The sequence below is a fragment of the Neobacillus sp. 204 genome (assembly GCF_046562815.1).
GTDB lineage: Bacteria > Bacillota > Bacilli > Bacillales > Cytobacillaceae > Neobacillus.
In genome coordinates this window covers 57,672-115,342 of sequence record NZ_JBJORY010000014.1, presented here as the reverse complement: position 1 = coordinate 115,342, position 57,671 = coordinate 57,672, and the positions used below count along the sequence as shown (strand labels likewise).

58 protein-coding genes, 1 pseudogene and 1 riboswitch (2 of these 60 cut by a window edge) are annotated in these 57,671 nt (G+C 39.8%); of the genes and pseudogenes, 51 read left to right on the top strand and 8 right to left on the bottom strand.

Annotated features, from left to right (window positions below; all coding sequences use genetic code 11):
- From nirD to ACJ004_RS24360, 6 genes are all read left to right on the top strand, one after another.
- Positions 1 to 161, top strand: partial view of a nitrite reductase small subunit NirD gene (nirD, locus tag ACJ004_RS24385; RefSeq protein ID WP_410895730.1) — the 3' portion only. 160 nt of this gene lie to the left of the window's left edge; only the last 161 of its 321 coding nucleotides appear in the window; its start codon lies off the left edge, out of view; the stop codon is at positions 159 to 161.
- Positions 162 to 188: 27 nt separating this feature from the next.
- Positions 189 to 1,637, top strand: coding sequence for a uroporphyrinogen-III C-methyltransferase (cobA, locus tag ACJ004_RS24380; protein ID WP_410895729.1), 1,449 nt, complete (start codon positions 189 to 191; stop codon positions 1,635 to 1,637).
- Between the two features lie 3 nt (positions 1,638 to 1,640).
- Entirely contained in the window at positions 1,641 to 2,273 is a 633-nt protein-coding gene (locus ACJ004_RS24375) for an NAD(P)-binding protein (protein ID WP_410895728.1), read from the top strand.
- 184 nt (positions 2,274 to 2,457) lie between these two features.
- Entirely contained in the window at positions 2,458 to 4,050 is a 1,593-nt protein-coding gene (gene aceB, locus ACJ004_RS24370; RefSeq protein ID WP_410895727.1) for a malate synthase A, read from the top strand.
- Positions 4,051 to 4,090: 40 nt separating this feature from the next.
- Entirely contained in the window at positions 4,091 to 5,374 is a 1,284-nt protein-coding gene (gene aceA / locus ACJ004_RS24365) for an isocitrate lyase (RefSeq protein ID WP_410895726.1), read from the top strand.
- Between the two features lie 206 nt (positions 5,375 to 5,580).
- The gene (locus ACJ004_RS24360; RefSeq protein WP_410895725.1) at positions 5,581 to 6,018 is read left to right on the top strand and encodes a YueI family protein; all 438 of its coding nucleotides are present in this window, start codon (positions 5,581 to 5,583) and stop codon (positions 6,016 to 6,018) included.
- Between the two features lie 200 nt (positions 6,019 to 6,218).
- On the opposite strand, the gene ACJ004_RS24355 is transcribed toward ACJ004_RS24360, so the two are convergent.
- A complete protein-coding gene (locus ACJ004_RS24355) occupies positions 6,219 to 6,671 on the bottom strand; it encodes an OsmC family protein (protein WP_410895724.1) in 453 nt (150 codons plus the stop codon).
- Positions 6,672 to 6,761: 90 nt separating this feature from the next.
- Here ACJ004_RS24355 and ACJ004_RS24350 point away from each other — a divergent pair, with 90 nt between their 5' ends.
- Positions 6,762 to 7,265 (top strand): VanZ family protein, encoded by a 504-nt coding sequence (locus tag ACJ004_RS24350; RefSeq protein ID WP_410895723.1) that lies wholly within the window; start codon positions 6,762 to 6,764, stop codon positions 7,263 to 7,265.
- 31 nt (positions 7,266 to 7,296) lie between these two features.
- Here the strand turns inward: ACJ004_RS24350 and ACJ004_RS24345 are convergent, their stop codons facing one another.
- Entirely contained in the window at positions 7,297 to 7,953 is a 657-nt protein-coding gene (locus ACJ004_RS24345; protein WP_410895722.1) for a lysozyme family protein, read from the bottom strand.
- A 236-nt stretch (positions 7,954 to 8,189) separates the two neighbouring features.
- On the opposite strand from ACJ004_RS24345, the gene gatC reads away from it, so the two are divergent.
- Genes gatC through gatB form a run of 3 tightly spaced genes read left to right on the top strand, consistent with a single transcriptional unit; the run spans position 8,190 to position 11,393 of the window.
- Positions 8,190 to 8,489 carry an Asp-tRNA(Asn)/Glu-tRNA(Gln) amidotransferase subunit GatC gene (gatC, locus tag ACJ004_RS24340; RefSeq protein WP_410895721.1) on the top strand — a complete coding sequence of 100 codons (300 nt, stop codon included), beginning with the start codon at positions 8,190 to 8,192 and terminating at the stop codon, positions 8,487 to 8,489.
- 5 nt (positions 8,490 to 8,494) lie between these two features.
- A complete protein-coding gene (gene gatA, locus ACJ004_RS24335) occupies positions 8,495 to 9,952 on the top strand; it encodes an Asp-tRNA(Asn)/Glu-tRNA(Gln) amidotransferase subunit GatA (protein WP_410895720.1) in 1,458 nt (485 codons plus the stop codon).
- A gap of 13 nt (positions 9,953 to 9,965) precedes the next feature.
- A complete protein-coding gene (gene gatB, locus ACJ004_RS24330; RefSeq protein ID WP_410895719.1) occupies positions 9,966 to 11,393 on the top strand; it encodes an Asp-tRNA(Asn)/Glu-tRNA(Gln) amidotransferase subunit GatB in 1,428 nt (475 codons plus the stop codon).
- A 667-nt stretch (positions 11,394 to 12,060) separates the two neighbouring features.
- Here the strand turns inward: gatB and ACJ004_RS24325 are convergent.
- Positions 12,061 to 12,492, bottom strand: coding sequence for a VOC family protein (locus ACJ004_RS24325; RefSeq protein ID WP_410895718.1), 432 nt, complete (start codon positions 12,490 to 12,492; stop codon positions 12,061 to 12,063).
- A 144-nt stretch (positions 12,493 to 12,636) separates the two neighbouring features.
- On the opposite strand from ACJ004_RS24325, the gene ACJ004_RS24320 reads away from it, so the two are divergent.
- Entirely contained in the window at positions 12,637 to 13,173 is a 537-nt protein-coding gene (locus ACJ004_RS24320; RefSeq protein ID WP_410895762.1) for a DUF1697 domain-containing protein, read from the top strand.
- A 44-nt stretch (positions 13,174 to 13,217) separates the two neighbouring features.
- Here the strand turns inward: ACJ004_RS24320 and putP are convergent, their stop codons facing one another.
- Positions 13,218 to 14,696, bottom strand: a complete 1,479-nt coding sequence (putP, locus tag ACJ004_RS24315; protein WP_410895717.1) for a sodium/proline symporter PutP — start codon at positions 14,694 to 14,696, stop codon at positions 13,218 to 13,220.
- Positions 14,697 to 14,923: 227 nt separating this feature from the next.
- Here putP and ACJ004_RS24310 point away from each other — a divergent pair, with 227 nt between their 5' ends.
- Complete coding sequence (locus tag ACJ004_RS24310; protein ID WP_410895716.1) at positions 14,924 to 15,478, top strand: thioredoxin family protein; 555 nt, start codon at positions 14,924 to 14,926, stop codon at positions 15,476 to 15,478.
- A gap of 224 nt (positions 15,479 to 15,702) precedes the next feature.
- Here the strand turns inward: ACJ004_RS24310 and plsY are convergent, their stop codons facing one another.
- Positions 15,703 to 16,329, bottom strand: a complete 627-nt coding sequence (gene plsY / locus ACJ004_RS24305) for a glycerol-3-phosphate 1-O-acyltransferase PlsY (RefSeq protein ID WP_410895761.1) — start codon at positions 16,327 to 16,329, stop codon at positions 15,703 to 15,705.
- Between the two features lie 120 nt (positions 16,330 to 16,449).
- Here plsY and ACJ004_RS24300 point away from each other — a divergent pair, with 120 nt between their 5' ends.
- From ACJ004_RS24300 to ACJ004_RS24190, 23 genes are all read left to right on the top strand, one after another.
- Positions 16,450 to 17,232, top strand: coding sequence for a class I SAM-dependent methyltransferase (locus ACJ004_RS24300; RefSeq protein WP_410895715.1), 783 nt, complete (start codon positions 16,450 to 16,452; stop codon positions 17,230 to 17,232).
- A gap of 65 nt (positions 17,233 to 17,297) precedes the next feature.
- The gene (locus ACJ004_RS24295; RefSeq protein WP_410895714.1) at positions 17,298 to 17,936 is read left to right on the top strand and encodes a pentapeptide repeat-containing protein; all 639 of its coding nucleotides are present in this window, start codon (positions 17,298 to 17,300) and stop codon (positions 17,934 to 17,936) included.
- Positions 17,937 to 18,145: 209 nt separating this feature from the next.
- Positions 18,146 to 18,661 carry a sigma-70 family RNA polymerase sigma factor gene (locus ACJ004_RS24290; RefSeq protein WP_410895713.1) on the top strand — a complete coding sequence of 172 codons (516 nt, stop codon included), beginning with the start codon at positions 18,146 to 18,148 and terminating at the stop codon, positions 18,659 to 18,661.
- Positions 18,622 to 19,167, top strand: a complete 546-nt coding sequence (locus tag ACJ004_RS24285; RefSeq protein WP_410895712.1) for an anti-sigma factor — start codon at positions 18,622 to 18,624, stop codon at positions 19,165 to 19,167. Before ACJ004_RS24290 ends, ACJ004_RS24285 begins: the two co-directional genes overlap by 40 nt.
- On the top strand, positions 19,164 to 20,243 hold the full coding sequence (locus ACJ004_RS24280) for a DUF6677 family protein (RefSeq protein ID WP_410895711.1): 1,080 nt from the start codon (positions 19,164 to 19,166) through the stop codon (positions 20,241 to 20,243). The genes ACJ004_RS24285 and ACJ004_RS24280 overlap by 4 nt, the downstream gene beginning before the upstream one ends.
- Before the next feature lie 81 nt (positions 20,244 to 20,324).
- The gene (locus ACJ004_RS24275; protein WP_410895710.1) at positions 20,325 to 21,245 is read left to right on the top strand and encodes a hypothetical protein; all 921 of its coding nucleotides are present in this window, start codon (positions 20,325 to 20,327) and stop codon (positions 21,243 to 21,245) included.
- A 181-nt stretch (positions 21,246 to 21,426) separates the two neighbouring features.
- Positions 21,427 to 22,368: a diacylglycerol kinase gene (locus tag ACJ004_RS24270; RefSeq protein WP_410895709.1), complete on the top strand. Its 942-nt coding sequence runs from the start codon at positions 21,427 to 21,429 to the stop codon at positions 22,366 to 22,368.
- 128 nt (positions 22,369 to 22,496) lie between these two features.
- Positions 22,497 to 23,042 carry a cysteine hydrolase family protein gene (locus ACJ004_RS24265; protein ID WP_410895708.1) on the top strand — a complete coding sequence of 182 codons (546 nt, stop codon included), beginning with the start codon at positions 22,497 to 22,499 and terminating at the stop codon, positions 23,040 to 23,042.
- Between the two features lie 64 nt (positions 23,043 to 23,106).
- Complete coding sequence (locus tag ACJ004_RS24260; RefSeq protein ID WP_410895707.1) at positions 23,107 to 24,588, top strand: nicotinate phosphoribosyltransferase; 1,482 nt, start codon at positions 23,107 to 23,109, stop codon at positions 24,586 to 24,588.
- Positions 24,589 to 25,308: 720 nt separating this feature from the next.
- Positions 25,309 to 26,688 (top strand): 23S rRNA (uracil(1939)-C(5))-methyltransferase RlmD, encoded by a 1,380-nt coding sequence (gene rlmD / locus ACJ004_RS24255; RefSeq protein WP_410895706.1) that lies wholly within the window; start codon positions 25,309 to 25,311, stop codon positions 26,686 to 26,688.
- Positions 26,689 to 26,927: 239 nt separating this feature from the next.
- Complete coding sequence (locus tag ACJ004_RS24250) at positions 26,928 to 27,299, top strand: iron chaperone (protein WP_410895705.1); 372 nt, start codon at positions 26,928 to 26,930, stop codon at positions 27,297 to 27,299.
- Between the two features lie 33 nt (positions 27,300 to 27,332).
- Complete coding sequence (locus ACJ004_RS24245; RefSeq protein ID WP_410895704.1) at positions 27,333 to 27,986, top strand: YdeI/OmpD-associated family protein; 654 nt, start codon at positions 27,333 to 27,335, stop codon at positions 27,984 to 27,986.
- Positions 27,987 to 28,022: 36 nt separating this feature from the next.
- A complete protein-coding gene (locus tag ACJ004_RS24240; RefSeq protein WP_410895703.1) occupies positions 28,023 to 30,083 on the top strand; it encodes a sigma-70 family RNA polymerase sigma factor in 2,061 nt (686 codons plus the stop codon).
- Between the two features lie 174 nt (positions 30,084 to 30,257).
- On the top strand, positions 30,258 to 30,788 hold the full coding sequence (locus ACJ004_RS24235) for a TetR/AcrR family transcriptional regulator C-terminal domain-containing protein (RefSeq protein ID WP_410895702.1): 531 nt from the start codon (positions 30,258 to 30,260) through the stop codon (positions 30,786 to 30,788).
- 140 nt (positions 30,789 to 30,928) lie between these two features.
- Positions 30,929 to 34,012, top strand: coding sequence for an MMPL family transporter (locus ACJ004_RS24230; RefSeq protein ID WP_410895701.1), 3,084 nt, complete (start codon positions 30,929 to 30,931; stop codon positions 34,010 to 34,012).
- Positions 34,013 to 34,407: 395 nt separating this feature from the next.
- Complete coding sequence (locus tag ACJ004_RS24225; protein ID WP_410895700.1) at positions 34,408 to 34,797, top strand: hypothetical protein; 390 nt, start codon at positions 34,408 to 34,410, stop codon at positions 34,795 to 34,797.
- A 210-nt stretch (positions 34,798 to 35,007) separates the two neighbouring features.
- Positions 35,008 to 35,116: riboswitch (TPP riboswitch) on the top strand.
- A gap of 128 nt (positions 35,117 to 35,244) precedes the next feature.
- Positions 35,245 to 35,889, top strand: coding sequence for a thiazole tautomerase TenI (gene tenI / locus ACJ004_RS24220; RefSeq protein ID WP_410895699.1), 645 nt, complete (start codon positions 35,245 to 35,247; stop codon positions 35,887 to 35,889).
- On the top strand, positions 35,858 to 37,003 hold the full coding sequence (thiO, locus tag ACJ004_RS24215) for a glycine oxidase ThiO (protein ID WP_410895698.1): 1,146 nt from the start codon (positions 35,858 to 35,860) through the stop codon (positions 37,001 to 37,003). Before tenI ends, thiO begins: the two co-directional genes overlap by 32 nt.
- 10 nt (positions 37,004 to 37,013) lie before the next feature.
- Positions 37,014 to 37,217 (top strand): sulfur carrier protein ThiS, encoded by a 204-nt coding sequence (gene thiS / locus ACJ004_RS24210; protein ID WP_410895697.1) that lies wholly within the window; start codon positions 37,014 to 37,016, stop codon positions 37,215 to 37,217.
- A gap of 1 nt (position 37,218) precedes the next feature.
- Positions 37,219 to 37,986, top strand: coding sequence for a thiazole synthase (locus ACJ004_RS24205; protein WP_410895696.1), 768 nt, complete (start codon positions 37,219 to 37,221; stop codon positions 37,984 to 37,986).
- A complete protein-coding gene (locus ACJ004_RS24200) occupies positions 37,983 to 39,002 on the top strand; it encodes a thiazole biosynthesis adenylyltransferase ThiF (protein ID WP_410895695.1) in 1,020 nt (339 codons plus the stop codon). Before ACJ004_RS24205 ends, ACJ004_RS24200 begins: the two co-directional genes overlap by 4 nt.
- Before the next feature lie 250 nt (positions 39,003 to 39,252).
- Positions 39,253 to 40,329: an ATP-binding protein gene (locus ACJ004_RS24195; RefSeq protein ID WP_410895694.1), complete on the top strand. Its 1,077-nt coding sequence runs from the start codon at positions 39,253 to 39,255 to the stop codon at positions 40,327 to 40,329.
- A 412-nt stretch (positions 40,330 to 40,741) separates the two neighbouring features.
- Positions 40,742 to 41,290 (top strand): GNAT family N-acetyltransferase, encoded by a 549-nt coding sequence (locus ACJ004_RS24190; RefSeq protein WP_410895693.1) that lies wholly within the window; start codon positions 40,742 to 40,744, stop codon positions 41,288 to 41,290.
- A 32-nt stretch (positions 41,291 to 41,322) separates the two neighbouring features.
- Here ACJ004_RS24190 and ACJ004_RS24185 read toward each other — a convergent pair whose 3' ends face one another.
- Complete coding sequence (locus ACJ004_RS24185) at positions 41,323 to 41,688, bottom strand: SET domain-containing protein (protein WP_410895692.1); 366 nt, start codon at positions 41,686 to 41,688, stop codon at positions 41,323 to 41,325.
- Between the two features lie 295 nt (positions 41,689 to 41,983).
- Here ACJ004_RS24185 and ACJ004_RS24180 point away from each other — a divergent pair, with 295 nt between their 5' ends.
- Entirely contained in the window at positions 41,984 to 42,412 is a 429-nt protein-coding gene (locus tag ACJ004_RS24180; protein ID WP_410895691.1) for a DUF5655 domain-containing protein, read from the top strand.
- A gap of 58 nt (positions 42,413 to 42,470) precedes the next feature.
- Here ACJ004_RS24180 and ACJ004_RS24175 read toward each other — a convergent pair whose 3' ends face one another.
- Positions 42,471 to 42,776, bottom strand: a complete 306-nt coding sequence (locus tag ACJ004_RS24175; RefSeq protein ID WP_410895690.1) for a hypothetical protein — start codon at positions 42,774 to 42,776, stop codon at positions 42,471 to 42,473.
- A gap of 231 nt (positions 42,777 to 43,007) precedes the next feature.
- Here ACJ004_RS24175 and ACJ004_RS24170 point away from each other — a divergent pair, with 231 nt between their 5' ends.
- The 5 genes and pseudogenes from ACJ004_RS24170 to ACJ004_RS24150 all read left to right on the top strand — a co-directional run bounded on the left by ACJ004_RS24170 (position 43,008) and on the right by ACJ004_RS24150 (position 48,621).
- Positions 43,008 to 43,553: a histidine phosphatase family protein gene (locus ACJ004_RS24170; RefSeq protein ID WP_410895689.1), complete on the top strand. Its 546-nt coding sequence runs from the start codon at positions 43,008 to 43,010 to the stop codon at positions 43,551 to 43,553.
- A gap of 152 nt (positions 43,554 to 43,705) precedes the next feature.
- Entirely contained in the window at positions 43,706 to 44,722 is a 1,017-nt protein-coding gene (locus ACJ004_RS24165; RefSeq protein ID WP_410895688.1) for a DUF418 domain-containing protein, read from the top strand.
- A gap of 27 nt (positions 44,723 to 44,749) precedes the next feature.
- Positions 44,750 to 44,887: pseudogene (locus ACJ004_RS24160) on the top strand (ABC transporter); the annotation flags it as partial.
- Positions 44,888 to 45,333: 446 nt separating this feature from the next.
- Positions 45,334 to 46,728 carry a M28 family peptidase gene (locus ACJ004_RS24155; protein ID WP_410895687.1) on the top strand — a complete coding sequence of 465 codons (1,395 nt, stop codon included), beginning with the start codon at positions 45,334 to 45,336 and terminating at the stop codon, positions 46,726 to 46,728.
- Between the two features lie 432 nt (positions 46,729 to 47,160).
- Positions 47,161 to 48,621: a PAS domain-containing sensor histidine kinase gene (locus tag ACJ004_RS24150; RefSeq protein ID WP_410895686.1), complete on the top strand. Its 1,461-nt coding sequence runs from the start codon at positions 47,161 to 47,163 to the stop codon at positions 48,619 to 48,621.
- Between the two features lie 55 nt (positions 48,622 to 48,676).
- Here the strand turns inward: ACJ004_RS24150 and ACJ004_RS24145 are convergent, their stop codons facing one another.
- Positions 48,677 to 49,213 carry a ribonuclease H-like YkuK family protein gene (locus ACJ004_RS24145; protein ID WP_410895685.1) on the bottom strand — a complete coding sequence of 179 codons (537 nt, stop codon included), beginning with the start codon at positions 49,211 to 49,213 and terminating at the stop codon, positions 48,677 to 48,679.
- A 347-nt stretch (positions 49,214 to 49,560) separates the two neighbouring features.
- On the opposite strand from ACJ004_RS24145, the gene ACJ004_RS24140 reads away from it, so the two are divergent.
- The 10 genes from ACJ004_RS24140 to ACJ004_RS24095 form a co-directional block, all read left to right on the top strand.
- Positions 49,561 to 49,974, top strand: coding sequence for an acyl-CoA thioesterase (locus ACJ004_RS24140; protein WP_410895684.1), 414 nt, complete (start codon positions 49,561 to 49,563; stop codon positions 49,972 to 49,974).
- A gap of 150 nt (positions 49,975 to 50,124) precedes the next feature.
- On the top strand, positions 50,125 to 50,370 hold the full coding sequence (locus ACJ004_RS24135; protein ID WP_410895683.1) for a hypothetical protein: 246 nt from the start codon (positions 50,125 to 50,127) through the stop codon (positions 50,368 to 50,370).
- 82 nt (positions 50,371 to 50,452) lie between these two features.
- Positions 50,453 to 52,507 (top strand): sensor histidine kinase, encoded by a 2,055-nt coding sequence (locus ACJ004_RS24130; protein ID WP_410895682.1) that lies wholly within the window; start codon positions 50,453 to 50,455, stop codon positions 52,505 to 52,507.
- Positions 52,508 to 52,513: 6 nt separating this feature from the next.
- Positions 52,514 to 52,744: a response regulator gene (locus ACJ004_RS24125; RefSeq protein WP_410895681.1), complete on the top strand. Its 231-nt coding sequence runs from the start codon at positions 52,514 to 52,516 to the stop codon at positions 52,742 to 52,744.
- 32 nt (positions 52,745 to 52,776) lie between these two features.
- Positions 52,777 to 52,959, top strand: coding sequence for a hypothetical protein (locus ACJ004_RS24120; protein WP_410895680.1), 183 nt, complete (start codon positions 52,777 to 52,779; stop codon positions 52,957 to 52,959).
- A 263-nt stretch (positions 52,960 to 53,222) separates the two neighbouring features.
- Positions 53,223 to 54,296, top strand: a complete 1,074-nt coding sequence (locus ACJ004_RS24115) for a DUF2157 domain-containing protein (RefSeq protein WP_410895679.1) — start codon at positions 53,223 to 53,225, stop codon at positions 54,294 to 54,296.
- Positions 54,289 to 54,819 (top strand): GDYXXLXY domain-containing protein, encoded by a 531-nt coding sequence (locus ACJ004_RS24110; RefSeq protein WP_410895678.1) that lies wholly within the window; start codon positions 54,289 to 54,291, stop codon positions 54,817 to 54,819. The genes ACJ004_RS24115 and ACJ004_RS24110 overlap by 8 nt, the downstream gene beginning before the upstream one ends.
- A 163-nt stretch (positions 54,820 to 54,982) precedes the next feature.
- Positions 54,983 to 55,579 carry a biotin transporter BioY gene (locus ACJ004_RS24105; protein ID WP_410895677.1) on the top strand — a complete coding sequence of 199 codons (597 nt, stop codon included), beginning with the start codon at positions 54,983 to 54,985 and terminating at the stop codon, positions 55,577 to 55,579.
- 682 nt (positions 55,580 to 56,261) lie between these two features.
- Positions 56,262 to 57,539, top strand: a complete 1,278-nt coding sequence (locus tag ACJ004_RS24100; RefSeq protein WP_410895676.1) for an ABC transporter substrate-binding protein — start codon at positions 56,262 to 56,264, stop codon at positions 57,537 to 57,539.
- A gap of 85 nt (positions 57,540 to 57,624) precedes the next feature.
- A protein-coding gene (locus tag ACJ004_RS24095; RefSeq protein WP_410895675.1) for a carbohydrate ABC transporter permease crosses the window boundary here: on the top strand, positions 57,625 to 57,671 show its start. The gene runs 823 nt beyond the window's last position; the window shows 47 of its 870 coding nt (coding positions 1-47); the start codon lies at positions 57,625 to 57,627; its stop codon lies off the right edge, out of view.

Sequence of the window (57,671 nt, the reverse complement as noted above, 5' to 3'; positions counted from 1 at the left end):
GTGTTCTTTCAGAAGGTCTTGTTAGCGGCGAATATGTCTATTGCCCTGTTTATGATTGGAAAATATCATTAAAAGATGGTAAAGTACAGGCACCGGATGAAGGTCAAGTGCGAACATTTAAGGTAGAATTAGAGGAAGAAATCGTATTTATCGTCAGATAAGAAGGAAATGGGAAGGATTGCTGCAGGATGAAGACAGGAAAAGTATTTTTAGTGGGTGCAGGGCCCGGAGACATTCGTTTAATCACCATAAAAGGCATGGAGGCCATTAAACAAGCCGAAGTCATTTTATATGACCGGCTTGCCAATCCAAAACTTTTGGAGTTTGCTCCAGCTGATTGCGAGCTGATTTACTGCGGAAAATTACCGAATCGCCATATTTTACGCCAAGGGAATATCAATGAACTTTTGGTTGAGAAGGCGCTCGAGGGAAAGCGGGTTGTACGCTTAAAAGGTGGAGACCCAGGCGTTTTTGGCAGAGTTGGCGAAGAAGCTGCAGCCCTTGCTGGGCATCAAATTCCTTTTGAAATCGTTCCTGGTATTTCATCGGGGATTGCGGCCCCACTTTATGCAGGAATTCCTGTTACCCACCGTGAGTATGCAGAATCATTTGCAGTAGTCACCGCCCATGATAAATCGAAAGAGGGTAAACCTGTACTAGACTGGGAAGGGCTGACCCGTGGTGTCGACACCATCGCATTTTACATGGGCGTCGGCAATTTACCGTTTATTTGCGAAAATCTCATCACCTATGGGAAACAATCGTCGACTCCTGTTATTTTGATTCAATGGGGTACTTTTGGCCGTCAGAAAACATTGCAAGGGACGCTGGCTGATATTTCAGTAAAAGTCGTAGAGGCAAAGTTTAGTAACCCGTCAATCATTTTAGTAGGTAACGTCATTTCTCTTCGTGAAAAAATCAGTTGGTTTGAGAAAATGCCGCTGTATGGACGGCAAGTTCTCCTGGCCCGGACGAGTGAAGGCTCTAGTGAAATAGCAAAAGAATTAATCGAACAGGGAGCAGATGTAATTGAGTTTCCGAAATGGAAGAAAACCTTGCTGCCGATTGATTTAACCAAGGTTGCTTCCTATGAAAACATTCTCTTTACTTCACCAGAAAGTGTCGATGAATTTTTCACAGCGGTGATGGAGGATGGAGTCGATATCCGAACCATTCGTGCGAATTTCTTTGGTGCTTCTATTAAATCGATAAAGGCGCTAAAGAAGCGTGGATTTGTTGCTTCCCTTGTGGATGAGATGCACGAATCCAACGCTTTGCTCATTGTCGGAGACGATCGGATTTTAAAAAGAAAGTATGAAACAGCAGACATCGTGGTGACCAGCAAGAAAGAACTAGATCTCCAGTTCCTGCCACTTTTTAAAAGAATGTTAGATGAGGCAAACCTGAACACAATGGTATTCCCAAGCAGTGTATCAGTTGAATTGTTTGTTAAGGCGGTAAATGAGTGTGAGTTGAACGCTCATGAACTGTTAGAAGGGCTGCAAGTGGTCAGCATGGGAAGACAAACAGAGGCTGCGGTTAGAAGTGCAGGACTTCCTTCACTAGGGATGCCTGAAAATCCAACGAAGGAAGCGTTGGTTGAATATTTAGCAGCCCGACCTATTGAGGAAGTATAAACGATGAATTCAGGCTATCCAGTGATTCTAAGGTTAGAAGATAAATTAGTCGTCGTGGTTGGAGGCGGAAACGTAGCCGAACGAAAAGTGACAGGTTTGCTTGATACTGGTGCAAAAGTCGTCGTCGTCAGTCCGGAAGCAACAGAAGGCATTCAAAGGCTTTGTCGTGACGGGAGAATTGTTTGGGAGCAAAAATCTTTTGCTCCACGTGACGTCACAGATGCCTTCCTAATTTTTGCGGCAACGAATAATCGTGAGATCAATCAGTTGATTAGAAAATCAGCAGGTGCTCACCAACTTGTAACGCTTGCCGATGATCCAAAGGGCTCCAATTTCCATGTCCCTGCACATATTCAACGAGGGTCTTTGAGCATTGCTATCTCCACAGGAGGGGCGAGTCCGACCCTAGCCAGTCAAATTCGCGAGCAGCTGGAGCAGCAGTTTGATGATTCGTACGAGAGCTATCTTGATTTTCTTGCATCGAAACGAAAATGGATTTTGAAAGAAGTAGAAGATGCCTTATTGAAGAGAAAACTATTAAAAAAGATTGTAAGTTCGGAGTTCCTAACTAGTAATCATCGGGACGAGGATTTTATGCAATTATATGAATCACTTCGTAAAGAAACACGCGAATAAGGACAAAAAGGATGTCGGTGGACATTCTTTTTTTTATGCACATTTTAAGCCTCTAGAAAAGGGACAGGGAGTTTTTACCTATTTTTATAAAATTTTCAGAAAAGTAGTTCCATTTTTAAAATTCGTGTTATATAATACAAAACGTAGATAGTTACTGTATTATAACAAAGAGGTGATGTAGTTTATGTCGACGCAAACAACAGGTATCGAAGTGGTAGGGGCAGTGAAAGCCCAGTACGAAGAGATCTTAACTCCTGAAGCATTAAATTTTATTGAAGAGCTGGAGCGAAAGTTTGGCAAAAGAAGAATTGAACTGTTACAGTACAGGCAAAAACGCCAAGCGGAAATGAATGGTGGAGCATTACCTGATTTCCTCCCGGAGACAAAGCATATTCGCAATGGTGATTGGACAATTGCTCCGCTGCCGGAAGACCTGCAAGATCGCCGGGTCGAAATTACTGGTCCGACAGATCGGAAAATGGTGATTAACGCTTTGAACTCAGGTGCCAAGGTATTTATGGCCGATTGCGAAGACGCCACCTCACCGACATGGGAAAACATCATCGAAGGACAGATTAATTTAAGAGATGCGGTAAATCGGACCATTTCCTTTGAAAATACTAATGGAAAAAAATATGTTCTAAAAGAAAAGACAGCGGTCCTGTTTGTGAGACCACGCGGCTTGCATTTAAAAGAAAAGCATATTTTGCTAGATAGCAAGCCGATTTCAGGAAGCTTCTTCGATTTTGGGATGTACTTTTTCCATAATGTGAACCAGCTGCTTGCGAGAGGAACAGGCCCCTATTTTTACCTGCCGAAGCTGGAAAGTCACTTGGAGGCTCGGCTTTGGAATGATGTATTTGTATTTGCGCAAGAGAAGCTGGGAATTCCGGTTGGAACGATTAAAGCAACTGTCTTACTAGAAACCATCATGGGCGCCTTTGAAATGAATGAGATTTTATTTGAGTTAAGAGATCACTCCGCAGGCTTGAATTGTGGAAGATGGGATTATATTTTCAGTTACTTAAAAAAGCTCCGGAGCCACAAGGATGTCATCTTACCCGATCGATCACAGGTAACGATGACGGTTCCATTTATGCGTTCGTATTCGTTACTAACGATTCAAACCTGTCACCGCCGCAAGGCACCGGCAATCGGCGGGATGGCTGCTCAAATTCCGATTCGCAATAACCCGGAGGCCAATGAAGAGGCATTTGCAAAGGTTCGGGCCGATAAAGAGCGTGAAGCACGGGATGGTCATGATGGAACATGGGTGGCACACCCAGGTTTGGTCCCGGTAGCTCTAGAGGTATTCAACCGCGAAATGCCTGTTGCAAACCAAATTCATACGAGTAAACAACAGAAGATTACGGTGACCGCTCAAGATTTGCTCGAATCACCAGGTGGCACGATTACGGAAGAGGGCGTGCGTTTGAACATAAATGTCGGGATTCAATATGTGGCTTCGTGGCTAAGAGGCAATGGCGCTGCCCCGATTCATAACTTGATGGAGGATGCCGCAACCGCTGAAATTTCGCGAGCCCAGCTGTGGCAGTGGATTCGCCATCCTAAAGGAATTCTAAACGACGGACGAAAAGTCACAGTGAAAATGTATGAGCAATATAAGATAGAGGAATTAGAAAAAATCAAACAGGAAATTGGTGCGCAGGCATTTGAAAGCGGCCGATTCGATGAAGCTGCAGCACTGTTTGATCGATTGATCATAAATGATGAATTTGCTGAATTTTTAACCCTGCCAGGGTATGAACTTATCTAGTTTAAAAAAATACTTAATAGATTAATAGGAGGAATAGAAAATGACAAATTCAAGAGTAGCGCAATTACAAGAAAGCTGGGAAATGGATAGCCGTTGGAATGGGATTACTAGACCTTATACTGCCGAGGATGTTATCAAACTCCGAGGATCAATTGATATTGAACATACGTTGGCCAGGAAAGGGTCTGAGAAGCTTTGGAAGCTATTAAATGAAGAAGACTATGTAAATGCTCTTGGTGCCTTAACAGGGAATCAAGCGGTACAGCAAGTAAAGGCTGGGCTAAAAGCAATCTACTTAAGCGGCTGGCAGGTAGCGGCTGATGCGAATCTGTCTGGACACATGTACCCTGACCAAAGCTTATACCCTGCGAACAGTGTACCAAATGTAGTGAAAAAGATTAACCAAGCTTTGCAGCGTGCAGACCAAATTCACCATGCTGAAGGTGATCACTCTATCGATTGGTTCGCCCCAATTGTAGCTGATGCAGAAGCCGGCTTTGGCGGGCAATTAAACTGTTTCGAATTAATGAAAGGGATGATTGAAGCAGGTGCATCAGGCGTCCACTTTGAAGACCAACTCTCTTCAGAGAAAAAATGTGGTCACTTAGGCGGGAAGGTTCTGCTGCCAACACAAACTGCGGTTCGTAACCTAATTGCCGCTCGTCTAGCTGCTGACGTTATGGGAGTTCCAACCGTACTGGTTGCACGGACAGATGCTAACGCAGCCGACTTAATTACTAGTGATATTGATATGAATGATGCCCCATTCATTACCGGTGAGCGTACGGGTGAAGGCTTCTTCCGAGTGAAAGCAGGGATTGACCAAGCGATCGCTCGTGGTCTGGCCTATGCACCTTATGCCGACCTTGTTTGGTGTGAAACCTCTGAGCCAAATCTTGAGGAGGCTAGACAGTTTGCCGAAGCCATTCATGAGCAGTTCCCAGGCAAGTTGCTCGCTTACAACTGCTCACCATCTTTCAACTGGAAAAAGAAACTTGACCAAAAAACGATTGCAAAATTCCAAATCGAGCTTGGTAAAATGGGCTACAAGTTCCAATTCGTTACCCTTGCTGGCTTCCACGCCCTAAATCATGGCATGTTTGAGTTGGCTCGCGGCTATAAAGAGCGCGGTATGGCAGCTTACTCCGAATTGCAGCAAGCTGAATTTGATAGCGAGAAACACGGCTATACTGCCACACGTCATCAACGTGAGGTAGGTACAGGTTACTTTGATCAAGTTTCCATGGTTATTACAGGCGGAACCTCATCAACAACCGCATTAAAGGGTTCCACTGAGGCAGAACAGTTTACAGGGAAAAACTAAAAGCTCATCCTTCTCTCCATTTGGAGGGAGGGATTTTTTTATGGAGTATTAGTGGGTTAATAGCGGAATTGGAATGGTTGCTGGCGGACGGGGAGGCCTACTTTCGAAACGATTATTTCTCCCTCCAATTAACCCACTTTTTGGTGTGGAACGTTTTTTAGGGTATCATCATAGATAATAATAGCCTTTATATGGAGTTGATTTATTTGAAAAAGACAACCGTTGATGAGGTATTACAGCAAGGGATATATGGAGCGCTAGAAACAAAACCAGATGAGCGGCGGAAATTCTTAGGAACGCTGAGAGAACGGATTGTGGTGGCTCTTACAAAAAGCCAAGTGGCAGAAATAAACGTATATCCCCAAGTTGAGAAGCAAATGAAAGAAAAGCCGCAGTCCCATCTTTTCTTAAATGGAAATATGAGTTATGAAACCCTATCGAAATATGTAAAACTGGCCACAAAATATAAAATTGAACATACCCTTGTGACCAATAAAGATCACGACTCGGAAATCGGCTTAGTACTAGCCATGGATCACGCCATTGATAAGGACGATATTTATATTACCAACAAGGAACCAAATCCGATCAAGACGGAAGGAAAAAAGAGCAAGGGCTTTTTTTCAAAGATCTTTAAAAAATAACAAGCATGTAATTTCAGAGAATCAACGGCTCATACACCGGAAATCATCGAGTATGAATACAAACTGTCCTCATGAGGGGTTCATGAGGACAAAAGCCGTTGAGTCAAAGCTCAAACTGTCCTCATGAGGGGTTCATAAGGACAAAAAGCGTCAAACCAGAACTCAAACTGTCCTTGAGACAATTTAAACTCCTCTGTTTTTCACCCAACTGCCACATCTACTTTAGCCTGCAGTTCAATTTTCACATTCCCTTGAATCGCGCGGCTGATCATGCAAGATGTCTCCGCTTTTTTGGCGAGTCTCATAGCCATCTCAACATCTTTTTCCGATGCACTTGGTTTCAAGATAATATGCGGCCGATGAATAATCTTTTTATAGGTAAAAACCCCATTGGTTACATCGACAATGCCTTCAGACTCCAGAGTTAAGCTTTCCTTCACTAGTCCGCTTCGCTCCATCATCGCAGCAAGGGTGATAATATAGCAGGTCGCGGCAGCCCCCAGCAGCATCTCATCAGGATTTGTGCCGACGCCCGGTCCATCCATTTCAGGTGGGATGGAGATCTTTGTTTTTAAATTCCCAGCCTCAATCTCACCGACATCGTTCCGTAATCCCGGCCAGTTTGCCTTTAAGTGAAAAACATGTTCTGCCATTCTAAATTCCTCCAATTCCAGTTTTGCACCCACGACTTTTTAAAAATATGGTATGGTTATTCTGATATGTAAAAAATGGAGCAGTGATGAATGAAAATTATTTTTAAAATGACCCTTTTCCTAATTCTTTGTTTATATTTAGCGATTCTTTCAAAATTAATATTGTTTAAATACATCCCGTTATCTGAGATTATTAATCATTTTAACTTTACATATGATGAATACCATTGGCGGTCGAATAATTTCGTCCCTTTTAAAACAATTAATTTTTATCTGTTCTTAGCAGATATTAATTTAAATATTCGGATTGAAAACTTAGCAGGGAATATCATCGGTTTTATGCCGTTCGGATTCATCTTACCATTGCTGGCAAGGAAGTTTCAAAAACTTAGAACGGTCACTCTAGCCACGTTTTGCTTAAGTCTGACGTTTGAATTGCTGCAACTTATATTTGAATTCGGCAGCTTTGATGTGGACGATTTAATTTTAAATACCATTGGTGGAATTCTAGGCTACCTGCCTATTAAACTTGTTATTTTGTTTGCCCGTTTAAAAAAGAAGAGGGTAAACGGAAATGTTAATTACGGTAAATAGTATTTGAATACAAAAAACCACCGATGAATCATCAAAACGATTCACCGGTGGTTTTTTCGTCGCCAGTAACAGGGATGCTGTCCGCTAACAATTCCATATTTTTCGTTACCTTTGTGCTATAGGTAAAGTCACCATAGCAGTAAGGATAGCGGAAATTATTTTTATTGCCGTCGCAGGTATAAATGGTCGGCTTTTCTTTTACTCTCTGGAGAGAAAATTCCTTTGCCAGTTCCTCACTATGCTTGCCTCCGTGCTCGGCAACATAGTCAATGTAGCCAATGCCCATGTTGTATGACTGGATAATGGTCTGGAAATCTACCTTTTTCTCATTCCCATAGGTGAGAACGCGTTGAAAATGTTTTACCCCAACCTGAATACTTTTTTTCGGATCTGTTATTGTATTTCTTGCCAAGCCTGCCGATTCCGACGCCTGCATTGGATCCCCGCCTTGGCCGCGGCTTTCCTGCTGCATTAAGGCGACAACGACTGCTGTATGATTTTCGAGATGATATTTCGCTAATTCATCATGTACTAAGGGTCGATATTTTTTTACATCAGCAAATGGATCCTTTTTCACAACGAGAGGGGAATCTTGTTGTTGAAAATAATTTTGGAACATGGCTAAGGCGCAAAAAAGTATGAACAATACGAAAAAGGTTTTGAATTTCTTCCGTTTACGTTTTTTCATTCAGAAGCCCTCCCATCCATGACCATTATAAGGGAACTTGCCAAGAATGTCTGGGATAAACTTTTTAAAAAAATATTTGCATTATTAAGAGAAAAATAGAGTGAAATTTTTAAAAAGATGAACAAAAATCAATTTGCTTGCCAATACTGATGATGGAATCATTGCGGTAAAGCGGAAAAGTCTGGTATCATCATTAGTATTGATATGACAAGATTAATGGGATTGGAGGTTATAATATGTCGCGAATTTCAAATCAACAGGTGAAGCATGTAGCCAATCTGGCACGATTGGCAATTACCGAAGAAGAAACAGAAAAGTTTACTAAGCAGCTGGATGCGATCATTACCTTTGCTGAGCAGTTAAATGAATTGGATACGGAAAATGTGGAGCCTACATACCATGTGCTAGATATGAAAAATGTCTTACGCGAAGATAAATCCAAACCTGGATTATCGCGTGAAGAGGTACTAAAAAATGCCCCTCAGCATCAGGACGGACAGATTAAAGTACCATCGATTATGGGGAAGGAGGATTGAAATAGGTGAGTTTATTTGATTATAAAGTCTCAGACTTACATGAACTTTTTACGAAAAAGGAATTAAAAGTAACTGATCTTGTTGATGAATCCTATAAGAGAATTGGACAAGTCGAGGACAAAGTCCAGGCTTTTTTAACGTTAGATGAAGAGCGCGCACGTCTTTCAGCGAAAGCATTAGACGAGAAGGTTAATGCAGATGCTGCAAAAGGTTTGCTATTTGGGATGCCGATTGGCTTAAAAGATAACTTAGTTACAAAAGGACTTCGGACAACTTGTGCGAGTAAAATCCTTGAAAACTTTGATCCTATTTATGATGCCACCGTTGTTCAGAAACTGCAGCAAGCAGAAACGGTAACGATTGGGAAGTTAAATATGGATGAGTTTGCAATGGGGTCGTCGAATGAAAATTCCCACTACCAAACAACACGCAATCCATGGAATCTTGAGAGGGTTCCAGGTGGATCTTCAGGCGGTTCAGCAGCATCTGTAGCAGCTGGAGAAGTTCTATTTTCCCTTGGTTCTGATACAGGCGGTTCAATCCGTCAGCCGGCTTCTTTTTGTGGTGTCGTTGGTATGAAACCAACATATGGCCGTGTTTCCCGCTTTGGTCTAGTAGCCTTTGCTTCATCACTTGATCAAATTGGACCAATTACCAGAACGGTTGAGGACAATGCATATCTGCTTCAAGCGATATCCGGCCTCGATCCTATGGATTCAACCTCAGCCAATGTGGATGTGCCAAACTTTGCGAGTGGCTTAACAGGTGATGTGAAGGGCCTCAAAATTGCTGTACCAAAAGAATATCTTGGTGAAGGTGTCAGCGAATCGGTTAGACAGTCTGTTCTAAATGCATTAAAGGTGCTTGAGGGTCTTGGCGCTGTATGGGAAGAAGTTTCTTTGCCGCACTCGAAGTATGCGCTCGCCGCTTACTATTTGCTTTCTTCTTCAGAAGCATCAGCCAACCTTGCCCGTTTCGACGGAGTCCGTTACGGTTACCGGACAAAGGATCCTGAAACGTTAATCGATTTATATAAAAAAACACGGGCAGAAGGCTTCGGTGATGAAGTAAAGCGCCGGATCATGCTTGGAACGTTCGCATTAAGTTCAGGTTATTATGATGCCTATTACAAAAAAGCACAGCAGGTTCGGACATTAATCAAGCAAGACTTTGAAAATATCTTTGCGACCTATGATGTAATTGTCGGACCGACTACACCAACGCCTGCTTTTAAAATTGGTGAAAATATTGAGGATCCATTAACGATGTATGCCAATGATATTTTAACGATACCGTTGAATCTTGCGGGCTTACCAGGAATTTCGGTTCCATGCGGCTTTGATGGCGGATTACCGTTAGGTCTACAGATCATCGGCAAGTATTTTGATGAAACAACTATTTATCGTGTAGCGCATTCATTTGAACAGGCAACAGACTTTCATAAACAAAAGCCTGGATTATAGGGGGTGAAGACAAATGGAATTTGAAACAGTCATCGGACTTGAGGTCCATGTTGAGTTAAAAACAGAATCAAAAATCTTCTCGGCAAGCCCGAATCATTTTGGTGCTGAACCGAATACGAATACAAGTGTCATCGACCTGGGCTACCCTGGAGTATTACCTGTCCTAAATAAAAAAGCGGTGGAATTCGGGATAAAGGCAGCCATGGCGATTAATTGTGAGGTTGCTACCCATACCAAGTTTGACCGGAAGAACTACTTTTACCCGGACAATCCCAAAGCCTATCAGATTTCTCAGTTTGACAAGCCAATCGGGGAGCATGGCTGGATTGATATTGAGGTAAATGGCTATACGAAGCGGATCGGCATTACACGAATTCATTTGGAAGAAGATGCAGGTAAGCTGAACCATGGCAAAGGGTATTCACTATGCGACTACAACCGTCAGGGTACTCCGCTTGTTGAGATCGTTTCCGAACCAGATATTCGTACACCTGATGAGGCTTATGCGTATCTTGAAAAACTAAAATCCATTATCCAATATACAGGCGTTTCGGATTGTAAAATGGAAGAGGGTTCACTCCGCTGTGATGCGAATATTTCGATTCGTCCTGTAGGACAAGAGGAATTCGGAACGAAGACGGAATTGAAAAACCTCAACTCCTTCAATTTTGTCCGTAAAGGGCTTGAATTCGAAGAGAAGCGTCAACGTGAAGTCGTTGTTGCCGGCGGAACAATTGATCAGGAAACACGCCGTTTTGATGAGGCAACTGGTGCTACTCTATTGATGAGGGTTAAGGAAGGTTCAGATGATTATCGTTACTTCCCTGAGCCGGATTTAATGGATTTGTACATTGACGAGGACTGGAAAGCACGCATTCGTGCCGAAATTCCAGAACTGCCAGATCAACGTCAAAAACGTTATATTGAAGTGCTTGGACTACCTGTTTACGATGCCAAGGTACTAACCGTTACGAAAGAAATGGCTGATTTCTTTGAAGCGACAGTTAATGGCGGGGCGGACGCAAAACTTGCTTCGAACTGGATCATGGGGGATGTTTCCGCCTACTTGAATGCTGAGCAAAAGGAACTTCATCAAGTGGCATTAACTCCAGAAGGTCTAGCTAGTATGATTAAGCTGATCGAAAACGGCACGATTTCTTCGAAAATTGCTAAAACTGTTTTTAAAGAGTTAACCGAAAACGGCGGCGATGCCGAGCAAATTGTAAAGGACAAAGGGCTTGTCCAGATTTCCGATGAGGGAACACTTCTCAAAATTATTTCAGAGATTTTGGATGCGAATCCGCAATCGATTGAAGATTTTAAGAATGGAAAAAATAAAGCAGTTGGCTTCTTAGTGGGGCAGTTAATGAAAGCAACTAAGGGTCAGGCCAATCCACAAATGGTCAATCAGTTATTGCAGCAAGAACTACAAAAACGTTAAAACGAAAGCTGGCAGAGTCGATTCTGCCAGCTTTTTTATGTCGAGCGGTATTCGACACTCTTTTCTCCATTTCCCGGGAAAAAATCCTTTTGTTAAAAGGGTTTATCCCTTTACTAATCAAACGTTTGGTTAGTAAGGAATGTTCGGGAATCGTGTCGAAGCAGGAGAGTTTACCTACAATACTCCTAATATCGACTTGTTTCTACTTTTTTATAGAGGAAAAATACAACTGGGTCGACAAAGAGATTTCACAAAATATGGCTGATCCCCTTTAGCTACATGTTCTCCACGCAAACTAATCAAACGTTTGGTTAGTTTTTTTGAAGAGTGTAAATTCAACAATTTTTATACAGGATTTTGGAGTAAAAGCTGGATACAGAAGGGAATATAGCCGATTTAATTAAACGTTTGATTAGTTTGAAGCTGGTCGAAGGATGTAAAATGAAAGGGAAAGATGGTACTTAGGAGACTTCGTTGTCCCAATTACCGACAGGCTTTTCACCTGATAACTGATAAATACCCTTTATTTAAAAGGGCTTAAACTGGTTTTAATCAAACGTTTGGTTAGTTACGTATTTGCGGGAAAATAGTCGAGGTATGTAAAAGAAAACCCTGAATTTTTATAAAAAAGATATCTAACAATTGTTTAGATACCTTTTTTGCGTATTTAAAAAGTAATCATCGCACCGCGCTCATCAAAAATTGCCGATGGATTCCAGGCCACTTCCCAGAGATTGTTTTCAGGGTCAGCAAAATAGGCTGTACGTCCGCCCCAAAAGGCATCACTAGGCTCTCTCAGTATTTTTGCCCCTGCACTGCGAATACTTTCAATCGTAGTGTCCACTTGATCCGGTTGATCTACGTTAATGGCAAAGGTCACACCATGAAAGCTTTCAGGTGACTTTTTAAATTCGATGCCGGCATCCTTTGCTAATTCGGCAATCGGGAATAACGAAAGCAGGACACCCGCCGTTTTAAAGACTGCGTATTGATCCGAGCTAAATTCTGTTTCCTCCCAGCCTAACGATTGATAGAATGCGCGAAGAACGGGTAAATTGAATGCCCCTACTGTTAACAAACTTACTCTTTGCGGTACCATAATTAAATCCCTCCAAAAAATTATTAGTAGTAACTTCTCCGAAAAATGTGGATTCTCCTCCCAAACGTACAAAAAGTAGTTTATATCAATTAATAAATGGTAAGATTTAAAAAAGTGATATTAATAATAAAGCGAGGTACACGGATGACCATTTATATTGCGCTGTTACGAGGAATCAACGTTGGCAAGAACAACCGAATCAAAATGGCAGACTTAAAAACTCTATTAGAAACGATGGGCTTAGAAAAAGTAAAAACATATATTCAAAGTGGTAATGTTTTGTTTGAAGCTAAAGATGAAGCCCTGCGACTTAGCCACCGATTAAAGGCTGAAATAAGTAAGACATTTGGTTTTCCGGTTCCTGTGATTTTAAGAACTGCTGAGGAATATAAGCAGATTATCCGTGATTGCCCCTACTCAATGGATTCGTTAAAAGTAGGCGAGAGTATCCAACTTGCCTTTTTGGCAGAAGAACCCTCCCAAGAGAAAATAGATTATTTACGTAGCTTTGATAGCGAACCGGATGAATGTTTCATTAAGGGAAAAGAAGTTTATCTTTTATTACGGCAAAGTATCCTCGATTCAAAACTAGCAAAACAGCTTCCAAAGCTAGATGTTCCGGCGACAGTGCGGAACTGGAAAACCGTCATGAAACTATCCACTATGGTGGAGACGATATAAAATAAATAACGCTCGGATCCGATGGAATCCGAGCGTATATCATGTTATTCGTTTTTTAACAAGCGGACGCTTTCATTAAATTCTTTTTCAATCTCTTCATTTTTCTTATAAGTTATCAAACTGATAACTACCGCAATGATTAGATTGAAGACAAAGCCGGGAACAATTTCATAAAGAGTGTCACCGAGTCCAACATTTTTCCAAATGATAACGGTAACAGCCCCAACGATCATCCCGAAAAGGGCGCCCCAATTCGTAATCTTTTTCCAGAATAAACTTAGCAGGATAATAGGTCCGAAAGAAGCTCCGAAACCAGCCCATGCATAAGCCACAAGGTCTAAAATGGTGCTATTTTGCTTGAAAGCAAGTGCAGAAGCAATTACAGCAACGAGAAGAACAGCCATTCTTCCTAAGAAGACCAGTTGTTTATCCTTCGCATTTTTGTTCATCACCATTTTGTATAAATCTTCTACAAGCGCACTCGAGGTTACGATTAATTGGGAAGAAATCGTACTCATGACCGCAGCAAGAATGGCTGCCAACGCAAAGCCAGCAAATAGTGGGTGGAATAGAATCTGACTTAATTCAATAAATACCGCTTCTGGGTTCTTTAGAACATGGTCAGGATTATTATGGAAAAAGGCAAGTCCAATAAATCCTGTAGCGATCGTACCAAGAAGTGAGATAATCATCCAGCTCATACCAATTCGACGGGCGCTTTTTGTTTCTTTAATCGTCTTGATGGCCATAAAGCGGACAATGATATGGGGCTGCCCAAAATAGCCTAGGCCCCAGGCCATTGCTGAAATAATCCCTAAAAAGGTTGTCCCTTTTAACAAGTCAAGTTTCGTTGGGTCAATCGCACGAATCGTTTCAATCGTTTCAGAAGGACCTCCTGTGTGGAAGATACCAATTGCCGGAACAAGGGCAAGAGCAATCAACATCATTAAACCTTGAATAAAGTCTGTATAACTTACCGCCAAGAATCCTCCAAATAAGGTGTAGGCAACCACAACTCCGCCAACAATAAAAAGTCCTGTGTGGTAGCTTGTGCCAAACGAGCTCTCAAAAAAGACAGCACCGGAAACCATTCCCGATGAAACATAGAAAGTAAAGAAAATAAGAATAACAATACCTGAAACAATTCGGAGTAGTTTAGTGTTGTCTTTAAAACGGTTCTCAAGATAGCTTGGAATCGTGATTGAGTCATTGGCAACTTGAGTGTAAGAACGTAAGCGCGGTGCCACTAATAACCAGTTAAGATAGGCTCCAATAGTTAAACCTACGGCGATCCATGCATCAGCTAAACCGGTTACATAAATTCCCCCAGGTAAACCCATTAATAGCCAGCCGCTCATATCAGCAGCTCCGGCACTTAAAGCGGTTACAGCAGGACCTAAAGATCTTCCCCCAAGCATGTAGTCTGTAAGATTACTAGTCTTTCGGTAGGAATACCAACCGATAAAGAGCATAGCGGCGATATAGATTCCGATCGAAAGTAGTTGTAGTGATTCATTAGACATAAAGTTCCTCCCTCAATCTTCTTATCGTAGAAAATATTTTAAATAATATTTCCTATTTATAAAATATTCTATCAACTTTAAAATACTATTGCTAGTGTTAAAATATGTTTTTTTGAAATAGGAAAAAATATTTGTAGTATAACATTAGTGAGTCTCGCTAAGCAATTTTATTGTAACGTGTTCTTTAAATGACTATTATAGGAGAAAATGGGAGGGGTGTAGAGAATATGGGTTTAAACCAATGGTTTCAAAAAGGATTAACTGTGGATGAGTACATAAATGCTATGACCACTAATAAAGAGGAAATGCTTACTATCTATGAGCGGTTTACCTTAGAGGAAGAAGATAAAAATAAACTCGAGGCATTAAAATCGCAAAAATTACGTGCCATTGTCTTATCAGAAGATTGGTGCGGCGATGCGATGCTCAATAACCCTATTTTGCTAAAAATAGCTGAAGCGGCCGGGATGGAAGTCCGTTTTGTGCTTCGCGATTCCAATTTGGAGTTAATGGACCAATATTTGACCAATGGCACATCAAGAGCTATTCCTATTTTTATTTTTATCAATGAAGAAGGAAACGAAGTCGGTGTCTGGGGGCCAAGAGCACCAGAAATGCAAGCTTTGGTGATGGAAAAGCGCGCGGCCTTGCCAGAAAAGGACGCCGAGGATTTCCAAGCCAAACAAACGGAAATGTATAAAAGTCTTAGAGCAACCTATCAAACTGATGCTGCGATTTGGCAAACCGTTGCCAATAGTATCTTGGCGACACTTTTAAAATAAAAAAGAGGATCCCAATGTAGTCGTATTTAACTACAGGTGGATCCTTTTTATTAAGGTCTTTGAACTTAGATTACTGTCTAGCTCCGGCGCCCAGCGGCTAGTGTACTTCGCCCATTTCCCTACGATAAGTCAACATCGGATCGCTACCGCTCTCCGTGTTTCCTTTATCTCAGTCAAAGGGTTCCAGTACATACGCAGCTAAACGGGCGCCTCCGCTTTTCGTATTATATTTTATATCCGCCGTTCTTTGGCGGGATGCGGTCGTTAATTAACTTTTTATCATTAATTTTTGGTTCGATACCTAAAATAAAATTGCGAATGTTGGAGCGGTGCAAATAGATTAAAAATAACGAGAATAATATAAAGATAAGTTCTAATTCTAGCTTAGAAGATACTAAAGAGTAGATGAGCATACTAATGCCAACAGTGATCGAGCCGATAAAAACATACTTGGTTAAAAAGATGACTAAAAAGAAAGCCACGTACGCGATGACTAGGAGATAAATATTGGCAATTAACAAAGCCCCGGCAGTGGTTGCAATTGCTTTTCCACCTTTGAAGCCTGCAAAAATGGGAAAGCAATGACCAACAACCGCTGCTAAACCAAAGTAAAGAGGTTCCACGTCTAGGTTGAAGTAAATGGGCAGATAGGCTGCTAAAGCCCCTTTAGCTAGATCAATAATTAGGACGAATACGGCAGATTTCTTGCCAAGAACCCTCAGGGTATTGGTGGCTCCTGGATTTTTACTGCCATGTTCCCGGATATCAACACCGAAGACCAACTTGCCCACAATTAAGGCTGTGGGAACGCTTCCGATTAAATAGGAAGCCAAAAGCAACAACCACATCATACGCATCATTCCCTCAACTATTATTTTAGTAAATTCCCATTATTCATAGATTCTATCATATTTCAATGGTATTATTTTGTTAAATTCTAGAATATTCGTAAAGAAAAGGGAGCGCTCGAAATGAAAGAAATTGATTTTGGTCAAGTTGCTAATAGCTATGCAAATTCAAGAGAAGATATTCCGGCCACGTTGATGGATAGTTTACTGCTTCGTAATATTTTTTTTGATGGAAAAAAAGTAGCGGATATCGGCGCGGGTACAGGCGCCTTAACAAGGAAAATGGCGATGCGAAAAGCCAATGTTGTTGGGATTGAGCCTTCACGAGAATTACTAAAACAAGCAACGGTATTGAATCAGTTGAAGAATTTTACAATTCCGTATCAGCAAGGTACGGCTGAAGCCACTGGATTAGATGATTCACAATATGATATTGTCACGGCCATGAGGGCTTGGCATTGGTTTGATCGACCAAAGGCAATCGATGAAGTGAAACGGATCTTAAAAGCAAATGGAACATTAATTGTCATTGATTCAGGCTTTTTATCAGGGCCCCTAGTAGTGGAAAAAACCTTTGAAGTACTCACAAAATATGTCAAAGGCGGCTTAGTGCCAGCAGGTTCGAAGGCAGAGTCCAGCATGCGAATCAATGGATTTCCCGTTGAGTGGTTTCCCGAATGGGAGAAAAACGGCTTTGAATTAAGAGACTTATATAAATTAAATTACACGGTCAGTTTTACAAAGCAGGCCTGGGTCGAACGAATCGAATCGGTTTCCTGGTTGGCAGGGTTAGATAAAGCTGATCGTAAGCAGGCACTTGAAGAGTTAGAAAAGGCGCTGCCAGATCAGGGGCCATGGGTGATTCCTCATGATTGTAATATCTGCATCCTAAGACTCAAGGCGTAGTATTGTCGGTAATTAAACGATATAATATAACAAAATACTATTGGACTATGTAAAGGATGATTCATTTGAGTAAGACACTAAAAATCCAAACTCCGAAAATTCCAACCAGTTTAACTCCTTTTGACTATAACGATATAGAAGATTCCTATATTAACCTGGCGCTCATTAGTGACTGTACGATCTCACAAGAGGATGTTGAAAAGGTGAGATTCGAGGAGGTTGTGTTTAGAAATGTTACCTTCCTCGATGGAGCCTTTCGCTTTATTCAATTAACCGATGTTATCTTTGAACGATGCGACCTGTCCAATGTGGATTTTACCGATGGAATCATCCACCGTGTGGAGTTTCGTGATTCTAAACTACTGGGATTAAATCTTGCCGATGCGACCCTAAGAAATGTCTTGTTTGAAAATTGTAACCTGAATATGGGTTCGTTTGGGTATGCCGATTTGAAGGAAATGAGATTTGAAAATTGTTTACTTCGTAATGCTGATTTCTATGAGGCCAAGTTTAATAAACTTGAATTTAAAGATTGCGATCTTAATGATGCGAACTTTACAGGAACCAGACTTAAAGGAGTGGACCTCAGCACTTGTAAATTTACTCACTTAAACCTATCACTAGATAGTGTGGCAGGGTGCATTGTTTCTGCAGATCAGGCGATTGGATTCGCGAGGCTTTTAGGATTGGAAATTAAAGATTAATTTACTTATATATTTGGTAATAACCGTGCGGCCGTCATCTGCACGGTTTTTTCTACTGCAAAAATCAGCATGGTATGATGAATAGAATGAAAAAAATATTTTTATAAAAATAGTGTAGGGGTATATTTATTTCCTTTCGTCTATTAAGTGAGTAGCAAAAAAGAAAGGGGGGGAGAACCATTAGTGATGCAGTTTTAATAGAGAATGTGTTGGACGGCGATGATCATGCCTTTCGGCTTTTGGTTGAGAAGTACCGCAATGATGTGTTCCGGACCATCTTTGCTGTGCTTCGCGACCAAAAGGAAGCAGAAGACGCCGCCCAAGAAGTCTTTATGAAAATCTATACTTCTCTCCCCCAATACCAAAATCAAGGGTTTAAAACGTGGATGACGCGAATTGCCGTTAATCATGCGATAGATGTAAAACGAAAACAGGTAAGAAGACGAGTGGAAGTGGCGGATGACCTCGAAAAGCAGGTAGATGGGTCACCGAAAGATAGTGTCGAGAAAGAGATAATGGATTTAGATCGGAGAAGGCTCGTCAGGAAAAAGCTTAATGAACTGCCTGAAAATTACCGTGATGTCATTTATGGTTTTTATATTGCGGAAAAAAGCTATCAGCAAATGGCTGACGAACAAAATGTGCAGGTGAAAACAATTGAAACGAAGCTGTACCGGGCCCGCCATTGGATGAAAAAGAATTGGAAGGAGGACGATTTTTCATGAAGCATTACACTTTTGATGAGTGGTTGCAATACGTTAATGACGAAATCAATGAGAAGACCAAAGAGGAATTAGAAAATCATTTATATTCGTGCGATCAATGTCTCAACCATTATTTAATGGCTGTGGAGGCCAATGAATCATCGCTTCCAGTTCTGTCAAATGAGACCGGCTTTACCGACTCGGTGATGGCGGAAGTTTCGAAGCAAAAGACTGTAGTGCCTGACACCGTTAAGAATCCTAACACTATGCCAATAGTACCTTCGGTGCCTGACACCAAAGTGAAGAAGAAGGCCTTCTATCAGCAAGCAGCTTTTCATTATCTGTTGGCAGCGGCTGCGACTCTTTTGTTGACCTTCTCGGGTGTCTTTCAATCGCTGGCTGCTTATGCAAGCTCGCTCGAAAGGCCGCAAATTCAGGAAAAGAAGCCTTCAGTGACGGAGGGCGTTATTAATAAAACTTTTGCATGGATGGATTCACTAGAAAAAAAGGAGGCAGTTAAGAAATGAAAAATCCGACAAAAGCATTGACCTTATCCTTATTCCCAGGTCTTGGTCATATATATTTCGGCAACATGTTTCGCGGAATACTTTATTTACTGACCGTATTGGGATTGGCATTCGTCACGGTCATTGGATTAGTAACAAGTAATGAGGAAGTTTCCATCGTTACCTTTATGTTAGGAATCTTCATTTATCTAATTAGCTTTATCGACATGGGTGTGCAAGTGTCTAAACATAAAAAGGCGCTGAAGACAGCAAATCCAGATGTTCCCCAGACACAGGCTTCCCAAGATTCTGAACGATTTTATACGATTGTTTTATCGTTTATCCCAGGCTTAGGACACTTCCAAATTGGACTAATGACAAGGGGATTAACGCTTTTGGCAACCTTTTTAGGACTCGGAGTCATGGTCATATTTGTAACAGCACTTTCCAACCGTAGTGAATTTATGGTCTTTATGGCTGCTCTGCCGATTATCTGGGTGTACGGATTTTTTGATGCCGTTCAACAAGTAAACAAAAAACAACGCGGCGAGGAACTAGTCGACCGAACGATATTTGAAGACTTTGAAATGCGTCGTGAAGATGGCAAAAAGAGCAAATCAATCGCCACGTTTCTCGCGATTTTCCCAGGAGCTGGTCACCTATATCTAGGTCTGCAACGCCGAGGCATCCAATTAATGGCGGCTTTTCTGTTTTCGATCTATATTTTAGATACGTTACGGCTTGGGATCTTCTTGTTCTTAATTCCGATTATTTGGTTTTATAGTTTCTTCGATGCGATGCAAAAGGCTTCAAGGTACGGAGAAGAAACAATCGAGGATGTACCGATTATTGCATATTTCCTAAATCACCAAAAATGGGTAGGGATTGGACTTGTTTTGATGGGTCTCTATTATCTGGTGATGAACGTCTTCCTTCCAGCTTTCTCACCGTTTTTAAATAGGTTAATTAATATCGATGTGATGTATTGGGTACAAGGGTATCTTCAAACAGGACTAGTTTGTCTCCTATTGATTGGCGGGGGAATTAAGCTTTTATCTGGAAGCAAACAAAAACGGGAGGCAAAAAAGCATGAGTAAGTGGGGAAAAACAATTGCAGGCGCAGCAATCATCGGATTCGGGATTGGGTTCCTTTTTAGAAAAAGAAAGGGTGGAGAAGCATGAGAACTTGGCGTGTTGGGACGTTTTCGATGGGGGCCTCGCTCGTATTCCTTGGTCTCTTCCTCTTTTTTTCAAAGTTTTTGGGGCTAGATCTTGTTCAAGTGATGACGGCTTGGTGGCCGCTCTTATTGGTTGTCCTTGGAATTGAGATTCTCCTTTATTTGTTTTTGTCACGACAGGAAAAACCGGTGTTAAAATATGATTTCCTTAGTATTTTCTTTGTGGGAGTCATCGGAACGGCCGGAATTGTGTTCGCGATTTTAAGCACAACGGGTATTATGGGGAAGGTCGAAGAAGTGATGGCCAGGGAGGAACGCACGTTTGAACTGCCGGCTTTTTCCTACCCAATGGATAACAGCGTCAAACGGGTGGTCGTCAGGACGGTGGGCCATCAAATGACGGTGGAATCGACGGAGGAAAAGTCGGTCTCTTTGTTTGGCACATACCGGGTGGAAACAGCCAAAAAGGCGAAGTTACTACAAGGTCCTGATGATATTATCTCGGCAAACCAAAAGGGTGATACGCTTTATTTAAATATGAAGTCACTGCCAAACGAAATTGGTCCGTTTCATGCTAGTGGAGAGGTTGCGGGAACGCTGTTGGTGCCGAATGATGTGAAGCTTGAGGTAATTGGCAGCGATAATTTCCTAACTTTAAAACCGCGCTCGCTTGCAAACGATTGGAATATTGAGAGAGCCTCATCGCTAGTAGTTGATGTCGATGCAAATAGTAATTTGAAGGTTGATGCAGTGGGCGCCCAAGAGGTAGGAGGGAAAGATGGCGACTGGAAGGTGTCGAAGGAAAAGACTGCTGATGGAATTGATAATGGCAGGAAGAATGCTGTTTATCAGTCTGGAGAAGGAAAGTACCACATTAGCATTGCCGATGTTTATGATATTAGTATTCAAACGAATCAGTAAAAATATCGAGCCTATTTTTGCAAAAAAGTAAAAAAGAGTTATGATAAGAGATGGATGTTTGAAGGTATATTAGTGGATACGCATGGCATTATATTTGTAAGCAAGAATAATAATTGGTAGAATATTGAAGTGTGCGGAGAGCTAATACCGATGTTGATTTCAAAAATAGGATGATGAAACGATGAAGAGAGCAAGACTGATATACAATCCTACCTCAGGACGTGAAATTCTAAAACGGAATCTTCCAGAGATTCTTCAAAAGCTAGAAATGGCTGGATACGAAGCCTCTTGTCACGCGACAACGGGTGCAGGGGATGCGACGGAAGCCGCACGAATAGCTGTTGAACGTAAGTATGATGTTGTTATTGCAGCCGGCGGTGACGGAACGATCCATGAAGTGGTCAACGGGCTCGCGGAACAGGAGTATCGCCCTAGATTAGGGATTATTCCCGCTGGTACAACGAATGATTTTGCCCGGGCTCTGCAAATTCCAAGAGATATTGGAGCTGCAGTGGATATAATCACAAAAGGGGAAATGATTCCAGTCGATATTGGACGCATCAACGACCGATATTTTATAAATATTGCAGGCGGCGGTAGAATCACCGAGATTACATACGAAGTACCAAGTAAGTTGAAAACGATGCTCGGTCAATTGGCTTACTATTTAAAGGGGATGGAAATGCTTCCTTCGATTAAACCATCGAAGGTGTCGATTGAGTATGACGGGAAGTTGTTCGAAGGCGAGGCCATGCTGTTTTTAGTCGGACTGACTAATTCGATTGGCGGCTTTGAAAAACTAGCACCTGATGCTTCGATTAACGATGGACTATTTTCGCTTTTGATTTTGAAAAAGACGAATCTTGCTGAATTTATCCGAATTGCAACCCTAGCTCTTCGCGGTGATCATATCCATGATCCTAATGTCATCTACACGCAGGCAAATCGCATTAAGGTTCATGCGACGGAAAAGGTACAGTTAAACTTAGATGGTGAGTTTGGCGGGTTGTTACCTGCTGAGTTTGAAAACCTCTATCGTCACTTAGAAGTGTTTGTACCACTTGATGATATTCGCCCGAATGATCGCCCAACGGATTGGGAAGCGGGGAAAAGATATAGCTAAGAAAAAAGTTCGTTCCAGCAGGAGCGGGCTTTTTTTCTGTTGAAAAAGGGAATTATGTAAACGTCCTAGAATAATTTGTAATGATGGATGGAAAACAGTTGAAATTCATTTAAAAGGGGCGAAATAAGATGAAGGCGTTAATAAATATTGATTATACCTATGATTTTGTGGCGGTGGACGGTGCATTAACATGTGGTGAGCCGGGACAAAAGATTGAAGGCAGAATCGTTGAACTAACAAAAAAGTTTATAGCAAATGGGGATTATGTTGTCTTTGCTATAGACGTTCATGACCGTGAGGATGAGTTCCATCCGGAAACGAAGCTGTTTCCTCCGCATAATCTGCGTGGAACTGCAGGAAGAGACTTGTTTGGTGCCCTGAAGGAAGTATATAAAATGAATAGTCAGCTTGAACATGTCGCCTTTATGGATAAAACTCGCTACTCGGCGTTTGCGGGGACAGATCTTGAGATGAAATTACGAGAGCGCGGGATCAAAGAAGTTCATTTAGTAGGGGTGTGTACCGATATTTGTGTGCTACATACCGCAGTAGATGCCTATAATAAAGGCTTTAAGATTGTCGTATACAAGGATGCCGTCGCTTCTTTTAATCAGGCTGGACATGAATGGGCGCTCGGACATTTTGAACAATCCCTAGGAGCCATAGTTAAATAGACTTTCAAGTGGATTATTGGTTATAATGGTGAAAAAGCTGAAATAGTACTTCGGGGGTCTAGTTATGAAACACTTTTATCACGATGATAGTTTAACTCTGCATACGGATCTATATCAGATCAATATGCTAGAAACGTATTGGAGAGATGGGATACATAATAAACGTGCGGTCTTCGAACTATTTTTCCGCAAGCTTCCGTTCGGTAACGGTTATGCGGTATTTGCTGGATTAGAGAAAGTGATTCAGTTTATTCAGGGTTTCCGCTTTAGTGAGGAAGACCTTGAATATTTAAAAAATGAAGTAGGTTATCAAGAGGATTTTATTGAATATCTTAGAGATATGCGATTTACTGGAACCATCTGTGCGATGGAAGAAGGTGAGCTTGTTTTTGGCAATGAACCCATTATACGGGTTGAAGCTCCCCTTGCCGAAGCACAATTGATTGAAACAGCCTTGCTTAATATTGTGAATTACCAAACATTAATTGCGACGAAGGCATCGCGAATCAAGCAAGTCGTGGGCAAAGAAGTGGCGATGGAATTTGGGACAAGGCGAGCACAGGAAATGGATGCCGCGATTTGGGGAACAAGAGCAGCATATCTGGCAGGTTTTGACTCGACAAGCAATGTAAGAGCGGGAAAGCTGTTTGGCATACCTGTATCCGGAACACATGCCCATTCGATGGTCCAAGCTTATAAAGACGAATATACGGCATTCATTAAATATGCCGACTCGCACAAGGATTGTGTGTTTTTAGTTGATACATATGATACCCTCCGTCTCGGTGTCCCAAATGCGATCAAAGTGGCAAAAGAGTTAGGGGATAAAATTAATTTTATCGGAATCCGCCTTGATAGTGGTGACCTTGCCTACCTTTCAAAGGAGGCGCGCAAAATGCTGGATGAGGCAGGATTCACTGACGCTAAGATTGTAGCCTCCAGTGATTTAGATGAATATACAATTATGAGTTTGAAATCACAAGGTGCTAAAATTGACAGCTGGGGAGTTGGGACGAAGCTGATTACGGCTTACGACCAGGCTGCACTTGGGGCGGTATATAAAATAGTGTCCATTGAGGATGAAAATGGAAAAATGGAAGATACGATCAAAATTTCATCTAATCCGGATAAAGTTACGACACCTGGATTGAAGAGAATTTATCGAATCATCAATAATACGAACCACCATGCCGAGGGAGATTATATTGCGTTAGCGGATGAAAAGCTCCCTGAAAAGCGGCTGCGGATGTTCCATCCAACCCATACGTTTATGAACAAGGTGGTTACTAACTTTACCGCAAAAGAATTACATGTAAGGATTTTTTCTCAAGGCGAGCTTGTTTATGAAGTACCATGCTTGGAGGAATCCCGTGATTATTTGAAGCAAAACCTCGATTCCCTTTGGGACGAGTATAAGCGGATTATGAATCCTGAAGAGTACCCAGTTGATTTGAGTCAAAAATGCTGGGATAACAAGATGAGAAATATTGAAGAGGTAAAAGAAAAGGTTGCAGCCATGAAAGGTGAAGATGAGGCGACCTTTTAAATTTAATAAAAAAGGGCAGGCTCCAAAGGGGTATTAATTTCCTCCCCTTAGAGTCTGCCCTTCGTTTATTTTTGCTTGAAGAAATCTGTAAAGGCATGGAAAATTTCGATCCCCTGGTAGGTAAGCATGCTTGCGGCCGATATCGAAAAGAAGCCAATGATCACAAAACGAATCCACATATTTTTTTCCTCCCTTATTATTGATTGTTATCGAATAATTCAGGAGAGTGGATCACATAATTTGATTGATTAAATATGGGTATTAGAAAAATATAGCTTTTGTCGAAATGGATGAATAAATAAAGGAGTGGGGTTCCAGCTGCTGAAAGGATTGTCGCTACGACAAATAGTGTTTGTAAAACAACGGGCAGCTTTTTTTCATCACCCCATTGGTCTTTCGCCTTACCATCATCTAGGTTGATAATCGCTTTGAAATCAGAATGTGAGTACGGAAGTGAGTGCGAAAAGTGGATAAAGGTGAAAGTAAGGAAGGCAAAGAGTAACGGAATGGACAGTTTTTTTTTCAGTTTGATTATTATCCACTCCTTCCAAGAATGAGATTGTTTTAATCATATACACTTTTATTATATTTGCAAACAAAAATATTCTGACAATTTTTTTAGGCTTATGGAAAAAAAGGCTCTCGGGCAATGGGAGTTTCGCATTCAGTCATGCATTGTGTTACAATTTTAGCAGTCAAAACGTGCAAAGGAAGAAGCAAATGAGCAGAATAGTACCGGTTAATAAAAATGATTATATAGATGTAGTTTTTGAAGATTTAACCCATGATGGGGCGGGTGTGGCCAAGGTGGATGGGTATCCGCTATTTATTCCGAACGGTCTGCCTGGTGAAAAGGCAAAAGTGAAGGTCATTAAAACGGGCAAAGGATACGGTTTTGGGCGTTTGGTGGAACTTTATGAAAAAAGCCCGTACCGAGTTGAGATTGAGAACCGTGATCTTGCGAAATATGGCGGCTGCCAACTTGAGCACATTAGCTATGAAGGGCAGCTGAATTATAAAGAAAACCAGGTCCGTCAGGTGCTGACACGGATTGGTAAACTAGAAGATGTCGTTGTTCATCCGATTTTGGGGATGGATCATCCCTTGCATTACCGTAACAAAGCACAAGTGCCAGTGGGGGAGAAGGACGGTAAACTGATTGCTGGCTTTTTTAAACCGAGGAGCCATGAAATTGTTGATACCAACGAAAGTGTCATTCAGCTCCCTGAAATAAATGAAGCGGTGCGTGTGGTGAAAGAAATTTGCAGTGAGCTAAGGATTCCTGCCTATCATGAGGAAACACATAAAGGGGTTCTCCGCCACATCATGGCAAGGTATGGGAAGCAAACAGGCGAGCTCATGGTGGTCATCGTCACAAGAACGACAGATCTCCCGCAGAAGGATCAGTTAGTGGAACAAATTGCTGCCCGACTTCCGAAGCTAAAGTCGATTATCCATAATGTCAATTCAAAGCGGACCAATGTGATCATGGGGGAGAAAACGAACGTTTTATGGGGAAACGAAGTCATCTATGATTATATCGGTGAGGTGAAATTCGCCATTTCCGCATTGTCCTTCTACCAAGTTAACCCTGTTCAAACAAAGGTTTTATATGATAAGGCGCTGGAATACGCCGATCTTACTGGGGATGAAAACGTTATTGACGCCTACTGTGGGATCGGAACGATTTCCTTATTTTTAGCACAAAAGGCACGGAAAGTATTTGGTGTGGAGGTTGTTCCAGAGGCCATTCAGGATGCCAAGCGGAATGCAGCATTAAACGGAATGGAGAATACCGAGTTTGCTGCTGGAGAAGCGGAGGTTGTGATTCCGAAGTGGTATAAAGATGGGAATGTCACGGATGTCCTTGTTGTTGACCCTCCGCGCAAGGGATGTGACGAGGCCTTGCTGCAGACAATCATCGAGATGAAACCAAAAAAGGTTGTCTATGTATCATGCAATCCAGCTACCTTAGCGAGGGATTTGCGGATATTGGAAGACGGAGGATATAAAACGGTGGAAGTACAGCCGGTCGATATGTTTCCGATGACGACGCATGTTGAATGTGTCTCGCACCTTATTTTAAAAGAAGGCAACTAACCCTTGTGGTAGTTGTCTTCTTATGTTTATTGGACTTACAAAGCTGTATATAATATGAATTGTTATGTCTAATGGGTGTAATCACCTATAATGAAGTGTCGCTTTTTCTTATTCGAGAAAAAGGAAGTTTTATGGAAGAAGGAGTTTGTGTATTATTTGTAGAAGTTTAAAAAGTTACAAAGGAATGAGTTTGAGGAATTTCTCTGAACGACATAATTTTTATTTTAGGAGGGAACAACATGGAAGTTTTTGCAAAATATTTAGCGGGTATCGATAATCCCGAGCACCGCGACCGAACAGAGGAAATTTTGGCGTGGGTTGCTAATAAATTCTCCAATTTGGAATCACAAATCAAGTGGAATACGCCAATGTTTTCCGATCACGGCACATTTATCATCGGCTTTTCCACAGCGAAGCAACATTTGAGCGTTTCACCCGAAGAAGCAGGCATTGCGCGCTTTGCCGATGACATTGCACAAGCTGGCTACAGCGCTACCAAAGGCATGTTTCGAATTCCTTGGAATAAGCCGGTAAATTACGAATTGCTTGAGAAAATGATTGAATTTAATATTCAGGATAAAGCAGAATATACAAATTTTTGGCGGAAATAGAAAAAATAGGATAGTGAAGAGGGGGGTTTCTTGATGACAAATAGTAGAATGAATCCTAAGGTTGATGAATTTTTAAGTAAGGCTAATAAGTGGAAGAAAGAATATGAGAAGTTAAGAAATATCGTTCTTGACTGTGAGCTGACCGAAGAATTTAAGTGGATGCATCCTTGTTACACGTTTGAGAATAAAAACATCGTTTTAATACATGGATTTAAAGAATATTGTGCGCTTCTGTTTCACAAAGGTGCTTTATTACAGGATGCCCATGGGATTCTAATCCAACAAACGGAGAATGTACAGGCGGCGCGCCAGATTCGGTTCACCAATGTTCAAGAAATTGTTGAAATGGAAACCATCCTGAAAGCCTATATTTTTGAAGCTATTGAAGTTGAAAAAGCCGGTTTAGAAGTGAATTTTAAAAAGAATACAGAATACATCATTCCTGAAGAACTTCAGAATAAATTCGATGAAATCCCTGCCTTGAAAACTGCATTTGAAGCATTGACGCCGGGACGGCAAAAAGCATACATTCATTATTTTTCGGGGCCCAAACAATCCAAAACTCGAGAGTCTAGGATTGAAAAATGTATGGAGAAAATTCTCAATGGAAAGGGATTAAATGATTGTACTTGTGGACTATCTCAAAAGAAACCTAACTGTGACGGCTCGCACAAGAGCATTCGATAAGAAAATAAAGAATGTTAAAGGGGCTGAAACACATTTATGATCCCAGCCAAAGTAGATCCCATTTCAATCATTACAATAAAAGAAAAAGGCTTGGAATCCATCGTCGATTGGTTTGATCAGCATCAACAATCGTTCTATACACTTGGTTGGTCCTATCTTAGTAATCAGCAGCAAATGGAAGAGCTTTTTTACCAGTCTATTATAAAAGTCCACAAGGAATTGCCGCGATTTAAAAGTGAAGCATCATTCCACACGTGGGTTACATCCATTTTCATACATACCTGCCGGGAGCTTTCTGATGATAGAAGTTTACAATCCTCAGAGGAAAGAGAACCACGTCAGGATTTATTTAAAGCACTTGATCAATTGAAAGAGTACGAGAAAGAAGCGATGGTCCTTACCTATGTAAAAGGATTCTCTCAGGAGGAAGCGGCACATCTTCTCCAAGTTTCGGTGGAAAAGATTAAGGAGCTTTTGTTTTCTGGAATCCAGTCACTTAGAAAAGAAATGGCGTACGGATCAACCTTTAATGGCTGTAAGGAGTATCATAAGGATTACATCGATTACTTAGAAAGAGCCATGGATCGGTCAAAAAAGATTGATTTCGAGGTACATATTTATCACTGTCAAGACTGTCAGGAGGATTTGGCTACTTTTCAGGATGTCATGTTAACCATGTTAAATCTTACTGAAAGGATTGAGGATTTCCATGTGCCATCTGGTTTCATGGAGAACGTCAAAGATAGGCTGGCAGAAAAGGAAAAGCACAGAAAACAGAAGAACAAGAAACGTAAAAGAATGGGACTTGTTTTTGTAAGTGTTTTCGCATTGTTAATGGGGGTAGAGTATTTTACAGGGGCGTTTTCCTCCCTCTACTATACATGGACAGAAAAAGATCAGGAATTGCGTTCGTATCTACAACAGGACATGGGTGAGAGGCTGAACCTGGAAGCGGAAAGCGATGGGGTGAAGATTAAGATCAGAAGTGCGATTGCTGATGAGGTTCAGACGCTTGTTTTTTATGAAATAGAAGATACAAATGAAGAAAATCAATATATGATGAATAATGATGATGGGGTTTTTGTGGAGAACGAACAAATCATGAATCGTAAAGCATATCCAAGGTACTACCCTCCTGACCTTGAATCGGATATAAATAAAGAAGAAAAGAACGTGTATCAAGGGAAGATTAGTCTGCGGCCACTCTCCAAGGATAACGGGACAATCAAACTCAAGATCACAAAGCTTCTGAAGTTGATTCGTGATTCCTCTGACCGGAATGGTATTAGTGCTGGCGAGAACATGGAATATGCAACAGGGGAGTGGAACTTCGAGATTCCTGTAACAAAACAGCCGTCCATTGAATATGCATTGGATGAAGAAACTGAAGTTGAGGGGATTCCTGTTCGATTTGATAAACTAACCATTGCTCCAACAGCGACGATTCTGCAATATGGTATTAATAATGGACAGCCAGAGAAGCGGATAGATGCTCTTAGTTTTGACAATCTAGAAGTGAACAATAAAAAAGTGAAAGCAGATATGTATGGCAGCTCTTTTTTTGATACACAACAAGACATGAATTGGAATACTTTTCAAGCATACTTTGATCCTCTTTTTGGAGAAAAACCCAAAAAGGTTAACGTTCAATTCGAATCTGTTAATTTATCGTTTGAAGACCCAAAAACTATCGAACTTGATCCTTCTCAGAAATATCCTCAAACCTTTGAATATGCAGGCAGTACAATCTCCATCGACAAGGTAGAAGTTGGACAGCCTACCAATGTTGTCATAAGCAATCATGAAATTAAGAATCGAGCATATGAGTCGCTTCAATTCACTATTGTGGGTGAGGATGAAAATGAAATTAGTTCAATGGAGATGGATTCTGAAGGAGTGCTCGTTGATAAAAACGGGATAGAATACGATATGAACGAATATCCTGTATCCTATGAAGAAATCGAGCGGCCCCGTTATTTCGTTACAGTTGAAAACATGCGGTTACAAGGTAACAAAGTGATTCCTAAAAGTCTGAATATATTTGGATATAATACTTCAAAATATTTGGATAATGTTGTGGAGATTTCGTTGGATTAACATGTGGATTGTGTTGCGAAACTCATTTTAAAAGAAGGCAACTAACCCTTTTGGGCGTTGCCTTTTTACGTTTCTTTTAACGAATTTACAAAGAACCAATGCCTGATACTTGCCCATTATATATGTTATAGTCAAATTACTTAATCTTGAGGAGAGAAAAGGAGGATATGTTCCATGAATAGTACAACTGAACGCACGAGACGCCAAATCATACAGAGCTTTATTCATGTTCTGCAAACTAAACGATTCTCTTCAATCACGATTCAAGATATATGTGATGATGCATTAATTCATCGTACTACGTTTTATCGGTATTATGAAGATAAATATAGTCTACAAAGAGATTTTATTTATCATTTATCTGAAGAGATTATTAAATTGAATAAAAAATCTGATACAGACATTTTTAAATTACTGGTCGATTATGTAGAAGAAAATTTTGTGTTATTCGAAAATACTTTATTAAGTTCTGATGGTCATATATTATTCAAAAGCATGGTGAAAATTGCAAGTGATATTTTACGTGAACATTCAAGAACAGAGAACGACACCATTGCAATTAAAATCAATCAGTCTAAGTATCCTGAAGTAATTTGTGACTTATATGCAACTTCATTTATGACCATTTTACAGAATTGGATTAGTAAAGAATATCAATACCAGAAAGAGGAGTTGTTCGAAATCTTCAATCAGGTTATGTTCTAATAATACAAATTACACTTAATGTATTATTTTAATACACTCGTTCCACTTTGCTTTTTGAACCCTTCCTTATCCCTTGCTATAGTGTCTAGTGTAAGAAGACCAACAGGGAAAATAAACATCTATAAGGAGGAAACAGTAAGGTGAGATCAATCATAAAAGGCCGTTGGGCTATATTTGCAATATGGCTGATTGCAACTATATTGCTCACAGCCATTCAGCCGGACATCAATGCAATACTGCGACAAAAAGGGCAGCAAGGAGCGAATAATGACAGCCCCTCAGTAATCGCTGATAATATCTTAAAAAAGATGGATACCACAAAGGGTATAAACAATCTTATTGTTTTCTACGATAAAAATAAAATTTCTCAAGAAGAAATGAATAAAATCGGTGATGGGGTAAGGAAAATTAGCGATAGCAGCAAAGAACTGGGTATTACAGAAATGATAGATCCTTTTGCTATGCCCGATGCAAAAAGTTCTTTAGTTTCTAAAGATGGCACAACTCTTATGGTAAGCTTTAAGCTCGATAAAAAGGACAGAGAAGTAGATGATATTAAAAAAGAACTTGAAAGCAAACTCAGTAATATACCTGTTGAATACTATCTTAGCGGGGAAGATTTTATCAATAACGATTACCTGAAGGCGTCTCTTGCAGGAGTTGAAAAGAGTGCTGCTTTGACCGTTATTTTTATTTTAGCCGTACTTATAATTACATTTAGATCTGTAGTAACACCTTTGGTATCCTTAGTGGCTGTAGCCTTTTCCTATCTTGTGTCTATGGGAATTGCCGCACAATTAATTGATAAAGCTGGATTTCCAATTACTAGTCTTACTCAGATGCTCTTGGTACTTATTCTTTTTGGTATAGGCACTGATTACAACATTCTTCTGTTTAATCGGTTTAGGGAGGAACTATCTCACGGCCACTCAATAGATGAATCAATTGTAAACACCTATAAAACAGCAGGTAAAACGATTGCTTATAGTATACTCACTGTATTTATTGCTTTCCTTGCTCTCGTTTTTGCCGAATCACCAATTTATAAATCAGGTGTTGTGGTTGTAATAGGTGTAACCATACTATTGCTTGAAATTTTGACCTTAACACCTTTCATCATGAAAGTATTAGGAAAAAAACTCTTCTGGCCATCCAAAAATGTATCGGGTCATAAAGAAAACAAGTTTTGGGGTAAAACATCCTCCTTTGCAACAAAGTATCCACTTATAACAGTGGCCGTTATCCTTTTGATTTTGGGACCAATGGTGTTTTTACATCAGGAAAAGCTCAACTTTGATACCATTGGAGAACTTGGAAATAAATATCCCTCTACTAAAGGCATTAACTTAGTTGCGGACCATTTTGGCAAAGGCCAGGCAATGCCTGCTACTGTTGTAATTGAAAATAGTAAAACTTTAAATAATAATGAATCTCTTGCTGTAATTGATAATTTAACTGAAAGACTCAAGAGTATTAAGGGAGTTAAGCAGGTTTCTTCGGTTACACAACCTCAGGGTAAGCAAATTGATGGTTTTTACGTCGTCAGTCAAATGGGGTCCGTAACTGACGGTATTTCAAAAACGCAAAATGGTGTGGATCAAATAAATGATGGATTGAAGCTGGCACAAGAAAAATTAGGATCAGCGGATTTTTCTCAGGTCAGCCAAATGGTAGATGGTACTTCAAAGCTACAGGAAGGTTTGAATGCCTTAACCAATGGATTAAAGCAAATCCAAGCTGGTATTGATAATGGCTCAAGCAATTCGGAAACGATTAGCAATGGCATAACTGCCATAGCAACGAATCTCTCAAAGGTGAGCAGTGGAGTCTCACTGTTAGCTGATAATTATGGAAAAATGCAGGCTGGATACTCAGAGATGGGTACCCACTACCAAGATGCGGCACAGGCTCTTCTTGGGATGAAAAGTGCACTCTCTCAAATGCAATCAATGATGACAGCTTTAGGGAGCAGCTATGCCAATTCTGATAGTGACCCAAATTACCAGGCATTAATGCAAACAATGGATCAGTTATCTTCTTCGTTAGCTCCTATTACACCTGAAGGAATAAAAGCATTAAATGATAATTATAATGCTGTAACTGCAGGTTTTGCTGAAGCAAATAAAAATCTAACAGCCATGAGCAGCGGTTTATCCCAAATGGGAGATGGCTTGAAAAAACTCGAAGAGGGCCTTGGTAAAGCAACGACTGGAATAGGAACAATTGTAACGAATATGAATAGTGTTTCCGATGGACTTGGCCAGATGAAATCAGGTCAGCAGCAGCTTGCAGACGGGCTTAATGGATTCAGTGTCTTTGGACAAAATCTATCGGATGTAAACGGCGGGTTAAAGCAAATCTCTGATGGACTTGGGCAAACAAATGGATTCTTAACCCAATATAAAGGAAATAAAACATTCTTCATTCCAAAAGAAGCATTGCTGGATAAGAACTTTAAAAAATCATTAGATACGTTCTTGTCCAATGATCGAAAAATTACAAAGATGATAGTTGTTTTAGAAGCAGATCCTTATTCAGAAGATGCATTAAGTACGGTAGATAAAATTAATGCAACAGTGTCTAGTGGGCTTAAAGGGACAGTTCTTTCCGATGCTAATAGTGGCACATCAGGTCCAAGTGCTACAACAAAAGATATGAATGATATATTGAGCCGAGATCTAAATAGAACGACAACTATAGTCATCATAGGAGTATTGCTTGTGCTGTTCTTTGTAATAAGATCTTTCTGGACACCAGTTTTCATAACTGCATCCCTTGTAGGAGCATACTATGCAGCGATGTTCATCATAAACTATATTTTCATAGATTTGCAGGGATATGAAGGAATTTCTTCCTTCGTTCCATTCTTCTCCTTTATCATTATAGTAGCCTTGGGAGTAGACTATAGTATATTTCTGATGATGCGCTTTAAGGAATACCCTCATATGTTGCCAAAAGAGGCAATCGTGTTGGCTTCAAGACATATAGGCGGTGTAATTATTGCTGCAGTTTTCATACTAGGAGGCACTTTTGCCACACTTATGCCTTCTGGGTTGGTACTTTTATCTGAATTGGCCATAGCTGTCATTATAGGACTGGTCTTGCTTTGCTTTGTGCTGCTTCCTGTCTTTTTGCCAGCGATGATTGCCCTTCCAGATACCCTTGCAAATTTATTTTCTAGAAAAAAGGAAGATAAATTAAACTTCGAGGAAAAAGTAATATAAGAAGAACTTAATTTCAAATTTCCAACCACTTTCTGAACCATAGGAAGTGGTTTTTTTGTTTTCTATTTAGATATTAATGGAGTGTTCACATAATTGTAGAAAACCTTTTGAATAGACAAAAATATTATGAAAAGTAGTGTGATATAATTTTACCGGAAGGGAGGTAGAAAATACCAAAACGATAATGATATAAGTAAATTAATATTTTTGAAATTTAGATTCCATCCTATTAAATCTGCAATCTTCCCCTGTAATTTTCATCAATTTGAATCCACTATCGTGTCGTCTTATAATATTTTTCCTGTTAAATGCTGAAGCGAATAATTGTATTTAATACCTAGAATAAATGGGAGTGTTCCCAATTAAATTAGAATTATTAAAAAAGGAGCGGTATTATGCATGCTGTGCTAAATAAGATTGCTAAAGGCATCTCTGTTTGTTATTCAGAGGTTTTCCCCAATCAAGACAATGATTATTTCAACTTTGTTTATATTGGGAAGTTATTTTTGGTTGCTGACTCATATTGTATGAATCCAGATTGTACATGCCAAGAGGCAGTTCTTAATTTTGTTCAAGTTTATCCGAGGGAAAATAAGAAAGCTGACAGTTTTATGATAAGGTTTAAACTTAACGGCAGGGGATATAAAATTCATGACCATGGCAAATTCAGTAGACGTGAAATAAAAGCCATCGTTTTGCATTTTACCGCCGACGACACGATCCCCCAATTTTTAAATGAACGATTCAAGGAAATGAAGGAAAAAGCAAAAGAAATTCTAAGTTAAGTGCCAGATTAAAGGTCCCAGCCAACAACCTCGATCCTAATCAACCAATCTATATTGGCCAAAAACTAACCATAGTAAAATAATAATTTATCAAAAAAAAATAAGGGCACAGAACAAATGAAGTGTATGTATAAAGAAATTATTTGACATTTCTAATCGAGGTGTTAATATTATCCATGTAGTGTATTTTTTACGATTTAATAAGTGAAGCAAATCCGCTAGAGGTGCCTTTTTAAAAGGCTGAGATTGAAGTGATACTTCGGGACTCTATGAACCTGATCTGGGTTATACCAGCGTAGGGAAGTGGAAACTAGGATATTTGAGAACAGAAGAAACTTCTTATCTAAGAAATTTCTATTTCAAATTTTCAAACCACTTTCTGAACCAAAGGAAGTGGTTTTTTGTTTTCTATTTTATTCCATAGCTGAGCGGAATCTTCTTAAAGGAGTGACTTGTATTTTAACTAGTGTTAAAGAGTTACATATTATCTCCAATGGTAAAATGCCGATCGAGCAGCTACGTGAAATTGTCATGGATATTCACCCATATGTAACCGCGATTCACTTACGAGAAAAACAAAAAACAGCAAGGGAACTTTTTCAAGCCGTTGAACTTTTAAGTGCGGCAAACCTGCCATTATCAAAGGTTATTATTAATGATCGAGCGGATGTTGCCTTAGTTACAAAGGCTGGAGGTGTTCAATTAGCCTTTCATAGTTTAGATGCTGCTATTATAAAAGAAAATTTTCCGCAGCTTAGGGTAGGGAGTTCGATTCACTCCTATGAAGAAGGACAACAAGCAAAAGAGAATGGTACTGATTACGTGCTATACGGCCATGTCTTCCCTTCACAATCAAAACCAGGTATGACTCCCAAAGGGCTTAACGAATTGACAAGGCTTACACAACTAGCCATTCCGGTTATTGCAATTGGCGGCATAACACCTGAGAATACGGGCCAGGTACTCCACGCAGGAGCGAAGGGTATCGCTGTCATGTCAGGGGTTTTAGAAGCACTAGACCCATTATCAGCAGTAAAAGCTTACCTCAATGTATTAAAAAATGGAGATGGATACAATGGAAGAATCATTTGATGTTGCCATAATCGGAGGAGGAATTATCGGAGCCTCTATTGCCTATCAGCTATCAAAAATGGGAAGAAAAGTAATTATAATTGAGAAGGACCGGTTGGCATCCCAAGCATCAAGTGCGGCTGCCGGAATGCTGGCAGCTCAAGCAGAAATTGAAGAAGATGGTCCCTTATTCCAGCTGGCTTTAAAAAGTCAGGCGATGTTTTCTGCTCTCTCAAGGGAGTTATATGAATATACTGGAATTGATATCGAGTATGTGAATAAGGGAATGGTAAAAATTGCAGAAACGGAAGAAATAGCAGTAGAAGTAAAAAAACAGGTTGCCTATCAACGGAAGTGGGATCCAAAGATAAACTGGCTTGATGCAAAGGAATTACAAGAAATGGAACCGTCTCTATCACCCAGTGTAGCTGGAGGGATGTATCTTCCCAACGATGGGCATGTCCAGCCAGCAAAATTAGCACAAGCGCTTGCAAAAGCGGCTGTTTATTTTGGAGCAGAAATACGTGAAAATACCGAGGTCCTTTCTTTTATCTTTGAAAACGGTCAGGTTAAAGGGTTAAAAACCACTACTGGCGTCATCCATAGTGAACAGGTTGTCGTTGCCACCGGGGCTTGGGCGGCGAAGTTAATGCGTGAATCGGGGCTGGACATTCACGTGTATCCTGTAAAAGGGGAATGCTTTTCCGTTAAATCGGAAAAACCGATTATAAATACGACTATTTTTTCCGATAAACGTTGTTATCTGGTACCAAAACAAAATGGAGAAATTTATATTGGGGCTACAATGATTGAAAATACCTTTGATAACAAGGTAACGCTAGAAGGAATTGCTACATTAATAGAAAGAGCGACTCAGCTAGTTCCTCAGCTTAAGGAAGCAGCTTGGGAGAGGGTGTGGTCGGGAATCAGACCTCAAACTGGCGATGGAATCCCATATATTGGCGAGCATCCAAGCTGGAAGGGATTGTTCGTTGCGGCGGGGCATTTTCGAAATGGAGTTTTGTTAGGCCCGGTAACAGGGAAGCTAGTAGCTGACTTACTAACAGGCAGACTAGTAGATGAGACTCTTCTTTCAGCTTTTCATCTAGAAAGACACAAACAATCAGTTTATTAGGAGGGAAAACATGGAGGTAGTATTAAATGGCGAGTTGATCCAATTACCAGCGCATGTCGAATTTGTTTCAGATGTTCTCAAACATTTTAAAGTCCATGATAAGGTCGTGGTTGTGGAAATAAACGGCGAAATATTATCTACAATAGAACACCAAAGTACTAGATTATCAGATAAAGATCGAATCGAATTAGTCCATTTTGTAGGAGGCGGTTGACATGTTAAAAATAGGTTCTTTATCCTTTCAATCTCGTTTGTTACTTGGAACGGGAAAGTATCCAAGTTTTGAAATTCAAAAGGAAGCAGTGGAAGTTTCTGAAACAGAAATCCTCACGTTCGCGGTTAGACGAATGAATATTTTTGAAGCTAGTCAGCCGAATTTTTTAGAACAGCTAGACACCAATAAATATACGCTTCTTCCTAATACGGCAGGAGCGAAAACAGCAGCAGAGGCGGTCCGGATCGCAAAATTAGCAAAAGCTTCAGGTCTGTGTGACATGATTAAAGTAGAAGTAATTGGTTGTGATCAAACCTTACTTCCTGATCCGATTGAAACCCTAAAGGCCACAGAAGAACTAGTGAAGGAAGGATTTATTGTCCTTCCTTATACCTCCGATGATGTTGTTTTAGCAAGGAAACTACAAGAAGCCGGTTGTCATGCGGTCATGCCAGGGGCATCGCCAATCGGATCTGGTCAAGGAATCATCAATCCCGTAAACCTTAGTTTTATTATCGAGCAAGCCGTTGTTCCTGTGATTGTCGATGCTGGGATTGGCTCACCAGCCGATGCTGCTTTGGCGATGGAATTAGGAGCCGATGGTGTGTTATTGAATACGGCTGTGTCAGCAGCGAAGGATCCGGTAAAAATGGCAAAAGCGATGAGATTAGCCATTGAAGCTGGACGGTTAGGCTATGAGGCTGGTCGAATCGAGAAAAAGAGATATGCTACAGCAAGCAGTCCAAAGGAAGGAATGAGTATCGGGTGAATAATCGGTACTCACGACAAGAACTATTTTCACCCATTGGAAAAGACGGGCAAGAGCGAATATCCAATAAACATGTCCTCATCATAGGAGTAGGAGCACTCGGATCAGGTTGTGCCGAAGCACTCGTCCGTGCTGGGATTGGGAAATTAACCATCGTAGATCGTGATTATGTGGAATGGACTAATTTACAGCGCCAGCAGTTATATTCTGAAGAAGATGCTAAAAATAGAATTCCAAAAGCCATTGCGGCCAAAAATCGCTTAACAGCAATTAACTCTTCTGTGGCCATTGAGGCAATCATTGCGGATGCCTCTGTTTTAGAGTTGGAAGATTGGGCTAAAAATGCTGATATAATGATTGATGCAACGGATAATTTTGAAACTAGAATGATCATGAACGATGTATCTCTAAAGGTTGGAATTCCATGGATTTACGGTGCTTGCGTTGGAAGCTACGGAATCTCCTACACGATTATTCCCGAAAAAACGCCTTGCCTTTCTTGTTTATTAGAAACAGTACCTCTAGGAGGATTAACTTGTGATACAGCAGGTATTATTAGTCCAGCTGTTAACATGGTCGTTTCATTTCAGGTAAGTGAAGCATTGAAAATTTTGGCCGGAGATTTGGGTTCATTGCGAAACAAACTAGTTTCTTTTGATTTATGGAAAAATCAATATAGTGCCATCCAAGTAGATAAAATGAAAAAAGAGGATTGTTCTTCTTGCGGAAAAGAGCGTTCTTATCCTTATTTATCATTTGAAAATCAAACAAAAACAGTCGTCCTTTGTGGAAGAGATTCTGTTCAGATCCGTCCTTCTATGCCAACCATGCGTGATTTGGAAGCTTTAGAAAATATTCTTACCAATCAAGGGGGAACTGTCCAGCGAAATCCATACCTTTTATCTTATACGGATAATCCTCATCGATTAGTCTTTTTTAAAGACGGAAGGGTTTTAGTACATGGAACGAAGGATATCACAACAGCAAAGGCCCTATACCACCGATACTTGGGTTAATTAGAATGCAAAACAAGACCGGAGTTATTATTTGAAAATTTAGATAAAATATTATAATATTAATAGTGGAAATAGGGATATTTGCTCTATTCTATTTGGTTACCTTTTAACAAAATAACGTGATCTATTTTAAAAGGCAATGATTCTCTAGATATATAGACGCTAGAACTTAAGCCAAAATAAGACGTAGGAATATCTACGCTTATTTTGGCTTTTTATTTTACAAGAAACCAAGAGGGGTTGGGGAAGAATGGAGAAGGATGAGATAAAACGTCTAAACTTTCTGCTTCAAATATATTTAGATGTCAATGTGGATAAGGATTTCTCGGTTTTATCAAAAAATGAGGACCCATTCTTTATCATAAATACGGTCGGGCAACTGGTTTATGTGAATGATGTTTGTGAAACACTCTTGGCGTCCACTATCCCCGAGTTATTACAGATGCGATTAAGTAATATTTTCATCTCCACATGTTTAAATGAAACACAAACATTTTTTTTCGAAAAAGGCCATGAAAAACTAACAAACTTTGATTCAAAGATTAGTATGAAGAATGGAACGGTAATGGATGTCAATGTAACCACTTTCCCTATCCTTTTTAATAAAGAGGTAGTGGGTTCCTATGTAGTTTTGAAGGATATAACTCTGATTAAAATGGAAAGAGAGTTACTATCGGAAAAACAAGCGGTAGCAGCAGAATTGGCCGCTGGAATTGCTCATGAAATTCGTAATCCAATTACAGCGATTAAAGGGTTTTTACAATTAATGTTGGGAGAATATAAAGGGGAACCCATGTATTTTAACATTGTAGAATCAGAGATTGCTCGAATTGAAGTGATTCTCAAAGAATTAATGGTACTGGCAAAGCCAATCAAAAAAAGGGATGAAAAATTGAGGATCCGCTTATTATTAGATCAAGTTCTGACATTAATGGAATCGCAAGTGTTATTAAACAGCATTCAGGTTGAAAAAAGGTTTTATCTCAGTGAAGAAACCATTTTAGGGGATGAAAATCAACTAAAACAAGTGTTTATCAATTATATTAAAAATGCTATCGAAGCCATGCCAGATGGTGGGAAACTCCTTATTGAAGGCTCCATTTCTGCAGAGGACCAAGTTCAGATTCGGATAATAGATCAAGGATGCGGCATCCCTGCTGAGATGATTAATCGAATACATGAACCATTTTATACAACGAAGGAACAAGGGACAGGACTTGGGATGCCTGTAAGTTATCAAATTATTAAAGAACATAAGGGAGATATGAATATTATTAGTAATTTAGATGGAACCTGTATTGAAGTGAGTTTACCTATAGTATATTAGTTTAAATATAGTAAAGTTTACACAAAATATTTGTGTGATCGAAGCCAAAGATGTCCTTTTACAATTAGAAAGTTTAGCGTATGAAAAAGGAAATCTGGACCTGCTGCTTCACCATGCAAGGGAAATAAAGAGCGGTTATTTGAAGAATAAGAAACTATTTGAACATTTATTTAATCGCATAATCGAAGATATATTTATGTTATGGGATTACGATAATAACCGAAGCTTTCTTATTTTTGTTTTTTACAAGGAGTATCAATGAAGGCAAAACATGTGGTAGCAGGACTTTCCTAGGTACCACGTGTTTTTTTTACGAGGAGGGCTTTGGTACATGATAAATCATTGAAGGCGTTTATTTTAAGTTCTTAAGAAAGCCCACTTCTGATAACTTATATATTAAGGGGTGGTTGGAGTGAATCGTATTAAGATAAGAAGGCCTGATCTAAATGACCAGGAAGAGTTAAGTCGTTTTTTTAGAATCGTTATCACAGACACTTTTGCTAAAGAGGGTTTAACAGAGATGGCTCTGGAAATAGAAAATGAAATCGTTCTAAAGAATAAATACTTGAAAAGTGATTTAGACAGCAATGGAGCGAATCGGTATTTTTTAATCGCTTTCGATCATGAGAATATTATTGGTACAATCGAGTATGGTCCTGTTAGTGAACTAATTACTGATTGTACGGAAGGGGCATTGAAGGACTTGGTTGAGATAGGAACCGTATTTGTGCATCCTAACTATCAGAGAAATGGGGTTGGAAATTTGCTGTTGAATGCAATGTTTTGCACTTTGCAGAAAAAGGAAATAGTAGAATTTTGCCTTGATAGCGGATATACAAATGCACAAAAAATATGGAAGAAGAAATTCGGAGCTCCAGATTATTCGCTGAAGGATTATTGGAGTGAAGGGTTTGATCATTTGATTTGGAGAGTAAAGATGAATAATCATAAAGAACACTGAGCCCAATCTGACGACGGGCCCCAGTTATTATATTATCCCTCAAACCATAATTTCGTTTTGTCATCTGGGTCACCATTATAATTAATCCGAACTTCCTCGCCCTCTTTAATGTCGGTATAAGCGTAAAAGTTTATGGTTTTTCTTTTTAATTTCCTTTTAAAGATGGCGTTCGGTGTGCTGGAATGGTTAAATAACGACCCAATTCCTAGAGCTAATGCACATTCATCAAAATCTTTCCCCCACCAGAAGACGTAGTCAATCAAGGTCGTTTTTTCTAAATACTTAAACTCTTCTTTCGGGAAGATGATGACCGGTGATACCTCTAAAAGCTCATCCTTTTTAATATCACGAGTAGCGAAAATTCCTCGCCCATATTGAGCTTGCCTTACCTCCAACATATCTGTGTACCTCCAGTTTCCCTACATTTCTTTTAGGTTTTTTATTAAGGTATGAAAAAATAGGATGGTTTGGAATAGGTCTTTTAGTGAGGAGATAGTTCTGAGTGGAAAAAATTTTGTTGTTCCTAACCTAGACAAACGTTATATTTACCCTGCACAGATAATGTAATCTATCAATGGATAACTTTTAACTATCTATTATGTATTTGCGGATTTATACTGAAGGTGAAATGGTAAAAGCAGCATTTATTTACTTCTGTCACTAAAATATTAATAAACAGAGGTGGTTAAAATGGTGATTTCGAACTTTAGAAAAGATGTAGAAGCCTTCTTTTCCAAACAAGAAAAACAAATCTCGTTATTTAATGCTGTGGAGAAAATGATCAATTCTATCGGGCCTGTAACTATGGAAGTAAAGAAATCGGTCATATCAATTGGAACAAATATAAAATTTGCCTGGGTATGGATGCCCCAGCCTTGGTCAAGCGAACGTCCTGAGGATTGCCTTGTTCTGACCTTTGGGGTCGGTAGGTACATTGAAAATGATAAGATTGTAGAAGCGAAGGAGCCGTATCCAGGCAGGTGGATTCACCATGTTATTATTCAAGTGAAAGATGATTTAACTGATGATGTCTATCAGTGGCTTCGTGAAGCCTATACTTTTTCTCAAAATCGGACCGAAAATCATCATAGCGCACAAGATGCGGAAGCCAGAGAAACATAAATAGGCTCAGTCTTAGACTGAGCTTTTGTAATGTTCAAAGCAATACAGGACCTAGACGTTACCTGTTATTAAAATAAACCGATAATGCATTTGTTATATCGCCTTCTTGACCATTTGACTGAATACTATAGTGGTCGCCATCCAACGATGTGGAAAAGTCACTAAGTCCTTGATTGCGTAAAAAGCCGTCAATATCGGAAAGATTCTCGCCTGGATTCTTTAGAGTCTTATGCCCCACTAAGTTATCATTAACATAAACCTCGTATTGATCCTCATTTAATTTCACATCGGCTCCACTGTCAAAATTAGCATTAACAAATGGAAAGATACCACTATTATTCCCATCAAAGTTTTGATATGTCATTTGATTCCCTCCGGTAATTTCATATATTGGTACTTTTTCCAAAAAATAAAAATATATGAGCATCTGTTAGGAAAAATCTAATGATTTATTAAGTTAATCCAACATCGATTACTTGATCAATTTTTCCATGTTGGGGGTTCTATTCCTGCTATTTAGACAAACAGGGGAGGAAAATTACAACAAGTATCGAATTTAATTTCAGTTACAAACTTATTTAATGGGGATGATTACTTGGAAAAAAAGATTTATGTGATAAGGCACTGTGAAGCGGGAGGTCAATCGAGCGAGGCGCAGCTTACTGAAAAAGGGGTCTGTCAAGCGGCCGAATTAGCTGAATTTTTTACGGGTAAGAGGATTAATCGTATCATTTCAAGCCCTTATTTACGGGCAATCCAGTCAATTGAGCGGGTTGCCGAGCGGGAAAAAATAGACCTTGAGATTGAGGATAGGTTGGCGGAGCGGGTTTTAAGTACGGAAGTGCTACCGGATTGGCTTGAAAAACTAGAGGCAACATTTGATGACCTAGATTTAAAGTTCGACCAGGGCGAGTCCAGCCGGGAAGCAATGAACCGGGTTGTAGGTGTTGTAGAAGAAGTTTTTAAGAGTGATTCGGAAAATACACTAATCGTTACCCATGGAAATTTAATGTCTTTACTATTAAAAAATTATCTCTCTGACTTTGGCTTTGAGCAATGGAAAAGACTGAGTAATCCAGATGTGTTTCTTTTGAAGTTAAAAAATAATGAAATATTAATAGAAAGATTGTGGCAGGAGTAGGCTTTAATCGTTAGTTATTTATCCATTCTTATAATCTCAAGCACACTCTATTTGTAAGCAACAAGCACTGGCATAAGTCAGTCCTTGTTTTTGCCTGGCTTCTTTGGGTGAAAGATACTTAAACGGTTATAATGATAGTGGAGCTGATATGAATGAATTCGAAGGATGTAAATGCACGGATTGATCTATTAGATTATTTACGAGGATTTGCCTTAATGGGTATTATCCTGGTTAATGTCATTCCATTACTTTCGGTGAAAATACCACTTGCAGGTACTAGTAATGCAACGTATTTAAGATTTTTATATTTATTTGTGGAAGGGCGCTTTTATACAATCTTTACTTTTTTGTTTGGTGTCGGGTTTTATATTTTTATCACGAGGGCAAATACAAAGGGGAGAAATGGCTATCTGTTGTTTTTACGGAGGATCCTCGTGTTGTTTATACTTGGATTTGTTCATGTGCAATTCCAGCCAGGGGAAGCATTAACGATTTACTCCGTTTGCGGCCTGATTATATTGCCTTTTTACAGAGCCAACAAGATAGTAAATCTTGTTTTCGGAACGGCGATGGTGGTTGTGTTTAGTGTTTTTGCTGAAAAAATATTCATGGTGGTCCCCCTGATGTTGTTAGGAGCTGCTGCCGGACAGTATCAGGTATTTGAACGAATCTCAAACCATTGGAAACAAACTGCTCTTTTCACAGGAATCATGTTGGTATTGAGTAGCGGAGGCCTTATTTATCAATATCAACACGCACCGGTTGTGTTTGGAAATGGTTCAGAAGGAAGCTTCAGTGAAACGCAGCGGTTCTTACATATTGGAATCATGATAGGTCCACTTGTTTCGGCCTTTTATGTGGGGCTGATGATTTTGCTGTTACGTTTTTCTATTGTCCGTAAGGTATTATCGCCTTTAAAAAGCTATGGGCGAATGGCGCTAACCAATTATCTTTCACAAACCATCTTAATATTGGCTACGGGAAAGATGCTGGATGTAGTCGGCCATCTAACATACCTCCAATCACTATCTCTGTGTTTAGTGATCTATGTCATCCAGTTTAGTTTTAGTTCATTATGGCTACGGTACTTTAGATATGGCCCATTGGAATGGGTGTGGCGACTGCTCACCTACCTTGAAGTGACATCCATGCGAAAACCTAGGATATAAGAACTCACGCTCACTGAATGACGCTAAAAAAATAGGTCAGTTAAAAAAACAGCGGCCTATAAGAATGATAAGATTGTTTACCTAGATGCAGACACCTGGTACCTAAGCGGTGGCGGATTAAAATCTGTCAAATCCATGGCCAAAGAAATCGATACAGCATTATAAAAGTTTTGGAAAAGTAAATTGGAAGTAGGCACGCCATTTGACAGAAATAATCTATCAAATGGCGTGCTTTTTCTATGTGAAAACTTTGTCATTTTTACAAGAAAAATGAGGATTTGTCCGATCTTGGGATAGAGTAATGAGAAATATGTAAAATTTCCTCGGAAATGGTCATTTGTAGGTGCAATTGTCTATCTTTTCGTAGGCGTTTAATATCATGAAGATAAGTAGATATATTCGAAGAGGGCTATTTTTTCTAATGATATTTAGAGAGGAATACCTATGTCTTAATAGTTTTTCATAAAAAATAATTATGTTATTAATCTTTCTATAGTGTAAATTTGCTGAAATTAATAGGAATTTCACGTGTTTTGTAATACGATTTTAGTTTACTAAATATTGTAAATTTGTAAATAATTAAGAGAATTTATAATAAAAGGGGGAATAACATGTTTCGTCGTAAATCTATTATTACCATTTTAGCAGCAGGGATGGTTCTGTCTAGCGGGACCGTTTATGCTCAAACAATAAGTGCACCAAATGCACAATCAGACACAGCCTTTGATAATAAAATTATCAAGAAAATTAGTGCAGATAATATGTATAGCACCATCGCGTTGTTGTCAGAGCAGCCAAGGGAAGCTGGAACCGAAGGGGAAGTTCGTGCGGTGAAATACATAGAGGGCCAATTTAAGAGCTTGGGATTTGAAACAAAAGTGATCCCTTTCCCAATCTATGATTATCGGACAAACCACGTTTGGGTAAAAATTGGTGGATTAAATATCGAAGGGGCAGAACCTCGTGCCTTTAGCGGCAGTGTGACCGGGAATGTAACCGCTCCGCTTTTGAATGTTGGGAAAGCGAGGCTTGGGGAAGTTCCGGATGAAGTGGCAGGGAAAATTGCTTTGGTGGAACGTGGGGACATAACGTTTATCGAAAAAGTCCAAAATGTTTTAGATAAAGGTGCTGTTGGGGTACTCATGTACAACAACAGTTCAAATGGTAACGCCTTTGGACAAGCTGCTGAGGGTCAAAATATTCCATCTGTAGCGATTACAAGGGAACAAGGTCTAGCTTTGGTGGAAAAACTAAAGTCTGGATCGGTTACGGCAACATTAGACGTGGATATTGAAAAAATCGAGAAAACATCTTATGTTGTTGAAGCTAAATTGAAGCCGAGCAAGAATAAGGATACCGGCCAAATCGTTACTGTCGGTGCCCACCATGATTCTGTTCATGGTGGACCAGGGGCAAATGATGATGCCTCAGGTGTATCAGCTGTCCTTGAGTTAGCAAGGATTTTTGCGAAAGCACCAATTGATACAGAGGTTCGATTCCTTACATTTGGATCGGAAGAAAGAGGTTTAGTGGGCTCGTCCTTCTATGCTTCCCAGCTTCCGAAAGATGACGTGGACCGAATGGTTGCACACTTCCAAATGGATATGATCGGCGGCAGAGATGCTGGAGCAGATAACCCAGCGGGCGGCTTAATTATGTATACGATTGACGGTCAAAAGAACCTTGTTACCGATTTGGGAGCAGCAGCAGGAGTAAGGACAATGGGTGTGGCCATTCCTTATGGACAATTAGGCCGAAGCGACCACCAGCCGTTCCATGAATTAGGAATTCCATCGGCATTATTCATCCATTCACCGGTTGAGCCATGGTACCACCAGCCAACAGATACTATAGATAAAATCAGCAAGGAAAAGCTGCAGCAGGCGGCTGAGATTGTTGGTGCGTCTGTTTATCAAATTGCCCGTCCAGAAACTCCGGCATTAGAAAATTCACGTGTTGCAGCAGGAATCGTTGACTACGATTTTGAGGACCGCCCAGTCGATTAAAAAAGGCTATTTTCATATACTTGTTGCTTTAGGAGTATTATAAGGGTCGGTTACTAGGGTTACTATGCAATTTTTGCCTATGTTTCTATGAAAAGGTGCCACGAAGCCTTTAGGTATACCGGTCTATAAATTTAACGAAAAATAATGATCAAAGCGGAAAAACATCCATTCATCAATAGAAAGAGCTACGCTTGGCCACTTACCAAAGTGGTCCAAGCGTTTTTTTATGTAGCAACACTTATAATTTGTACTTGTGGGGCGGACGAAATCAGGGAATGTCTTTCTGTGGTGCCTGACACCGTAGTAGACCCTGTAATTGACACTATAATTGACGCTGTAGTGAGTGGTAATTGTAATATTCTTCTTTTCTTTATCGAAAAACTCTGTAAAATGGAGATTAAGAGTATATTTGATGTGTTTGGAGAGATCTCTATGTCGAAGTTTTTCCCGATTTTTACGAAAGAGAATGAATCGGTGGTTTATAATCCAGATGATTTAATTGATTTATTCCTAGACTGTACAGCGGATGGGATTTGTATAGTCGATATGGAGAATCGGTTTATTCGAATGAACCAAATGTATACGAAAATTTTTGGCTTTACAGAGGACGATTTATTAGGTAAAAAAATTGATGAATTACCTGATCCTGACATAGTGAATCATATTATTGAATCAGTTAAACGTGGTAAGGCCTTTTCCGATATGGTTACGCAACGGTACCATAAGGATGGATCCATTCTTGATATCGCCGTTTCATATTCTCCTTTTCGAAATTCCTTCGGGGAAATTATTGCTGTAATTGCTATTTTTCGAGATATTACAGAACATATTAATATTGAAAGAGAATTAAAAAGAACACGTGAGCTGTACAAGCTTATTACTGAAAATACCGCGGATATGATCAAGGTCTATTCAAATGATGGAAAGGTTATCTATGCATCTCCATCTCATGAAGATGGGATCGGTTATAGCCCTGATCAATTAATTGGTAAAAGCGTCTATGATCTGATCATACCAAAAGAAATAGACCATTTTAAAAAGGTTTATCAAAGGTTAATAGAAACCAAGGAACCTCAACTAATCCAAATTCAGATGCAAACCAAGAATAAGGAAGTAATATATTCCGAGACCACCATTTCTCCAATTTTTAATGAACGAGGAGAGATTGATTCCTATGTAACGGTTGGCAGAAATATCACGGAAAGGATAAAAAATGATGATGCCCTCCGAAATTTAGACCGTCTTTCAATTATCGGCCAGTTAGCTGCTGGGGTTGCTCATGAGATACGAAACCCGTTGACCTCATTAAAAGGATTTTCAAAGCTTTTGAAAGATACGTCGAACAAAGAAAAACAAGGTGAATATTTATCAATCATCATGAACGAATTAGATCGTATTGATATCATAGTCAATGAATTTATGTCGTTAGCAAAGCCGCAGGCGATTCAATTTGAACAAGAAAGTTTAACTTCAATCTTAGAGAGTACGATTAATATCTTACATCCGCAAGCATTGTTACATAATGTTCAAATTACAAACCATTATCAAAAAGATAACATCTTTTTAATTTGTTGTCCCAATCAATTGAAACAGGTTTTTGTTAATTTTTTAAAAAATGCGATTGAATCTATGCCGTTGGGCGGGAATGTCGATATTCATGTCCAAAGGGTGGAAGACAATCGTGTGCAGATAAGTTTTTCTGATGAAGGAATGGGAATTGACAACGAACTTATGCACTTTTTGGGAACTCCGTTCTACACTACGAAGGACAAAGGAATCGGCCTTGGTCTTACCGTAAGCAATAAAATCATCCAGGAACATAATGGCACTATGAATATCGAAAGTAAAAGCGGTAAAGGCACGACCGTTAAAGTTGAACTGGATTGTATTTAAATTAGATGATAAAAAAGGGTGTCAGGCACCACATTATTTTGTGATGCCTGATACCCTATTTTGTGTATCGATTTGCGTAGCTGGAAGCAACAAAGGCGTTCGGTTTGATTTTTGGTTCAACGCCCATGGATTCGATTCTGGTTACCATTTCTTTCACAAACTCACTCGTTTTGTTTCGTTTACCTGCACCAATATCAATGTGTCCCTCTATTGTGAAGGTAGCTCCTTGATAGATATAGGGAAGGACAAGATTGATCAACTCATTTTTCCTCTCTTCGGTGAACATCGTAACAATTTCCTCTGTTAATGATAGTTCAAGAGATATCCGCTCATGTAAGTGGGTCATTTTTCTGGGGATGACCACCTTCCTTATACACGCCCATACTCCTTTTCCCTTATTCTGAATGACAATTCCGGTAATAAACACAGTCGTAGATCTATGGACTTGAGAATCTGTGCCGACCATTAGTTTGTATTTTCCACTTTGATCTAATTTCATGAATGATACAATCCGTTCAAAAACCTGTTCGAATGTCATCCCATTCTCTTGAAGATTTTGAAACGAATCATGATAAGCTCCGCTTTTTTTCATATTGAAGCACCACATCTTTCCTTTCCATTTGAAAAAGTTAAGTCTCGCCTCTTATTCCTATCTTATGGAAAGTGATATATAGTCGTGCAGCCATTGAAATATTTGCTCTTCTTAGAAATGTATGTAGAAAGTTGAGCAAAAATGCATGAAAGCTGGAAGGTGAGTGGTGTCAGTGAAAGTGAGTAATGGTGTCAGGCACCGTCCGTGGACAAATGGATCGTTTGTCCACCGTGGGAGGACAAATCTATTAAGGAATTGTGTTGTGTGGGGCAGGTAACCTGTTAGCTAGTGGCGAATTTCAGTATACAGGGAATTTTAGATTAGGATGGAATATAGGGGGAGAGCGCTTGGCTTATTCAGAATTGAGCATAATTACAGAAACGAATGGGGGTCATGTTAATAATGTGAAACTCATAGATTATTTAGATCAGGCACGAAAGGTTTGGTACCAATATTGTATTTTGCTAGGAGTGGAGGCGGTGGTTGTTCACCTTGGTGCTGATTTTAAAAAGGAAGTATTCAATCATGAAAAGTTGTTGGTCCGGACGGGGCTCGAACGTGTGGGAAATACAAGTTTTACTCTCATGCAGTCGATTTTGAAGGATGGGAAAGAACTGGTTATGTCTGCTGAAGTGATTCTTACGACTATTAATCGGGAAACGAGAAGAAAAGTCACTGTTCCAGATGATGTTCGAATGATGCTTAAGATTGATTCTGTGTTGAATGATGAGTACTTATCACAGGTGAATGGAATCAATTAATCCTGTACTGAAATCATGATCCCAAACGAACATCCAAAAAAAAGCATTCACCGGACAACTGGACCTCCGGCAAAACCTTTTTTCAAAAAACAATTATATGCCTAACAATATTTGTGCCAGTCCATCATTAGATAAAGAAAAGAATCTAATATGGATAGGGATGGATGGAGATGGCAAAGAGAAACCGAGGGAAAACAATCAGCTACCTGCCTTCAAACGGGCGCGGAACCTGCCCGCTATGTGGAAGAACAAGAATCAAACTACTATATCCACATCAAACAGAAACAAACCAAACCATCAAAGTTTGCAAAAACTGCCGGGATAAATAATCAAAGGTGTCAGGCACCGCTCGTGGACATTTGTCCTTTTGGGTGCCTGACACCTTTACTTTTTTAGCGGGCAGGTCTTTCGGGCGTAATGTTGAAATAATATAGAAAATAGTTAGCTAGGGTCAAGTCAATGATAATGAGGAATGTCTATGAGGAAATTCTTTCAGTGGTTATCTTATTTTTTTTCACATGGTGCTTGGTGGTATATAACGGTTATTTCGGTATCCCTTTTTCTCTATTCTGAGACACAGGTCTACGATTGGCTGTTAAAAGGGTGTGAAGGTAAAAGCTGTACCGACCTTTTCTTGCTTTCCTTAGGGGAAGCCGAAAGATTGCAAGCCTATGGAATTTCAATGTCCTTTTACAGTGGAATCCTTGTGATTCTATTATTTATCCAATTCTTGTCCTTTTTTGCGGCGGGCTGCCTTCTTTATGTCTATGGGTTGAAGGATCGAATTTGTTTGTTCACATCGATGATGCTTATTGCAACTGGAACACTGATGAGCATAAGCAATCCAATAATCTTACAGGCGCCACATTTGCAAAGCCTTCTTAAAGTAGACAGTTTTGTAGGGGAATTGTATTTATTCTTTTTCTTTCTGTTCCCGGATGGAAGGTTTCGACCCAGGTGGTTGTTGGTCCCTGCATTTATCGGATTAGGAGGGAATATCGGTACTTATTTTTTTCCTGGATCAATCATCGATCCCTTATCTTGGCCGATGGCCGCTCGAACGGGTACATGGATTATCCTGCATCTCCTTGTTATTTTTTCGCAAATTTATCGCTATCAACATGCCGAAACGAAGCAATTAAAAAGGCAAATTCGATGGTTCGCTGTTAGTATGAGCGGATTTATCCTCTCTGTGTTGGCGCTGCTTTTATCAACTAATTTCAGCGAGAATGGACTTGTAAAACTGTTTATGTGGTTTGTTTATTACTTGGCCCTTCTGTTCATGCCATTTTCAATTGGAATTGCCATATTAGAGCAGCGGCAACGCCATCTCTCCACGTTATTTAGTCGGACCATTGTTTATTCCTTTGTTACCATCGTCGTTATGGGCGTTTATGTACTGATTATCGGGTCACTAGGGATTCTATTTAATTATCAAAACAATATCTTTATTTCGCTTTTAGCAACCGGGGTTGTGGCTGTATTTTTTCAACCCTTACGAGAAAAGGTACAGCGATCCGTCAATCGTTTAATATACGGGGATCGTGATGACCCTTATAAAATTTTATCCTCACTAACCAAACGCTTAGAATCAACGATGTCGAATGCTTCGGTCCTGCCTACAATTGTGGAGGAAGTGGCAAAAGCACTCAAACTACCATTTGCCGCGATTGATATAAAAATGGAGGGGCAATTTCAACGAGTCGCTTCGTTCGGTCAAGAAATTCGAATGAACTCGGAATTTCCACTAACAATGCAACAGGAATGTATCGGCACTCTCATCGTGGGCGCTCGCTCTTTACAGGAGACGCTTCCTCCAGAGAAAGTCTATTTACTAAATGATTTACTAAGGCAGGTAACATTGGCAGTGCAAACAGTCCGAATTTCAAGAGAACTGCAACATGCACGCATCAAGCTTGTAAGTTTAAGAGAAGAGGAACGGCAAAGGCTGCGAAGGGATTTGCATGATGGACTCGGAGCGAGCCTAGCTAGCATCTCACTAAAAATGGATACCTTAGTTTTTCAAAATGAAGTGGATCAAACAGTGAAAAATAGATTACTTGAATTACAAGATAACCTCCGGGCAGCTATCGGGAATATTCGTCAATTGGTCTACAACTTACGACCGCCCGCCTTAGATGAATTAGGATTTATTTTTGCCATGGATGAACTTAGCAGACAATATGAAGACAGTACCGTAAAAGTATTTATTGAGGCGGATCCTATAGATTTTCAGCTTCATGCGGCCATTGAAGTGGCAGCCTATCGGATTGCACAAGAGGCAGTTACGAATGCGGTTAAGCACTCCAAGGGATCGATTTGTAAAATAACGCTGGGAACAGATGATACACATTTAACAATATTAATAGAAGATGATGGAATCGGACTTGCTGAGAACCGAAAAAACGGGATTGGTTTACACTCGATGAGAGAACGTGCCGAAGAAGTTGGCGGCGAATTTTTGATTCAAAATAGGCCCTACAATGGAACGATGATCAAGGTGAGATTGCCATTGTGGATGGAGGGGAACTAACGGAGGATGCGGATTTTAATTGTAGAAGATCACCCGATGTTTAGAGATGGATTACTAAAAATGTTAGAGACAGTGGAGGAATTTGAGGTAGTAGGTGAGGCTGGGTCTGGGGAGGAAGCAGTAGAATTGGCAAAACGGCTTAAACCCAACATCATTCTTATGGATATCAATCTACCGAAGCTGAGTGGAATTGAAGCCACAAAAAGGATTGTTCCGATTATGCCCGGGATTGTATAACTGCAGGTTATGATCAAGATGACCTTGGTTTTGTGTACCGCCCAATTTGGTATACCGGCACTGATAATGATGAAGTAGTTGCAAGTCTAGCCAACTCTGATGATTTCTTTATGGTAGGGCATTGGATTAATAGAAAAGCTGATGCAAAGGGTAAAGCAGTAATTGTTAAAGAGAAGGATAAGGACGTAACATGGATTAGAAGCAGGCTTCCGTGACCATACGGATTACCTATTCCGACTATTATCCAATGCAATTTTTGAAAAATAAACGTTATTGAAGGGGCCGGGTTCAGTGATGAATCCGGCTTTTTCCTATTTAAAATAAGTTTAATATTTCGCTTAGGTAAGGGCCATTCCATTTCTTTGTAATCAAAGGATATTTACAATATTTATCGAATAAGCTTAACTGAACAGCATCTAGTTTGAAGTAGATTTGCGGGGGATTTTTGAAAAAATAGACGCAAAAAGGGGTGGGATGGTTGAAGAAGCGTATTGTAAAACAGACTGAATTAAATTTTTTAAAGCGGGAACTTAAGTACTTAGAAAATTCTGAGATTCTGCCAGCAGGTAAGTCCCTTGAGATAGAAACGATTTACGAGGTACAGAAACTTTCATTTACCAAAACACTATTGTATGTTGGTACGATTTTAATTGGTGCTGGGGTGCTCAGTTTTATCGCAAGCAATTGGGATGAAATAGGGAAAAGTGTGAAATTCCTTGTAATCATCACTTTGTTTGTCGCTTGCAATCTCACGGGATACAAAATGGAAAAGAACTTCCCCAAGACATCAAAGAGTCTTTATTATTTAGGCGGTCTGGTGTTCGGGGCGGGAATTTTCCTGGTTGAGCAAATGTTTCACCTCGGAACAAATTCCCAGAACGCCTTTTTATGGTGGTCACTAGGTATATTGCCGTTGGCATGGGTATTACGGGATAAATGGATTTTGCTAGCATCCGCCCTTTTTGTCCTCAAATACATGCTCGATGGGCAATATCTTCAAGGAATTAGCATCCCGTATTGGACGTTGCTTTGGATTGCAGCAATTTATGCCCTTAATGAAAAAATTGGTTTTTCAAGAGTGACGGGTTTTGTCACTGGATTGTTGTCGCTGGCATTTATCGGGACGATCATTAGTTATATAATCAACCGGTTTGATTATCAAGATTTTAATTATGTGTACGGACTAATCTATTTGATTATCGGCGTGGCCCTGGTTATTTCTAAAGGGAAAATTAGAGACATTTATGTTGTATTAGGATACCTCGTTCATGGTGGGGCCGCGCTATTGTTATCTTTTGAAGAAAGCTGGCCACTTGATTGGTTGTATATTCCTTTTTCCGTTCTTTACCTGTTCTACATCTTGTATTTAATCAAAAGAGGAAGTCTGCTCAGTATCATTATTCTTTGTGTGATGATTTTCCGTTTTTACCTTGATTTATCCTTTGAGTTTTTGCCAAAATCGTTCGTATTTATCATCGGAGGATTCCTGCTGCTTGGTTTCGGTTTTTACTTTGAAAAACAAAGGAAAAAAGGGGGGAGTACGCATGAATAAGCGAGCAAAGCAGCTAGTTTTGGCTTGTTTCGTGCCTGTGCTCATTCTATTAGGCATGTGCGTCAAGCCCCTTTATACCTTGATAACAGGGGAAGATATGATTCTCCAAACGAAACCACTCGACCCATCCGACGTATTTAGAGGTGATTATGTGACCCTTCGATATGAAGCTGAAGAGGTCCCAATAAAATTGGTGGAACCATCAATAGTCACAAGATTACAGGCACGAGGTGGAGAGTTTGAAGTGTTTGTTCTGATGCAGAAAAAGGAAGGCGTCCACACGCCCGTTAAAGTCACCCTTTCGAAACCAGAAAAGGGAAAATACCTCAACGGAACGATAAGCTACATCGATAAAAACAACCAAGGCCAAGAAACTGCTTTTATTAGCTATGATTTGGATAACTACTACCTGGAGGACAACACAGGCACAAAATGGGAAAAAGCCTCTGCAAAAGGAGAAATACTAGCGAAACTAAAAGTAAACAACGGCTACGCCATCCTGACCGATATTACAACGAAGTAAAAGTGGGTGTCAGGCACTACTCGTGGACAAATGTTCTTTTTTGGGTGCCTGACCTTTTTTTGTTGTGATTATCCTCTTATTGTTAACTTTCATAAAAAATCGGTTGACAGTATTTTGTCTCACCCTTTACTTTAAGATTATAACAATTAATTGGGGTGGGAGAATGAATAGCAAATTTAGAGCGTTAGATTTAACACTAGTGGGAATGTTTGTAGCCTTAATGGCGATTGGGGCTAACATAACCTCTTTTGTGCCTTTTATGGTGGTGGGTGGGGTACCAATTACGCTGCAAACCTTTTTTGCTATTTTAGCAGGGGCTATTTTAGGCAGTCGATTAGGATCAATTTCAATGTTTGTGTATATGCTCGTTGGTTTGGTAGGAGTTCCGATATTTGCTCAATTTGGAGCAGGGCTTTCTATTATATTTAAACCTACATTCGGCTTTATTATTTCCTATATTTTTACAGCATTTATCATTGGCAAAATTGTCGAAAAGAAAAAAACGATGGCTGCTTTTATTATTGCATCCTTAATCGGAATGGCAGTCAACTACCTTTTCGGAACAAACTGGATGTACTTTGCTTATAAGCTTTGGTCAGCTGCTCCAGAAGGCTTTACTTACAAAATGGCCTGGTTATGGATGGTTGCTCCACTGCCAAAAGATATCATCTTAGCGGTATTTGCAGGCATAATGGCTCATCGACTAGAAAAAACCGTCTTATCAAAAGGTCAATTCAAAAATTTAAAGCGAGTTTCCTAAATTGGGTGTCAGGCACCAACGGTGGACATATGTCCACCTGTAGTGCCTGACACACTCAAGTCTACTCAAAACCAGAGCTGCCTTAAAAAAGTGCCTGACACCCATTGTATTAACGATGGTGTCAGGCACTTTTTTGTAGGGGGGATATAAAAGTTAGGTTATGTTAAAGTATTTGCAACTAGTGACTATATACCTAATTAATAATTAAAAATTTTTCGAAAAAGTATTGATATTTTCTGAAGTTTTTAATAAGATAAACATGTAAACGATTACATGCAACAAAAAATAAGATTGGTCTCAAAATTATATTTTGTTTAACGTGTAAATGATTATAGAAAAACTATTTTTCTCGAAACGATAACACTAATATTTATTGTAAAGTCAAAGTCAATTTTTTACTAAATGTATAAACAATTTACACGTATGCACATCTAACTCTGGGGTCAGGACTTACAGTGAACTGTGTTATATTTTTTGTGTAATGTGTAAACGATTACACATGCCGGACGCACTTCACTTACAAGCACTGAAATCCTTGAAGAGTCAGTGAGAAATTAAAAGTAATAGAATAAGGGATTGCTGGATTCATAGGTCAGTGAAAGGGGGAGTCTTACAAAAAAACAATTTATATGTAATCGATTACAAGAGATTTTAAAATGCTAATAAAGAGGGGGCAATTGAAATGAAAATATGGAAGTCGTTATTGATTTTTAGTATCGTGCTTATTCTCATTGTACAAGCAGGATGCAGCAGTTCAAAATCATCTTCTGGTGATGGGGATTCTAATGGAGTTGTTACACTTAAATTCTGGGACTTTCACTCAGAAGCTGAAAAGAAATTTTTCCAAGACTTAGTTAAAGAATACAATACCTCGCACAAAGATCAGGTTAAAATTGAATACACTGCGTTTAACCAAAGTGATTATACAACTACAAAATTGCCGGTAGCATTTGCAAATGAAGAGGGCCCAGATATTTTCATGGTCAGTCCAGGGGACTTTACAAAATATGCCCAATCAGGAATTATGGCTGATTTAAATTCATATTTCCCAGAAGGTGCAAAGGAAGACTTCCTTCCAGCTTCTCTAGAAGCGGTCACTTATCAAGATAAAGTACTTGCTCTACCATATGAATTAGAATTACTAGGGCTATATTACAATAAAAAGATGCTTGCAGATAAAGGTGTTGAAGTACCTAAAACCTGGGATGAACTACAAGCTGCTGCTAAAAAGTTAACAACTGACAAAGTAGCTGGTCTTGTTCTTCCAACAGATAAAGGTCCATACCTTAACTTCATTTGGTATCCTTTCTTATGGCAGCAAGGTGGAAATGTATTAAATGAAGACGGAACAAAATCTACATTTACTTCACCAGAAGTAGTGAAGGCGTTGGATTATTGGGGATCATTTTTCAAAGATGGATCCGCACCATCTAAATTACAATACGGCCCATGGGATGCTTCTAATATCGGAACAGGTTCTGCTGCTATGACAATTCTTGGTACCTGGGCTGTACCAGTTCTTGAAAATCAATTTAAAGATGTTGAAATCGGGCTTGCTCCAATCCCTACACCAGCTGGTGGTAAAGCGGCAACAGATGCGGGCGGATGGAAGATGGCAGTCAATTCAAAGAGTAAGAATGTAAAAGAGGCTGCTAAATTTATCATGTGGTGTTTTGCTGAAGATAGTTCTCGTCCATTAAAATGGGCTACTGAAATTAAATTTGCTTACTCTCCAAGACAATCAGTCATTAAAGAAGGAGAAAAAATCTACGGTGAAGGACTTCGTAAAGTATTTACGGAAGAAATCTATGATTCTGCTATTCCAGAACCGCGTTATGGTCCAGAAGTGGTAGATGCTGTTGGAGAAGCGATGCAGAAAGTTATGTTTGGTAAGGTTAAGGGTGAAGATGCGGCAAAAGAAGCTGATAAAAAAATTGAAGAGGCTTTAAAGAAGAAGTAATACTATTGGAGGTCTGAGTGACTTACCTAAGGTCACTTTAGACCTCCAAATATTAATACCTCGATACTGCCGAGGAGGAATGAATGTGAATTTCAAAAGAAAAGAAACATTAACGGCCTATGGTTTTTTATT

Bases quoted from the DNA above. Each gene is read 5' to 3' on its own strand.
- cobA (WP_410895729.1), top strand. From the start codon at position 189: ATGAAGACAGGAAAAGTATTTTTAGTGGGTGCAGGGCCCGGAGACATT.
- ACJ004_RS24375 (WP_410895728.1), top strand. From the start codon at position 1,641: ATGAATTCAGGCTATCCAGTGATTCTAAGGTTAGAAGATAAATTAGTC.
- aceB (WP_410895727.1), top strand. From the start codon at position 2,458: ATGTCGACGCAAACAACAGGTATCGAAGTGGTAGGGGCAGTGAAAGCC.
- aceA (WP_410895726.1), top strand. From the start codon at position 4,091: ATGACAAATTCAAGAGTAGCGCAATTACAAGAAAGCTGGGAAATGGAT.
- ACJ004_RS24355 (WP_410895724.1), bottom strand. From the start codon at position 6,671: ATGGCAGAACATGTTTTTCACTTAAAGGCAAACTGGCCGGGATTACGG.
- ACJ004_RS24350 (WP_410895723.1), top strand. From the start codon at position 6,762: ATGAAAATTATTTTTAAAATGACCCTTTTCCTAATTCTTTGTTTATAT.
- ACJ004_RS24345 (WP_410895722.1), bottom strand. From the start codon at position 7,953: ATGAAAAAACGTAAACGGAAGAAATTCAAAACCTTTTTCGTATTGTTC.
- gatC (WP_410895721.1), top strand. From the start codon at position 8,190: ATGTCGCGAATTTCAAATCAACAGGTGAAGCATGTAGCCAATCTGGCA.
- gatB (WP_410895719.1), top strand. From the start codon at position 9,966: ATGGAATTTGAAACAGTCATCGGACTTGAGGTCCATGTTGAGTTAAAA.
- ACJ004_RS24325 (WP_410895718.1), bottom strand. From the start codon at position 12,492: ATGGTACCGCAAAGAGTAAGTTTGTTAACAGTAGGGGCATTCAATTTA.
- ACJ004_RS24320 (WP_410895762.1), top strand. From the start codon at position 12,637: ATGACCATTTATATTGCGCTGTTACGAGGAATCAACGTTGGCAAGAAC.
- putP (WP_410895717.1), bottom strand. From the start codon at position 14,696: ATGTCTAATGAATCACTACAACTACTTTCGATCGGAATCTATATCGCC.
- ACJ004_RS24310 (WP_410895716.1), top strand. From the start codon at position 14,924: ATGGGTTTAAACCAATGGTTTCAAAAAGGATTAACTGTGGATGAGTAC.
- plsY (WP_410895761.1), bottom strand. From the start codon at position 16,329: ATGATGTGGTTGTTGCTTTTGGCTTCCTATTTAATCGGAAGCGTTCCC.
- ACJ004_RS24300 (WP_410895715.1), top strand. From the start codon at position 16,450: ATGAAAGAAATTGATTTTGGTCAAGTTGCTAATAGCTATGCAAATTCA.
- ACJ004_RS24280 (WP_410895711.1), top strand. From the start codon at position 19,164: ATGAAAAATCCGACAAAAGCATTGACCTTATCCTTATTCCCAGGTCTT.
- ACJ004_RS24275 (WP_410895710.1), top strand. From the start codon at position 20,325: ATGAGAACTTGGCGTGTTGGGACGTTTTCGATGGGGGCCTCGCTCGTA.
- ACJ004_RS24270 (WP_410895709.1), top strand. From the start codon at position 21,427: ATGAAGAGAGCAAGACTGATATACAATCCTACCTCAGGACGTGAAATT.
- ACJ004_RS24265 (WP_410895708.1), top strand. From the start codon at position 22,497: ATGAAGGCGTTAATAAATATTGATTATACCTATGATTTTGTGGCGGTG.
- ACJ004_RS24260 (WP_410895707.1), top strand. From the start codon at position 23,107: ATGAAACACTTTTATCACGATGATAGTTTAACTCTGCATACGGATCTA.
- rlmD (WP_410895706.1), top strand. From the start codon at position 25,309: ATGAGCAGAATAGTACCGGTTAATAAAAATGATTATATAGATGTAGTT.
- ACJ004_RS24250 (WP_410895705.1), top strand. From the start codon at position 26,928: ATGGAAGTTTTTGCAAAATATTTAGCGGGTATCGATAATCCCGAGCAC.
- ACJ004_RS24245 (WP_410895704.1), top strand. From the start codon at position 27,333: ATGACAAATAGTAGAATGAATCCTAAGGTTGATGAATTTTTAAGTAAG.
- ACJ004_RS24240 (WP_410895703.1), top strand. From the start codon at position 28,023: ATGATCCCAGCCAAAGTAGATCCCATTTCAATCATTACAATAAAAGAA.
- ACJ004_RS24235 (WP_410895702.1), top strand. From the start codon at position 30,258: ATGAATAGTACAACTGAACGCACGAGACGCCAAATCATACAGAGCTTT.
- ACJ004_RS24225 (WP_410895700.1), top strand. From the start codon at position 34,408: ATGCATGCTGTGCTAAATAAGATTGCTAAAGGCATCTCTGTTTGTTAT.
- thiO (WP_410895698.1), top strand. From the start codon at position 35,858: ATGGAGATGGATACAATGGAAGAATCATTTGATGTTGCCATAATCGGA.
- thiS (WP_410895697.1), top strand. From the start codon at position 37,014: ATGGAGGTAGTATTAAATGGCGAGTTGATCCAATTACCAGCGCATGTC.
- ACJ004_RS24205 (WP_410895696.1), top strand. From the start codon at position 37,219: ATGTTAAAAATAGGTTCTTTATCCTTTCAATCTCGTTTGTTACTTGGA.
- ACJ004_RS24195 (WP_410895694.1), top strand. From the start codon at position 39,253: ATGGAGAAGGATGAGATAAAACGTCTAAACTTTCTGCTTCAAATATAT.
- ACJ004_RS24185 (WP_410895692.1), bottom strand. From the start codon at position 41,688: ATGTTGGAGGTAAGGCAAGCTCAATATGGGCGAGGAATTTTCGCTACT.
- ACJ004_RS24175 (WP_410895690.1), bottom strand. From the start codon at position 42,776: ATGACATATCAAAACTTTGATGGGAATAATAGTGGTATCTTTCCATTT.
- ACJ004_RS24165 (WP_410895688.1), top strand. From the start codon at position 43,706: ATGAATTCGAAGGATGTAAATGCACGGATTGATCTATTAGATTATTTA.
- ACJ004_RS24155 (WP_410895687.1), top strand. From the start codon at position 45,334: ATGTTTCGTCGTAAATCTATTATTACCATTTTAGCAGCAGGGATGGTT.
- ACJ004_RS24150 (WP_410895686.1), top strand. From the start codon at position 47,161: ATGTCGAAGTTTTTCCCGATTTTTACGAAAGAGAATGAATCGGTGGTT.
- ACJ004_RS24145 (WP_410895685.1), bottom strand. From the start codon at position 49,213: ATGAAAAAAAGCGGAGCTTATCATGATTCGTTTCAAAATCTTCAAGAG.
- ACJ004_RS24135 (WP_410895683.1), top strand. From the start codon at position 50,125: ATGGATAGGGATGGATGGAGATGGCAAAGAGAAACCGAGGGAAAACAA.
- ACJ004_RS24130 (WP_410895682.1), top strand. From the start codon at position 50,453: ATGAGGAAATTCTTTCAGTGGTTATCTTATTTTTTTTCACATGGTGCT.
- ACJ004_RS24125 (WP_410895681.1), top strand. From the start codon at position 52,514: ATGCGGATTTTAATTGTAGAAGATCACCCGATGTTTAGAGATGGATTA.
- ACJ004_RS24110 (WP_410895678.1), top strand. From the start codon at position 54,289: ATGAATAAGCGAGCAAAGCAGCTAGTTTTGGCTTGTTTCGTGCCTGTG.
- ACJ004_RS24105 (WP_410895677.1), top strand. From the start codon at position 54,983: ATGAATAGCAAATTTAGAGCGTTAGATTTAACACTAGTGGGAATGTTT.
- ACJ004_RS24100 (WP_410895676.1), top strand. From the start codon at position 56,262: ATGAAAATATGGAAGTCGTTATTGATTTTTAGTATCGTGCTTATTCTC.